51 protein-coding genes and 6 tRNA genes (1 of these 57 running past the window's edge) are annotated in these 54,756 nt (G+C 41.9%); 13 read left to right on the top strand and 44 right to left on the bottom strand.

Annotation, left to right across the window (positions count from 1 at the left end):
• From IRQ78_RS14715 to IRQ78_RS14655, 13 genes are all read right to left on the bottom strand, one after another.
• The coding region (locus IRQ78_RS14715; protein WP_194442577.1) for an IS110 family transposase at window positions 1-427 on the bottom strand (427 nt) is incomplete at its 3' end.
• Window positions 428-553: 126 nt separating this feature from the next.
• On the bottom strand, window positions 554-952 hold the full coding sequence (locus tag IRQ78_RS14710) for a GNAT family N-acetyltransferase (RefSeq protein ID WP_054553144.1): 399 nt from the start codon (window positions 950-952) through the stop codon (window positions 554-556).
• Window positions 953-1,035: 83 nt separating this feature from the next.
• Window positions 1,036-2,937 (bottom strand): peptidylprolyl isomerase, encoded by a 1,902-nt coding sequence (gene ppiD / locus IRQ78_RS14705; RefSeq protein ID WP_194442576.1) that lies wholly within the window; start codon window positions 2,935-2,937, stop codon window positions 1,036-1,038.
• Between the two features lie 158 nt (window positions 2,938-3,095).
• Window positions 3,096-3,386, bottom strand: a complete 291-nt coding sequence (locus tag IRQ78_RS14700; protein WP_175580427.1) for an HU family DNA-binding protein — start codon at window positions 3,384-3,386, stop codon at window positions 3,096-3,098.
• Between the two features lie 197 nt (window positions 3,387-3,583).
• Window positions 3,584-5,944: an endopeptidase La gene (gene lon / locus IRQ78_RS14695; protein ID WP_054553146.1), complete on the bottom strand. Its 2,361-nt coding sequence runs from the start codon at window positions 5,942-5,944 to the stop codon at window positions 3,584-3,586.
• 143 nt (window positions 5,945-6,087) lie between these two features.
• Window positions 6,088-7,371, bottom strand: coding sequence for an ATP-dependent protease ATP-binding subunit ClpX (gene clpX / locus IRQ78_RS14690; RefSeq protein ID WP_054553147.1), 1,284 nt, complete (start codon window positions 7,369-7,371; stop codon window positions 6,088-6,090).
• 135 nt (window positions 7,372-7,506) lie between these two features.
• Entirely contained in the window at window positions 7,507-8,124 is a 618-nt protein-coding gene (clpP, locus tag IRQ78_RS14685; RefSeq protein WP_054553148.1) for an ATP-dependent Clp endopeptidase proteolytic subunit ClpP, read from the bottom strand.
• Between the two features lie 273 nt (window positions 8,125-8,397).
• Entirely contained in the window at window positions 8,398-9,702 is a 1,305-nt protein-coding gene (gene tig / locus IRQ78_RS14680; protein ID WP_194442575.1) for a trigger factor, read from the bottom strand.
• A 410-nt stretch (window positions 9,703-10,112) separates the two neighbouring features.
• Window positions 10,113-10,189: transfer RNA gene (locus IRQ78_RS14675), tRNA-Pro, on the bottom strand.
• Between the two features lie 125 nt (window positions 10,190-10,314).
• Window positions 10,315-10,391, bottom strand: a tRNA-Pro gene (locus tag IRQ78_RS14670).
• Between the two features lie 16 nt (window positions 10,392-10,407).
• Window positions 10,408-10,483: transfer RNA gene (locus tag IRQ78_RS14665), tRNA-His, on the bottom strand.
• 23 nt (window positions 10,484-10,506) lie between these two features.
• Window positions 10,507-10,583 (bottom strand) — tRNA-Arg (locus IRQ78_RS14660).
• Between the two features lie 50 nt (window positions 10,584-10,633).
• Window positions 10,634-10,710 (bottom strand) — tRNA-Pro (locus IRQ78_RS14655).
• Window positions 10,711-11,051: 341 nt separating this feature from the next.
• Here IRQ78_RS14655 and folD point away from each other — a divergent pair.
• Window positions 11,052-11,906: a bifunctional methylenetetrahydrofolate dehydrogenase/methenyltetrahydrofolate cyclohydrolase FolD gene (folD, locus tag IRQ78_RS14650; RefSeq protein WP_054553151.1), complete on the top strand. Its 855-nt coding sequence runs from the start codon at window positions 11,052-11,054 to the stop codon at window positions 11,904-11,906.
• A 50-nt stretch (window positions 11,907-11,956) separates the two neighbouring features.
• On the opposite strand, the gene IRQ78_RS14645 is transcribed toward folD, so the two are convergent.
• Window positions 11,957-12,841, bottom strand: a complete 885-nt coding sequence (locus IRQ78_RS14645) for a DMT family transporter (RefSeq protein WP_138598977.1) — start codon at window positions 12,839-12,841, stop codon at window positions 11,957-11,959.
• Window positions 12,842-12,978: 137 nt separating this feature from the next.
• Complete coding sequence (gene cysS, locus IRQ78_RS14640; RefSeq protein ID WP_138598978.1) at window positions 12,979-14,358, bottom strand: cysteine--tRNA ligase; 1,380 nt, start codon at window positions 14,356-14,358, stop codon at window positions 12,979-12,981.
• 177 nt (window positions 14,359-14,535) lie between these two features.
• Between cysS and IRQ78_RS14635 the strand changes: the two genes are divergently transcribed.
• The 3 genes from IRQ78_RS14635 to IRQ78_RS14625 are packed head-to-tail and all read left to right on the top strand — an operon-like array spanning window position 14,536 to window position 16,659.
• A complete protein-coding gene (locus IRQ78_RS14635) occupies window positions 14,536-15,027 on the top strand; it encodes a peptidylprolyl isomerase (RefSeq protein WP_054553154.1) in 492 nt (163 codons plus the stop codon).
• A 54-nt stretch (window positions 15,028-15,081) separates the two neighbouring features.
• Window positions 15,082-15,816, top strand: coding sequence for a UDP-2,3-diacylglucosamine diphosphatase (locus tag IRQ78_RS14630; protein ID WP_138598979.1), 735 nt, complete (start codon window positions 15,082-15,084; stop codon window positions 15,814-15,816).
• Between the two features lie 51 nt (window positions 15,817-15,867).
• Window positions 15,868-16,659 (top strand): transporter substrate-binding domain-containing protein, encoded by a 792-nt coding sequence (locus tag IRQ78_RS14625; RefSeq protein ID WP_138598980.1) that lies wholly within the window; start codon window positions 15,868-15,870, stop codon window positions 16,657-16,659.
• Between the two features lie 72 nt (window positions 16,660-16,731).
• Here IRQ78_RS14625 and miaE read toward each other — a convergent pair whose 3' ends face one another.
• Window positions 16,732-17,490: a tRNA isopentenyl-2-thiomethyl-A-37 hydroxylase MiaE gene (gene miaE, locus IRQ78_RS14620; RefSeq protein WP_138599049.1), complete on the bottom strand. Its 759-nt coding sequence runs from the start codon at window positions 17,488-17,490 to the stop codon at window positions 16,732-16,734.
• Between the two features lie 230 nt (window positions 17,491-17,720).
• On the opposite strand from miaE, the gene IRQ78_RS14615 reads away from it, so the two are divergent.
• Window positions 17,721-18,320 carry a Yip1 family protein gene (locus IRQ78_RS14615; protein ID WP_054553157.1) on the top strand — a complete coding sequence of 200 codons (600 nt, stop codon included), beginning with the start codon at window positions 17,721-17,723 and terminating at the stop codon, window positions 18,318-18,320.
• A gap of 82 nt (window positions 18,321-18,402) precedes the next feature.
• On the opposite strand, the gene purF is transcribed toward IRQ78_RS14615, so the two are convergent.
• The 22 genes from purF to IRQ78_RS14505 form a co-directional block, all read right to left on the bottom strand.
• The gene (gene purF, locus IRQ78_RS14610) at window positions 18,403-19,929 is read right to left on the bottom strand and encodes an amidophosphoribosyltransferase (protein ID WP_054553158.1); all 1,527 of its coding nucleotides are present in this window, start codon (window positions 19,927-19,929) and stop codon (window positions 18,403-18,405) included.
• An 18-nt stretch (window positions 19,930-19,947) separates the two neighbouring features.
• Window positions 19,948-20,442, bottom strand: coding sequence for a CvpA family protein (locus IRQ78_RS14605; protein WP_036969851.1), 495 nt, complete (start codon window positions 20,440-20,442; stop codon window positions 19,948-19,950).
• Window positions 20,443-20,503: 61 nt separating this feature from the next.
• Window positions 20,504-21,157: an SPOR domain-containing protein gene (locus IRQ78_RS14600; RefSeq protein ID WP_138598981.1), complete on the bottom strand. Its 654-nt coding sequence runs from the start codon at window positions 21,155-21,157 to the stop codon at window positions 20,504-20,506.
• Window positions 21,158-21,168: 11 nt separating this feature from the next.
• Window positions 21,169-22,434: a bifunctional tetrahydrofolate synthase/dihydrofolate synthase gene (gene folC, locus IRQ78_RS14595; protein WP_138598982.1), complete on the bottom strand. Its 1,266-nt coding sequence runs from the start codon at window positions 22,432-22,434 to the stop codon at window positions 21,169-21,171.
• A 25-nt stretch (window positions 22,435-22,459) separates the two neighbouring features.
• Window positions 22,460-23,335, bottom strand: a complete 876-nt coding sequence (gene accD, locus IRQ78_RS14590) for an acetyl-CoA carboxylase, carboxyltransferase subunit beta (protein ID WP_054553161.1) — start codon at window positions 23,333-23,335, stop codon at window positions 22,460-22,462.
• Between the two features lie 158 nt (window positions 23,336-23,493).
• Window positions 23,494-24,288, bottom strand: coding sequence for a tRNA pseudouridine(38-40) synthase TruA (gene truA / locus IRQ78_RS14585; protein WP_054553162.1), 795 nt, complete (start codon window positions 24,286-24,288; stop codon window positions 23,494-23,496).
• Window positions 24,289-24,429: 141 nt separating this feature from the next.
• The gene (locus IRQ78_RS14580; RefSeq protein ID WP_054553163.1) at window positions 24,430-24,762 is read right to left on the bottom strand and encodes a Na+/H+ antiporter subunit G; all 333 of its coding nucleotides are present in this window, start codon (window positions 24,760-24,762) and stop codon (window positions 24,430-24,432) included.
• A gap of 8 nt (window positions 24,763-24,770) precedes the next feature.
• A complete protein-coding gene (locus tag IRQ78_RS14575; protein WP_054553164.1) occupies window positions 24,771-25,040 on the bottom strand; it encodes a K+/H+ antiporter subunit F in 270 nt (89 codons plus the stop codon).
• Window positions 25,034-25,570, bottom strand: coding sequence for a Na+/H+ antiporter subunit E (locus IRQ78_RS14570; RefSeq protein WP_054553165.1), 537 nt, complete (start codon window positions 25,568-25,570; stop codon window positions 25,034-25,036). Before IRQ78_RS14570 ends, IRQ78_RS14575 begins: the two co-directional genes overlap by 7 nt.
• The gene (locus IRQ78_RS14565) at window positions 25,570-27,087 is read right to left on the bottom strand and encodes a monovalent cation/H+ antiporter subunit D (protein ID WP_138598983.1); all 1,518 of its coding nucleotides are present in this window, start codon (window positions 27,085-27,087) and stop codon (window positions 25,570-25,572) included. Before IRQ78_RS14565 ends, IRQ78_RS14570 begins: the two co-directional genes overlap by 1 nt.
• Window positions 27,084-27,428, bottom strand: coding sequence for a Na+/H+ antiporter subunit C (locus tag IRQ78_RS14560; protein WP_054553167.1), 345 nt, complete (start codon window positions 27,426-27,428; stop codon window positions 27,084-27,086). Before IRQ78_RS14560 ends, IRQ78_RS14565 begins: the two co-directional genes overlap by 4 nt.
• The gene (locus IRQ78_RS14555; RefSeq protein WP_054553168.1) at window positions 27,428-30,220 is read right to left on the bottom strand and encodes a monovalent cation/H+ antiporter subunit A; all 2,793 of its coding nucleotides are present in this window, start codon (window positions 30,218-30,220) and stop codon (window positions 27,428-27,430) included. The genes IRQ78_RS14560 and IRQ78_RS14555 overlap by 1 nt, the downstream gene beginning before the upstream one ends.
• A 210-nt stretch (window positions 30,221-30,430) precedes the next feature.
• On the bottom strand, window positions 30,431-31,633 hold the full coding sequence (locus IRQ78_RS14550) for a hypothetical protein (protein ID WP_194442574.1): 1,203 nt from the start codon (window positions 31,631-31,633) through the stop codon (window positions 30,431-30,433).
• Window positions 31,617-32,495 (bottom strand): lipoprotein NlpI, encoded by an 879-nt coding sequence (nlpI, locus tag IRQ78_RS14545; RefSeq protein ID WP_054553170.1) that lies wholly within the window; start codon window positions 32,493-32,495, stop codon window positions 31,617-31,619. Before nlpI ends, IRQ78_RS14550 begins: the two co-directional genes overlap by 17 nt.
• Window positions 32,496-32,623: 128 nt before the next feature.
• Window positions 32,624-34,753, bottom strand: coding sequence for a polyribonucleotide nucleotidyltransferase (gene pnp / locus IRQ78_RS14540; RefSeq protein ID WP_054562096.1), 2,130 nt, complete (start codon window positions 34,751-34,753; stop codon window positions 32,624-32,626).
• A 242-nt stretch (window positions 34,754-34,995) separates the two neighbouring features.
• Entirely contained in the window at window positions 34,996-35,265 is a 270-nt protein-coding gene (rpsO, locus tag IRQ78_RS14535) for a 30S ribosomal protein S15 (protein WP_054553172.1), read from the bottom strand.
• A gap of 110 nt (window positions 35,266-35,375) precedes the next feature.
• Entirely contained in the window at window positions 35,376-36,320 is a 945-nt protein-coding gene (truB, locus tag IRQ78_RS14530; protein ID WP_054553173.1) for a tRNA pseudouridine(55) synthase TruB, read from the bottom strand.
• Complete coding sequence (gene rbfA / locus IRQ78_RS14525) at window positions 36,320-36,724, bottom strand: 30S ribosome-binding factor RbfA (RefSeq protein WP_054553174.1); 405 nt, start codon at window positions 36,722-36,724, stop codon at window positions 36,320-36,322. Before rbfA ends, truB begins: the two co-directional genes overlap by 1 nt.
• Window positions 36,725-36,834: 110 nt before the next feature.
• A complete protein-coding gene (gene infB, locus IRQ78_RS14520) occupies window positions 36,835-39,492 on the bottom strand; it encodes a translation initiation factor IF-2 (protein WP_054553175.1) in 2,658 nt (885 codons plus the stop codon).
• 25 nt (window positions 39,493-39,517) lie between these two features.
• Window positions 39,518-41,017 carry a transcription termination factor NusA gene (gene nusA / locus IRQ78_RS14515; RefSeq protein WP_054553176.1) on the bottom strand — a complete coding sequence of 500 codons (1,500 nt, stop codon included), beginning with the start codon at window positions 41,015-41,017 and terminating at the stop codon, window positions 39,518-39,520.
• A gap of 38 nt (window positions 41,018-41,055) precedes the next feature.
• Entirely contained in the window at window positions 41,056-41,511 is a 456-nt protein-coding gene (gene rimP / locus IRQ78_RS14510; RefSeq protein WP_054553177.1) for a ribosome maturation factor RimP, read from the bottom strand.
• A gap of 289 nt (window positions 41,512-41,800) precedes the next feature.
• Window positions 41,801-41,877, bottom strand: a tRNA-Met gene (locus IRQ78_RS14505).
• A 243-nt stretch (window positions 41,878-42,120) separates the two neighbouring features.
• On the opposite strand from IRQ78_RS14505, the gene IRQ78_RS14500 reads away from it, so the two are divergent.
• On the top strand, window positions 42,121-42,585 hold the full coding sequence (locus IRQ78_RS14500) for a globin family protein (protein WP_194442573.1): 465 nt from the start codon (window positions 42,121-42,123) through the stop codon (window positions 42,583-42,585).
• Here the strand turns inward: IRQ78_RS14500 and IRQ78_RS14495 are convergent.
• Window positions 42,576-43,367: a DUF4124 domain-containing protein gene (locus IRQ78_RS14495; protein ID WP_054553179.1), complete on the bottom strand. Its 792-nt coding sequence runs from the start codon at window positions 43,365-43,367 to the stop codon at window positions 42,576-42,578. The two genes, IRQ78_RS14500 and IRQ78_RS14495, sit on opposite strands and share 10 nt — an antisense overlap.
• Before the next feature lie 105 nt (window positions 43,368-43,472).
• Here IRQ78_RS14495 and IRQ78_RS14490 point away from each other — a divergent pair, with 105 nt between their 5' ends.
• The 4 genes from IRQ78_RS14490 (at window position 43,473) to IRQ78_RS14475 (ending at window position 47,859) form a co-directional block, all read left to right on the top strand.
• The gene (locus IRQ78_RS14490; protein WP_194442572.1) at window positions 43,473-45,023 is read left to right on the top strand and encodes a cryptochrome/photolyase family protein; all 1,551 of its coding nucleotides are present in this window, start codon (window positions 43,473-43,475) and stop codon (window positions 45,021-45,023) included.
• 117 nt (window positions 45,024-45,140) lie between these two features.
• Window positions 45,141-46,154 carry a phospholipase C/P1 nuclease family protein gene (locus IRQ78_RS14485; RefSeq protein ID WP_054553181.1) on the top strand — a complete coding sequence of 338 codons (1,014 nt, stop codon included), beginning with the start codon at window positions 45,141-45,143 and terminating at the stop codon, window positions 46,152-46,154.
• A 17-nt stretch (window positions 46,155-46,171) separates the two neighbouring features.
• On the top strand, window positions 46,172-47,338 hold the full coding sequence (locus IRQ78_RS14480) for a peptidyl-prolyl cis-trans isomerase (RefSeq protein WP_228482641.1): 1,167 nt from the start codon (window positions 46,172-46,174) through the stop codon (window positions 47,336-47,338).
• Complete coding sequence (locus IRQ78_RS14475) at window positions 47,335-47,859, top strand: hypothetical protein (RefSeq protein WP_194442571.1); 525 nt, start codon at window positions 47,335-47,337, stop codon at window positions 47,857-47,859. Before IRQ78_RS14480 ends, IRQ78_RS14475 begins: the two co-directional genes overlap by 4 nt.
• Before the next feature lie 39 nt (window positions 47,860-47,898).
• On the opposite strand, the gene IRQ78_RS14470 is transcribed toward IRQ78_RS14475, so the two are convergent.
• Window positions 47,899-48,345 carry an Hsp20 family protein gene (locus IRQ78_RS14470; RefSeq protein ID WP_054562102.1) on the bottom strand — a complete coding sequence of 149 codons (447 nt, stop codon included), beginning with the start codon at window positions 48,343-48,345 and terminating at the stop codon, window positions 47,899-47,901.
• A gap of 330 nt (window positions 48,346-48,675) precedes the next feature.
• Here IRQ78_RS14470 and IRQ78_RS14465 point away from each other — a divergent pair, with 330 nt between their 5' ends.
• The 3 genes from IRQ78_RS14465 (at window position 48,676) to IRQ78_RS14455 (ending at window position 51,462) form a co-directional block, all read left to right on the top strand.
• Window positions 48,676-49,134 carry a TlpA family protein disulfide reductase gene (locus tag IRQ78_RS14465; RefSeq protein WP_228482640.1) on the top strand — a complete coding sequence of 153 codons (459 nt, stop codon included), beginning with the start codon at window positions 48,676-48,678 and terminating at the stop codon, window positions 49,132-49,134.
• Window positions 49,135-49,245: 111 nt separating this feature from the next.
• Window positions 49,246-49,509 (top strand): GrxA family glutaredoxin, encoded by a 264-nt coding sequence (locus IRQ78_RS14460; protein ID WP_194442569.1) that lies wholly within the window; start codon window positions 49,246-49,248, stop codon window positions 49,507-49,509.
• A gap of 147 nt (window positions 49,510-49,656) precedes the next feature.
• On the top strand, window positions 49,657-51,462 hold the full coding sequence (locus tag IRQ78_RS14455; protein WP_054553186.1) for a DEAD/DEAH box helicase: 1,806 nt from the start codon (window positions 49,657-49,659) through the stop codon (window positions 51,460-51,462).
• Window positions 51,463-51,596: 134 nt separating this feature from the next.
• Here IRQ78_RS14455 and IRQ78_RS14450 read toward each other — a convergent pair whose 3' ends face one another.
• The 4 genes from IRQ78_RS14450 to IRQ78_RS14435 form a co-directional block, all read right to left on the bottom strand.
• Window positions 51,597-53,156 carry an AbgT family transporter gene (locus tag IRQ78_RS14450; protein ID WP_054562105.1) on the bottom strand — a complete coding sequence of 520 codons (1,560 nt, stop codon included), beginning with the start codon at window positions 53,154-53,156 and terminating at the stop codon, window positions 51,597-51,599.
• Window positions 53,157-53,304: 148 nt separating this feature from the next.
• Window positions 53,305-53,583 carry a YfcL family protein gene (locus IRQ78_RS14445; RefSeq protein ID WP_054553188.1) on the bottom strand — a complete coding sequence of 93 codons (279 nt, stop codon included), beginning with the start codon at window positions 53,581-53,583 and terminating at the stop codon, window positions 53,305-53,307.
• Window positions 53,584-53,585: 2 nt separating this feature from the next.
• Window positions 53,586-54,728 (bottom strand): ATP-NAD kinase family protein, encoded by a 1,143-nt coding sequence (locus IRQ78_RS14440; RefSeq protein ID WP_194442568.1) that lies wholly within the window; start codon window positions 54,726-54,728, stop codon window positions 53,586-53,588.
• Window positions 54,718-54,756: the end of an elongation factor P hydroxylase gene (locus IRQ78_RS14435; RefSeq protein WP_323741608.1), read on the bottom strand. The gene runs 531 nt beyond the window's last position; 39 of the gene's 570 nt are visible here — the last part of the coding sequence; its start codon lies off the right edge, out of view; it ends in the stop codon at window positions 54,718-54,720. The genes IRQ78_RS14440 and IRQ78_RS14435 overlap by 11 nt, the downstream gene beginning before the upstream one ends.

The following is a 54,756-nucleotide window of genomic DNA, read 5'->3' as shown; positions in this document are numbered from 1 at the left end:
ACAAGCCTCTGATTTGATTAGCCAGCTGTCGTTTCTGCTTTTCAGCTAACGCACGCATTCGCTCTATCGACTGTAAGCTTTGTTGTGCTTGTGTCAGTGATTTACACGGGCGAACATTGGGTGAGAAAGAAGCCGCAGCTATTGCAATAACATCATTTGCATCTGTTTTCTGGCCAACTCTAAATGCTTTGACAAATCGAGGATCTAGAATCACGACTTCATGACCAACACTACGCGCTTTACGTGCCCAATAATGAGCACCACCACACGATTCCATAACAACTTTACAACGAGGAGAAGTGGTGAGTATCGACAGTAACTCTTTTCTGCTCACCGCTTTATTACTTTGTAGGTTTTGATAAAAAAACTTACCGACTTGAAAAACATTTTTTGCCAAGTCGATGCTAATTAGGTTAAATTTTGACATGTATGGATTCCTTATTGGTAAAAGTAATTGTCCAATCTCTTTATACCGTACTCACCCTATTTGGGGGAGGAGTCCATACATCTCCTACTGAGTGATTCGATCACTCCCCTTGCAGCTTTACTCATATCAAAACTTTTTATACATCCCTTGGCTTTGTGGTGCGACAAACTTGTAGCCAAGCTTTTCGTAAAAGCCAGGTTTGTCAGCGACCATAGTGACGTAACTACCTTCATAAGCGGCAGATTCGATGTAGCGGTCAACATGTTCCATAATGACACGCCCTAACCCTTGCCCTTGATATTCAGGTGATACAGCAATATCAACCACTTCAAAATTACAGCCGCCATCACCAATAACGCGGCCCATGCCAATCAACTCATCGTTTTTACGAATACAAATAGCATAAAGAGAGTTTGGTAACCCCGCCTTTGCAGCCGCTAATGAACGTGCTGATAAGCCAGCTTTAAGGCGCATATCACAGTATTCTTCTGCGCTTGGTAGCTGCTCTATTAGACTGTACTCCATAAAAGCTCCTTATAACTTGCATTACCTTTAACGTTAACAAAAAAGGCGCCAGTAGGCGCCTTTTATTTAACTCAGTTTGCTAATTATTCAGCAGCTTGAGTCGCTTTTGGTACTTGCACTTCAGCTTGTGCTTTTAGTGCTGCAATAAATACCATGTAGTTTTTATTCACTTGAGCCATCGTGATGTTTTGCTTTTGTTGCTCATTAATCTCAACATCAGCTGCTGGATTAACTGCTTTTAGCGCGACAATTGCCGCATCGCCATTGTTTAGGTCAACAACTTCAACCTCTGGTGCACCTTGTGGGTGAGCCATTTTGAAAGCTTGTTGAACAATAGCTGGTGACACTGTGTAAGCTTGACGAGCAAGTGCAGCTTCTTGGCGTACTGTTAGGCCTTCAGCTTGTGCAACTTCGTTTAGGCTCTTACCAGCTTCGATCTCAGCGTATAGAGTGCGTGCTTTTTCTTTAGCAAGCTCAGATGCTTTTTGTGAAACTAACGTCGCTTTAATTTGCTCAGACACATCTGCTAGTGCTTTCGTAGTCGCAGCTTTGTGATCGTTTACACGAACAACAACAGCATGTTCATCACCTACTTCAATTACTTCTGAGTTCATGCGATCTTCTAACACTTCAGGTGAGAAAATAGCAGTAACAACTTGTGGGTTGTTTAGCGGCTCAGGTAATGCATTGCGAGTCACAAGTTCTGTTTTCTGCACTTCAACGCCTGCTGCTTCTGCTGCATCAATTAAAGTATCTGAAATTTCGAACGCAAGCTCACCCATTTGAGTTTGCTTTTCATAGAACGCATTAATTTTCTTAGTACGCTCAAGTTCAGCGCGAAGCTCATCTTTTACGTCAGCATATGGTTTAACTTGCTGTGTTTGAATATCAGTAAGTTTGATGATGTGATAACCAAACTCTGATTCTACAACGTCAGAAATGTCACCTTTGCTTTCAAGTGCATACGTTGCATCTTCAAACGCAGGATCCATCATGTCACGTTCAATCCAGTCTAGGTCGCCGCCCATTTCTGCACTCACTACGTCATCAGAAGATGACTCAGCTAGCTCAGCAAAATCAGCACCGTTTTGTAACTGCGTTAGTAGCTCTTCAGCTTTCGCTTTTGCTGCATCATCGTCTTCGCTGTTATCAATTAAGATGTGCGATACACGACGTTTTTCAGGCTCAACATATTGGGCACTGTTTTGATCATAGTAAGCTTTGATATCTTCTTCTGAAACACTTGAATCAAGCGTTAAGCTCGCTGCATTTAAGTCAATGTAGCTTACAGACACTTGCTCTGGTGCTAAGAATTGCGGTTGATTCAACTCATAGTAATCAGCAATTTCTTGCTCTGTTACTTCGATACCAGCTTGTAATGATTCTTTAGCAACAACTAAGTAATCAATACTGCGCGTTTGCTGTTGTAGAGCAACGCTGTTGTTTAATTCATTTTCTAAGATGAAATCTGTACCAGCAACGGCACCCACTAATTGGCTGCGTGTCATATCTTCACGTAAATATTCACGGAAAGCATCTGGTTGGAAATTCATTTGACGAATAACTTGTAAGTAACGGTCGTTGCTAAACTGGCCGCCTACTTGGAAGTAAGGCATTTCTAAAATTGCTTTACGAACACTTTCGTCGCTTACACGAAGACCTAATTCTGCCGCTAGTTGAGTTTGCAATTCTTGTTGTACTAAACGGTCGATTACGCCTTGGCGAATTTGTGCCATGTAATTTGGATCAGCAGCGATTTGTGCGAAGTATTCACCAAATTGTTGTTCTAAACGGTTACGTTCGTTTTGGTATGCACGGCTGAATTCGGTTTGGCTAATTTTAACTCCATTTACTTCTGCAACGGGTTGCTCTGTGGTTTGTCCTAAATAACCACCGATCCCAGCTAAAGCAAAAGATAAAATCACCGCGCCTAAAATAATTTTGGCTGCAGGTCCCTGCGAACCTTCTCTGATTTTCTCAAGCATTTATCTATCTCTATTCTGATCAGGTACAAATTAACCCTGCTCATGTAAAAAAAGCGTATCTTACCAGATACGCTTTTTCACTTGAAGTAACTGGTGATAAGTTACCTAAATTCAATTTAAGTGTGATTAGGTATCTCTCACCAACTAATCTTTAATGATTAGTTTACTGCGTCTTTCAGCGCTTTACCTGCTTTGAAAGAAGGAATGTTTGCTGCAGCAATCTGGATAGTCTCACCAGTTTGCGGGTTACGACCTGAACGCGCTGCACGCTCACGTACAGAGAAAGTACCAAAGCCAACTAGCGCTACTGAATCGCCATCTTTAAGAGCGCCTGAAACAGCCTCGATGAATGAATCTAGTGCACGACCTGCAGCCGCTTTAGAAATGTCAGCGTCAGCTGCGATTTGATCGATTAATTGAGATTTATTCACAATATCATCCTCTTTCATTGTTATTATCAAGAGCGATTGTTTTTATAAAAAATAACATCACTGTTTTGAAAATTTATGAGCAAATTAAGTTTATGCTCAGTTTATTATATTTTTCTCAACCCTAGGCCACATAAGGCCTAGGCTTGAAAACTAGTGCTTAACTTATCATACCCTTTGTATTTGAAAAGCCCCTAAATGCACTTTTTTGCGGTTTTTTACTGGTTTTTTTCAGTTTCGACAGAAAAACTCTCTACTGGGTGCTTCAAAGCCAGTTTTAAAACGTCATCAATCCATGTAACTGGGTGAATTTCAAGGCCCTCTAATACGTTGTCTGGGATCTCTTTTAAGTCACGTTCGTTAATTTTTGGAATAATTACGGTTTTAATTCCACCACGATGCGCTGCCAGTAGCTTTTCTTTTAAGCCACCAATTGGTAATACTTCACCACGTAATGTGATTTCACCTGTCATTGCTACATCTGAGCGCACTGGATTACCCGTTAAGCTCGATACCAAACCAGTTACCATGGCAATACCAGCACTTGGGCCATCTTTTGGTGTTGCACCTTCTGGCACGTGAACATGAATGTCACGTTTCTCATAGAAGTCGCTATTAATGCGAAGTTTTTCAGCACGATTACGAACAACCGTCATCGCAGCCTGAATTGACTCTTGCATTACATCACCAAGCGAACCTGTGTAAGTTAGCTTGCCTTTACCTGGTACAGCTGCTGATTCAATAGTCAGTAAATCACCACCTACTTCAGTCCACGCAAGACCCGTTACTTGGCCAATACGGTCACCGTCTTCAGCTTTACCATAATCAAAGCGTTGTACGCCTAAGAACTCTTCAAGGTTGTTATCGTCGATAAGGACCTTTTTAGTGTCTTTATCAAGCAGGATGTTTTTAACTGCTTTACGGCATAGTTTTGACACTTCACGCTCTAAGTTACGAACGCCCGCTTCACGTGTGTAGTAGCGGATAATGCCAATAATTGCGCTGTCAGCAATTTCAACTTCATGCTCTTTTAAACCATTGCGCTTAACTTGTTTTGGAATCAAGTGCTGTTTAGCAATGTTTAGCTTCTCGTCTTCGGTGTAACCCGAAAGGCGAATAACTTCCATACGGTCTAATAACGGACCTGGGATATTAAAGCTATTTGATGTTGCCACAAACATCACGTCAGATAGGTCGTAATCAACTTCTAAGTAGTGATCAGCAAAATGGCTGTTTTGCTCAGGATCAAGTACTTCAAGTAATGCTGATGCAGGGTCGCCACGCATATCTGATGACATCTTATCGATTTCATCTAATAAAAATAATGGGTTCTTTACGCCAACTTTAGTCATATTCTGGATTAACTTACCAGGCATAGAACCAATATAAGTACGACGGTGACCGCGGATTTCCGCTTCATCACGAACGCCACCTAATGCCATACGCACATATTTACGACCTGTAGAGCGTGCGATTGACTGACCAAGTGAAGTCTTACCTACACCAGGAGGACCGACTAAACATAAAATTGGGCCTTTAAGCTTATTAGTGCGCTGTTGTACCGCTAGATACTCAATAATACGCTCTTTAACTTTATCTAAGCCGTAATGGTCACTATCTAAAATCTTTTGTGCGCCAGCTAAGTCTTTTTTCACCTTAGAGCGTTTTTTCCAAGGTACATTGATTAGCGTATCAATATACGAGCGCACGACGGTTGCTTCCGCTGACATCGGCGACATCATTTTTAATTTAGATAACTCAGCGTTTGCTTTCTCTTGCGCTTCTTTAGGCATACCAGACTCTTCGATGCGTTTTTTAATTGCTTCGAATTCATCGGGTACATCATCAAGTTCGCCAAGCTCTTTTTGAATCGCTTTCATTTGCTCGTTGAGGTAATACTCACGCTGCGACTTTTCCATCTGCTTTTTCACGCGAGTACGGATTTTTTTCTCAACTTGCAGTAAGTCAATCTCGCCTTCCATCAGCGCCATTAAGTATTCAAGACGCTCAGTCACATCGGCAATCTCAAGCACTTTTTGCTTTTCAGGTACCTTAAGCGGCATGTGTGCTGCCATGGTATCAGCAAGACGCGCAGCTTCATCAATGCCAGACACAGAAGTAAGTACTTCAGGTGGGATCTTCTTATTAAGCTTTACATAGCCTTCAAATTGGCTAATTGCGCTGCGAATAAAGATATCTTGTTCTTGCTCGTCGATATGGCTTGATTCGATGAACTGTGCTTCAGCCACAAAGAAATCATCGTTATCTAAAAACGTTTCAACGCTTGCACGTTGTGTGCCTTCAACAAGCACTTTAACAGTGCCATCAGGTAACTTTAATAACTGAAGTACTGTGGCAATGGTGCCAACACGGTAGATATCATCTTGCTGCGGATCATCAACAGAGGCGTCTTTTTGCGCCACTAGGAAAATTTGTTTGTCCTTGTCCATCGCCGCTTCTAAGCATTTTATTGATTTTTCACGACCAACAAATAGCGGGATCACCATGTGTGGATAAACCACTACATCGCGCAGTGCCAACACGGGGATTTCGACTCGATCTGTTCTCTCAAGCGTCATTATATTCTCTTCGCACTTCATTTATTTTAAAGATTACTCAAGTATATGGGGATATGTAAGGGAAAGTTCAACATATTTATAAAAAAAGGAGCCTTTGGCTCCTTTTTCGTGTTCAACTGCTTAACTTTTAAACTATTACAGCTTTATTCTGATGCAGCTTTGTCTTGGTTACCGCTTTGGTAAATCAAAATTGGGTCTGATTCACCTTTAATAACGGTTTCATCAATAACCACTTTGCTAACATCATCCATCGAAGGTAATTCATACATAGTATCAAGTAATACACCTTCAACGATTGAACGCAAGCCACGAGCACCAGTCTTACGCTCCATTGCTTTATGAGCAATTGCGCTAAGTGCATCTTCGCGGAACTCAAGCTCAACATCTTCCATCGCAAACAATGCAGAGAACTGTTTAGTTAATGCATTTTTTGGTTCGCTAAGAATTTGAATAAGCGCTGCTTCATCTAGTTCTGTTAATGTCGCAACAACTGGAAGACGACCAATGAACTCAGGGATTAAACCGTATTTCACTAAATCTTCTGGTTCAACATCTTTAAATGTTTCACTTAAGCTACGGCTACCTGATGATTGCTTAACTTCAGCACCAAAACCAATACCGGTATTTTTATGGCTGCGTTGTTCAATCACTTTATCTAGGCCTGCAAACGCACCGCCACAGATAAATAGGATCTTAGATGTATCAACTTGCAAGAATTCTTGCTGTGGATGCTTACGGCCGCCTTGTGGTGGTACAGATGCAACCGTCCCTTCAATTAGCTTAAGTAAGGCTTGTTGTACACCTTCGCCCGATACGTCACGGGTGATCGATGGATTGTCAGACTTACGAGAAATCTTGTCGATTTCATCGATGTAAACAATACCACGTTGTGCTTTTTCTACGTCGTAATCACATTTTTGCAGTAGCTTTTGAATGATGTTTTCAACGTCTTCACCTACATAACCTGCTTCAGTTAGTGTCGTTGCATCCGCCATCGTGAATGGTACATCAAGTAAACGGGCCATGGTTTCAGCAAGTAATGTTTTACCACTACCTGTAGGACCGATTAGTAGAATATTACTCTTACCAAGCTCAATATCCGCATTGATTGTTTGATTGCGTAAACGTTTGTAGTGATTGTATACCGCAACCGACAGCACTTTTTTCGCGTGGTCTTGGCCAATCACGTAATCATCTAAGTGATTACGAATTTCTTTCGGCACAGGCAGTTTATCAGACGCATTATGCTTCGGCGCAATGTCTTTGATTTCTTCCCTGATAATATCGTTACACAGCTCAACACATTCATCGCAAATATATACTGAAGGACCAGCAATTAGTTTGCGAACTTCGTGCTGGCTTTTGCCGCAGAAAGAGCAGTATAACAATTTATTACTTTTGTCGCCGTCTGTAGGAGTGTCAGACATTCAGCTACCTCATTTATTACGTTGGCAGTAGCACTAGGCCACTGCTAATTCACTATGTTTAACTATATCAAAGAATATTAGTTTTCGCATAGTAAAGGGTGATAGCTAACAATACGTTATTATTAGCTATTCAGATTACTTCGATTCGCGGCTTGAAAATACTGAATCAACTAGGCCGTATTCAACCGCTTCGCTTGCGCTCATGAAGTTGTCGCGATCGGTATCACGAGAAACCACATCGAGTGGCTGGCCAGTATGTTCAGCCATTAAACGGTTTAGCTTATCTTTAATTGATAAGATTTCACGGGCATGAATTTCAAAGTCAGATGCCTGACCTTGGAAACCACCTAATGGTTGGTGGATCATTACACGTGAGTTAGGTAAACAAAAACGCTTACCTTTAGCACCACCTGATAGCAAAAATGCACCCATGCTTGCCGCTTGGCCAACACAAATTGTGCTTACATCAGGCTTGATAAAATTCATTGTATCGTAAATTGCCATACCCGCAGTCACAGAACCGCCTGGCGAATTGATATAAAGATAAATATCTTTTTCTGGGTTTTCTGATTCTAAAAACAGCATTTGCGCAAGAATCAAATTAGCCATGTTATCTTCTACTTGGCCAGTTAAGAAAATAATGCGCTCTTTTAAAAGACGTGAGTAAATATCATATGAGCGCTCACCTTTAGCTGTTTGTTCGACAACCATAGGGACTAGTGCGTTTAGAGGGTCTATCATACCGCTATTCATTCTTATTTAATTCCTTATCCGCTGCGACTCATCCTTACTATAAGGAAAGCACATTTATACTAATGTAAATTAAGCTGTCTATTCAATCTTTATAACTATATAGGAACTTATCAGAACAAATTCAATCCTCGTCGAAAAAAGTTCTGAAATAACATCAGTATTGTTGGTTTTTTTGAAACTGATACCACAAACTAAAATGGCCCGAGTACGCTGTATAAATACAGGGTAACACGAGCCATTTAATCGCTAGCGAGAGCTTAAGTCAATGACTTATTAAGCACCTTGCTGTGGATTCATGATGTCGTCGAATGCTTTTTCAACGTCAGTCACGTTTGCTTTAGCTAGGATAGCTTCAACTGCTTGCTCTTCCATCGCTACGTTGCGCATTTGCTGCATAAGCTGATCGTTTGCTTTGTAGTACTCTACTACTTCAGTTGGATCTTCGTATGCAGAAGCTACAGTTGCGATTAACTCTTCAACTTTAGCGTCGTCAACTTTAAGCTCGTTCGCTTTAATTACTTCACCTAGTAATAGGCCAGTCTTAACGCGAGTTACAGCTTGCTCGTGGAATAATTCAGCTGGAAGCTCAGGCATGTTTTTAGCGTCGCCACCGAAACGTTGTGCAGCTTGCTGACGTAGTGCATCAATTTCTTGATCTACTAGCGCTTTTGGCACTTCGATTTCGTTGTTAGCTAAAAGACCTTTGATAGCTTGATCTTTAACGTTAGCTTTAACTGCTTGGTCAAGCTCACGTGTCATGTTCTTTTTAACTTCTTCTTTAAGAGCGTCAACACCGCCTTCAGCTACACCGAATTTAGTTGCGAACTCGTCGTTAAGCTCAGGAAGCTCTTGAGTTTCAACTTTCTTAACAGTGATTGCGAAAGTAGCTGCTTTACCTTTAAGGTTTTCAGCGTGGTACTCTTCAGGGAAAGTTACTTCAGCAACAACGTCTTCGCCCGCTTTTTTGCCAACGATGTTGTCTTCGAAACCTGGGATCATACGACCTTGACCAAGTTCTAGTGGGAAGTCTTCAGCTTTACCGCCTTCGAACTCTTCGCCTTCGATAGAACCAACGAAGTCGATAGTTACACGATCGTTCTCGCCAGCAGCTGCGTCAACTTCAGCCCAAGAAGCGTGTTGCTTACGTAGAGTTTCTAGCATGTTAGCTAGGTCTTCGTCAGTTACAGATACAGCTGGCTTTTCAACAGCGATTTTATCTAAACCTTGGATTTCAACTTCTGGGTAAACTTCGAAAGTTGCATCGAATTCTAAATCTTTACCAGCTTCTAACGCTTTAGGAGCGAAAGTAGGTGAACCAGCTGGGTTAATTTTTTCAGAAACGATTGCTTCGATGTAGTTGCGTTGCATTAATTCGCCAGCAACTTCTTGACGTACTGCAGCACCGTAACGCTTGTTGATGATAGACGCTGGTACTTTACCAGGACGGAAACCATCGATACGCTGGGTTTTAGACAGTTGTTGTAAGCGTTTTTTTACTTCAGTCTCAACGTTCTCTGCAGGAACGGTGATGGTCAGACGGCGCTCAAGGCCTTGAGTCGTCTCAACAGAAACTTGCATGATTTACCTCAATCTTCAATTTTGGCGACTGTTCGCCTTCCTTACAAACAAGGTGATCTCCATGAGTGATAGCAAGTTTTAACGCTGAAAATTTCAACTTAAAACGGCGCATTGTAACCATGAGATACCATTGCTGCTTTGCCCCTATGGGCACTATGTTAAACAATAGACGCGGCATTATAACCTAATATTTATGATAGTCGAGTCTGGGGGGCAATTATTTGGCGTATATAGCAGCAATCAGCGTTTAAATGCGTAAAAAACGAACGCAACAAAATAACAAAGGAGAATTAAGCTGAATTAAAGGATGTATTTAGAAATTTAGAAGTGGTCGGCGATGCAGGATTTGAACCTGAGACTGAATTGGATATACCCAAACCAATCGTTCTTTGACCATAATTCTTTAAAAGTGGTCGGCGATGCAGGATTTGAACCTGCGACCCCTTGGACCCAAACCAAGTGCGCTACCAAACTGCGCTAATCGCCGATACTGAGAGAAGTTTTGAAAATAAATACCGCTTATTAAAAGTGGTCGGCGATGCAAAATTTGCACCTTCGACTGAATTGGATATACCCAAACCAATCGTTCTTTGACCTTGAACTTTCCAAAAGTGGTCGGCGATGCAGGATTTGAACCTGCGACCCCTTGGACCCAAACCAAGTGCGCTACCAAACTGCGCTAATCGCCGATATCTTAGAGTAAATTGGGGTGACTGATGGGGCTCGAACCCACGACAACCGGAATCACAATCCGGGGCTCTACCAACTGAGCTACAATCACCACGGCATTTACATATTTTCAAATGGCGCACCCGGAAGGATTCGAACCTTCGACCAACGCCTTAGAAGGGCGTTGCTCTATCCAGCTGAGCTACGGGCGCATCGAAAACTTCATAAGTTAGCCTGTAAGCGCCGCTTCTTAAAGAAGAAGTGGTCGGCGATGCAGGATTTGAACCTGCGACCCCTTGGACCCAAACCAAGTGCGCTACCAAACTGCGCTAATCGCCGATGCTTACTGTTGTTTGCGAGTGACCTCGTTAACAACGGGGTGCATAATAGTGATTTGACCGAGTCAGGTCAAACATTTTTTTAAGAAAATAATTCAATCGGTCACTTTTAGTTCATAATGGTTAAATATTGCAAATATAAGCTAAAATTTGAACTCTTTTTTATAAAGTAGCGCTTTATATAAGATTGCATCTTGGCGCTATGATGCTTTTCTGCGAAAATACGCAACATAAATAAATATGATCAAACAAACATGATTTGTGTATCCACGCCCCCTTTATTGGATAATCATATTTAGATGTATCAGTATCAAGTTAACTAACCCCAATTAAAGGTCACCCATGACGGCAAACATCATCGATGGTAAGGCAATAGCTAAACAAGTACGCAGCAATGTAGCAGAGCGAGTTGCAGAGCGTGTAGCGAATGGATTACGCGCTCCAGGACTAGCAGTTGTGTTAGTTGGTCAAGATCCAGCTAGCCAAGTGTATGTTGGTTCTAAACGTAAAGCATGTGAAGAAGTCGGCTTTGTATCTAAGTCTTACGATTTACCTGGCGACACAACTGAGCAAGACTTACTTGCATTAATAGATCAACTAAACGAAGACAAAGAAGTAGACGGTATCTTAGTACAGTTACCTTTACCACAAGGTCTTGATGCTGAAAAAATTCTTGAACGCATCACACCACATAAAGATGTTGATGGTTTCCACCCTTATAACATTGGTCGTTTAGCTCAGCGTATGCCGGCACTTCGTCCTTGTACGCCGAAGGGGATTATCACCCTACTCGACTCTACCGGTGTTCGCTACAAAGGTATGCACGCAGTTGTTGTTGGTGCATCAAACATTGTTGGTCGTCCTATGTCACTTGAGCTTTTACTTGCAGGCTGTACAACAACGGTTTGTCATAAATTTACTCAAGATTTAGAAACGCATGTTCGCCGCGCTGATTTATTAGTTGTAGCGGTGGGTAAACCTGAGTTTATTCCGGGTGATTGGGTTAAAGAAGGTGCTATCGTAATCGATGTAGGTATTAACCGCCTTGAATCTGGCAAGCTTGTTGGTGATGTTGAATACGATATCGCTGAACAAAAAGCACATTTCATTACACCAGTACCAGGTGGTGTTGGTCCAATGACTGTGGCAAGCTTAATCGAAAACACCCTTGAAGCGTGTGAAAAGTACCACAGCTAAGAAGAGCTAAATTATTGCAAAAGGCTGCCAATTGGCAGCCTTTTTTGATTTTAAAACCGATGTAGTTTGAACAGTCTGAGCTTTAACATCTGGGGGAGCACTGAAAACACAATCATCATAAACATCAATAGGTATTGCCAGTCTTGATATTGTTCGTTTATGAGTAAAACAGCGCATACGATTCCCGCAATTGGGTTAGCTATCGTTCCGAATGAAAACTCAGCTACAGTCATGCGTCCTAATAACCAAACATACAGAATATAAGCGATGGCAGTATTGGGCACGATTAACCAAAATAATGCCGAATATTGCAGCGCTGAGATAGGCTCAAATACCACTTGGTATTGTTCTGGGTGAAGTAAACTGCCATCAATAAACGCAGCCAATAATAAAATAGTGCCGCCAATGATTAACTGCCAGGTAAGCACAACCCACCAATGAATATGCACCGACAAACTCTGTACCAAGGTGCTACCAATCACAATAGTCAGTAAGGCCCCAAATAAAGCAGCCACTCCCAATACATTTAATGACACGTGTGCTGGGTCAAACAAAAACCATGCCAATACCACCAGCGCCATAGCACAGAATGCTTGAATTTTTGCAGGGCGCTGTCCTTTAGTAAGCCAAGCATATATCAAAGCCACAACCGGCACAGACACCATCCCTACCCCAGCTATAGCTGCAGGAAGGTTTACTGCCATGATAAAAATAAAGGCAAAAAACAGCGCGATATTCACAGCACCTAGCGTTAACAAACTTGGCCACTGCGAACGGGTTGGCAAACTAGGTTTAAGTAATAAAAGTAACAACCCTGCAGGTAGTGCACGCAATGCGCCTAATAAAAGTGGCGGCCAATCAGGTGTGGCATATTTGGTCACGGCATAGGTGGTGCCCCATAAAAAGGCGGGGATCATGGCAAGTAAAATATTCAATGTCTGTCCTTGTTAATACGAAGAGATGACAAGGTAAAACCTCAAGTAAAGTTGAGGTCAATAGCTGTATCTAATTAAAAACAAAAAAGGTTGCCTCGTTGGCAACCTTTTTTAATGAGTTATCTTTCGATGGATACTTAGGCTTTACGCCACGTTGTTTTACCAGCAGAGTCTTCAAGTACCACACCAAGTGCATTCAATGCATCGCGGGCTTCATCAGCTGCCGACCAATCTTTGCTTGCGCGGGCTTCATTACGTTTTGCTATTAACGCTTCGATGTGTGCTACTTCATCATCAGCTTGGCCACCTTGTAAAAAGGCTTCTGGATCTTGTTGTGCTACCCCTAATACCTCTGCAACACTACGTAGTACATAAGCGAGCTTACCTGCTTGCTCTGCATCACTGTCTTTAACACGGTTTAGCTCTTTTGCTAGTTCAAATAACACGGGTAGTGCTTCTGGTGTGTTGAAGTCATCATCCATCGCTTTTCTGAATTTAGCCACATATTCATTGCTAGCTAAGTCGCATTCGATTGGCGTTACCCCGCGCAGTGCAGTGTAAATACGTTCAAGTGACGAACGTGCTTGCTCAAGGTTTTCTTGCGAATAGTTAAGCTGGCTACGGTAATGACCTGATATTAAGAAATAACGAACTGATTCAGCATCGTACTCTTTTAATACATCACGTACGGTAAAGAAGTTGTTTAGAGACTTAGACATCTTCTCTTTATTTACCTGCACCATACCCGTGTGGATCCACGTATTCACGTATTTGCCGTTATTTGCACAGCATGACTGAGCAATTTCGTTTTCATGGTGCGGGAACTGTAAATCTGAACCACCACCGTGAATATCAAAATGTTCGCCTAAGTGCTTAGAGCTCATTGCTGAACATTCGATATGCCAACCAGGACGACCCTCACCCCATGGTGAAGACCATGACGGCTCTTCTGGCTTGGCTTTTTTCCAAAGCACGAAATCAAGTGGATCTTGCTTATCTTGTGCAACTTCAACACGTGAACCAGCCTGTAGCATGGTTAGGTCTTGTTGTGATAAAGCACCATATTGCTCAAAGGTTGATACGTCAAACAATACATCACCATCTGCAGCAACATACGCATGGCCTTTGGCAATTAGACGCTCAACCATCGCGATGATTTCATCCATATGGTTTGTTACTGTAGGCTCAACATCCGGACGCAGCATATTTAAGCTGTCGAAATCTTCATGCATGGCTTTAGTCATACGAGTCGTTAAGTCATTAATTGACTCACCATTTTCGTTAGCACGCTTAATGATTTTGTCATCAACATCTGTGATGTTACGAACATATTTTAAATCGTAACCGATGTGGCGTAGGTAACGAACAATCACGTCAAAACCAACGAAAGTACGAGCATGACCGATGTGACAGTAATCATAAATGGTGATACCACACACGTACATGTCGATTTTGCCATCAACAAGGGGTTTAAACTGCTCTTTTTGTCGCGTAAGTGTGTTGTAAATTTGTACCATTTATAAAATGTCCTTAACGGTGTTTCGAGATTCTCTATGGTAACACTTGCAAAGCCGCTGCTCTAGCGCTTTATCAATTGAATAAGCAGTTTGTTAATCGTTTTAAACAAGCTCTTTGTTAATCAAACACAACTACTATAAAATAGCCCCATTATTAAACCTGATATAGGAAACCTCATGGTTGTACTACACACAAACTTTGGTGACATCACTATCAAGATGCACGAAAGCGATGCACCAAACACAGTTAAAAACTTCTTAGAGTATGCCAGCGCTGGCTTTTACAACGGTACTATCTTCCACCGTGTAATCGATGGTTTTATGGTACAAGGCGGTGGTTTTGAACCAGGTATGGTTCAAAAAGAAGTAAACAACCCTATCGAAAATGAAGCAAACAACGGCCTTGCAAATAAAGTGGGCACATTAGCAATGGCACGTACGCCGGATCCACACTCAGCAACTGCGCAGTTCTTCATTAACGTTAACGACAATGACTTTTTAAACTTCAGCAGTGAAACATCACAAGGCTGGGGCTACTGCGTGTTCGCAGAAGTTGTTGAAGGTATGGACGTGGTAAACAAAATTAAAGGTGTTGCTACTGGCAGCGCTGGCTTCCACCAAGACGTACCTCTTGAAGATGTAATCATCGAAAAAGTAACGGTTAGCTAATTTAATCGTTTAGTCTTTTTAAGCGGGCCTTTGCCCGCTTTTTTGCGAGTAACCATGAAACAAAGTTATTTTATTGCCGATCTCCATTTAACAGAAAACCGCCCAGACATCACCGCGGCATTTTTTGATTTTCTTGATAACAAGATTATTAATGATGACGTTGATGCGCTGTATATTTTGGGTGATTTTTTTGAAGTATGGGTCGGTGATGACTATCAAACTGACCTTTCAAAGAGTGTTGCCGCACGTTTAAGCCAAGTCAGTAAAAGTGGTACTGAGGTGTTTTTTATCCATGGTAATCGCGATTTCATTATGCGAGAAGACTATGCAAAAAGCGCGAGTATGACGTTATTGCCTGAGCAAGTTGTTATTGATTTATACGGTACTCCAACCGTTATCTTGCACGGTGATGAAATGTGCACTCAAGATATTGAATATCAGAAGTTTCGTAAAAAAAGCCGTGGTTGGTGGTGGCCAAAACTAATGCTTGCTATGCCGCTTTGGTATCGTAAGAAAATTGCCCGCAACGCCCGCGAAAAATCAAAACAAAGCCAAGCTGGCAAAGCATTAGAGATTTTAGATGTGACCGAAGATGCGGTTTTAGCCATGTTTGAAAAGCATCAGGTTGCTAATATGATCCACGGTCATACCCACCGCCCCAATGTGCATCACTATAATATAAATGGTAAAACGCTAACCCGCACTGTACTGGGTGACTGGTATGAACAAGGTTCATACTTAAGAGCTACTCCTGAAAAACAAAAACTAGTCCATACGCCCTTTAAATAAGCGTATTTTTAACTATGCTGTAAACAGTAATGTTAAATACCTTCTCTGTTTATGAACCGATTAAGCTTTTTCTGTTGCTGTTTACTGTTCAGCTTTTCAGTCCACTGCCAAACTTGGCAATTGGTCACTGAGCCATTCCCGCCCTATTTTATTGGTGAACAACACAAGCCTGGCTGGCTTCATGAAGTGGTCATCGCAGCACTGAAAACGCAAAATCAAAAAGCCTCTATCGAATATACTCAGTGGGCTCGAGCATTAAAACTGGCAAAACGACATAGACGTGTGGCAGTACTCGGGGCTTATTATACTGAGTTAAGAACGCGAAGCTTTATTTATTCACAACCTATTGCGACAGCTCACACAGTACTTTTTAAACGCGCAGGCAGCGAGATAACTTTTACTGGCTCACTATATTCACTAAAACCCTATACGATTAGTAAAGGAGAAGACTATGCAGTTAGCCCAGAGTTTGAACAACACCCAGAGCTTACTGTAACAACCACTGATAGCTTAATTGATAGCTTATTACTACTAAAACATGGCCGCGTTGATTTAGTTGCAGGCACAAAAGAAGTCGCTTTGTATTGGCTCAGCAACAGCGAGCGGTTACAACAAGCAAAGCAAGTAGAAGTTGAATATATTACCCCGACTTTAGCTACGCAAAATTTACACGTGATCAGCGACAAACATCATCCCCAAGCAAAGCAATTTCAACGTAGCTTACATTTAGGTCTAAAAGCGATTGTGGCTTCAGGTGAACTAGAAGAGATTCTCCAAAGCTATGAGTTTACTGACGAGCAAACTCGTCAATTAACTCAATTATTAAGCAGAAACCTGCGCTAGTTGCGGTAATAAGAATTCAAATTTTAAGGAACTGAGCTTACTTGTGATACATAGGTACTCAAAAAAGCTTACCTAAGCTGGCACACCACTATGAAATTTAAAGTCTTCGTCAGGAGTTGATATAAGCTCAGCTTCAAGCAGACCAAAAAATTCAACACGCTCAGTGATATCAAACTCACTGATTTCTTGTGCAAGAGATAAATAGTCTTGGTAATGACGCGCTTCAGAGCGCAGTAGTGAAATATAAAAGTCACCTAAGCGCTTATCAACATGCGGGGCTAATTTAGCAAAACGCTCGCATGAGCGGGCTTCGATGTAAGCACCGATAATTAATTTATCTACCAAAGCATCAGGCTCGTAAGTTTTTACATGGCGCAGCATTCCTTTGGCATAACGACATGGGGTAATGCTTTTATATTCAATGCCGTATTCATCCATGATCTCAAGCACTTGATAAAAGTGATGGAGCTCTTCTTTTATAAGCATCACCATTTTATCGATAAGGTCTTGCCCGTAAGGTGAATTCGATTTTGGGATCATTGATTTAGTCAGCTTGTTTTTATCTGCAAGCTCTCGCCAATCACCTTCACGCTTATAAACAAGCGTTTCAAAGGGTTTTAACCACTCAAGCAACGCATCACTACTTTCTTTATCAACTGCATACTTACGAATTAAAAACATCGCAGACTGAGCTGCTTTTAATTCACAAATTAGGTGATCAATTAAAACCACATCTAAGTTTTCTTTTTTGGTTGCCGCAGCAATCCACTCATCAGGCGTTTCGCACTTTAAAAAAGAATGAATGGGCGCTAATAAATCAGAATAAGGCACTGAATAACTTCTCATCAAAAATCTTAATTCGATTTTATCACATAAATTAGCCCGCATTCCATGACCCACATCAGTGCAAAGTAATTTTCTATATGCACTAAAGAGTTACATTTAATCGGCTATATCGATTATTTCAGCTTCTTGACAAGATTTAATTACTGAACCATAACTTAATCAAAGCTGTACAAAAATAAAGCAGCTCATATTCCTTTTTTACAGGGGCAATAATTATGATTCTAAACCACTTATGGGGCTTATACGCTCACCCACTCGAAGAATGGCAGACAATTGATAACCGTCACGAAAGCTTGCGCTATAGCTTATCGCACATTTTATTAATTGCTTGTATCCCTTCACTCATGGGCTACTATTCATCAGTTTATTTGGGCTGGAGTATTGGCGCAGGTGAAGCAGTATATCTAACCCATGATAGTGCATTACTTATCGCGGTTGCGATGTACTTTGCACTAATTGCGGGCGTGTTTGCACTTGCATACTTAGCTCATTGGATGGCAGTGACCTTTGGTGCAAAACCCACCTTTACACAAACCCTAGAACTTGCTGCATATACAGCCACGCCAGTATTTATGTCTTCATTTGCGGCATTCTTACCTGAGCTATGGTTTGTGGTGTGTGTAGGTCTTGTAGCACTGGCCTACTCAGTTTACTTGCTCTATACAGGAGTGCCAATTTTAATGCATATTCCTGAAGAGCGAGGTTTTATCTATGCCAGTTCAGTAGTCACGTGCGGGCTGATTTTATTGGTAATTATTTTAGCTGCGACAGCTATTTTATGGACTAACGGAATTGTCCACCCTATGTTTACTTGAGTTCATTGTTATTTTCCTTTCTTTCCATAAACAAAAAAGGAGCTGTGAAGCTCCTTTTTTATACCAATCAAAACAAGGCTGATTAATCAGCGCTGTTTTCTTCTTGGTTATGTAACTCTAAACTTGCTGACATCGCATTTTCACGGGTTGATTTCGCTGAATCATTACGTAAACGGTCAATGTGGTTTAAGTAGTCTTGGTCGATATCACCGGTGATGTATTGACCATCAAATACTGATGTTTCAAAACGGGTGATTTCTGGGTTTTCTTGGCTTACTGCTGAGATTAAGTCATCTAACGATTGATAGATAAGACCATCTGCACCAATGCTGGCGTTGATATCTTCAACTTCACGGCCATGAGCAATTAGCTCAGCTGCCGATGGCATGTCGATACCATATACGTTCGGGAAACGAATCTCTGGCGCTGCTGATGCGAAGTAAACGTTCTTCGCACCTGACTCACGAGCCATTTCAACGATTTGCGCTGACGTTGTACCACGAACAATAGAGTCATCAACAAGTAATACGTTTTTACCTTTGAACTCACGGTCAATAGCATTCAGTTTTTGACGAACTGACTTCTTACGCATTTCTTGACCTGGCATGATAAACGTACGGCCAATGTAGCGGTTTTTAACAAAACCTTGGCGGTATGGCAGGTTAAGCGCTGATGCAATCTCAAGTGCTACGTCACATGATGTTTCTGGAATTGGAATAACCACGTCGATGTCTTTGTCAGCCCATTCACGTGCGATTTTCTCACCTAACTTAGTACCCATGTTTACACGTGTTGCATAAACAGACATACGGTCAATTGTTGAATCTGGGCGTGCAAAGTAAACAAACTCAAAGATACACGGCGAGTAAGTTGCTTTTTCAGCACACGCTTGTGAAAAAAGTTGACCATCTTCAGTTACGTAAATTGCTTCACCTGGTGCAACGTCACGAACAAACTCAAAGCCATCTGTTTTTAAAGCAACGCTTTCTGATGCAAACATGTACTCAGTACCATTTGCAGTTTCACGCTTACCAAATACTAATGGGCGAATACCGTTCGGATCACGAAACGCAACAATACCGTGACCAATGATCATTGCAATCGTTGCGTAACCACCGGTTACTTTATTATTCACTTCAGTAATCGCAGTGAAGATATCTTCAGCATCAAGTTTTAGCTTATTTGATTTGCTTAACTCATGTGCCACGATGTTAAGTAAAATTTCAGAGTCAGATGTTGTATTAACATGACGGCGAGCTTCTGAAAATAATTGCTGCTTTAATGCTTCTGCGTTTGTTAAGTTACCATTGTGCGCAAGTGCGATACCAAATGGCGAGTTAACATAGAAAGGTTGCGCTTCAGACGAGCTAGAAGAACCAGCTGTCGGGTAGCGAACATGGCCAATACCAATTGTACCTTGCAGACGTTTCATATGACGGGTATGAAATACATCTTTTACAAGGCCATTGGCTTTACGTAAGCTAAACGTGTTGTTTTCAATGGTAATGATGCCAGCTGCATCTTGACCGCGGTGTTGCAAAACAGTTAAGCCGTCATATAACGCCTGATTAACAGGAGAAGTTCCGACTATGCCAACGATACCACACATTAAATTTATCCTCGCCGATTAACGGTTTACAGAATTTAAAAAGCTCGAGTTGTTTTCGAGGTACGAGAAGAACCACTCAACAACAAAGCCAAATTCTGGAATCAAAATAGAGTTGCCCCACCAATGCGTATTAGGTGCACCGGTAAAAGCATCAAGAAAGAAGAGTAACGCGCTTACGACCAACACGCCACGAAGAGCACCAAACACTATGCCGAAAACACGGTCTGTGCCAGATAAACCAGTACGTTGTACAAGTTCACCTAAAATATAGTTTAGTAACCCACCCAACAGGAGTGTCGCAAAGAATAATATGGCTATTGCGGCTGCATTTCTTAAAAGGGGTTCTGAAATACTTGTTAGGAAGGATGCTAAATATTGGTAAAACAAACTAGAGATGATAAATGCGCCAGCCCATACAGCTAATGACATTGCTTCTTTTACAAAGCCACGTATTAAGCCGATGATAGTGGATAGTGCAATAATGCCAAGTATGGCGTAATCAACCCAGATCATAAGAACCAACTAGTCGTTAATTTGGGGCGCATTCTATAAGAGGTATACTCAAAATACCAGATCATTTTGTAATTTCAAACTGAGTAACTTTGCCGTTTAACTTGGTTAACTGCTTTAACTCAGGAAGCTTACTTTCTAACTCTTTCTTGCTAAGTGAAGGACCTACAAAGACTTTTGTCAGTGTGCCATTCGGGGTTTTGATTGGGCGAGTGAAGGTTTTGAAACCATTCGCTTTTAATTTTTCTTGCAGTGATTTCACATTAGGTGCGTGAGAAAAACTACCCAGTTGAATAACATAAGCCATTTGTGTGAGGTTTTCTTCTGGCTTACGGGTTGGCTCAGGGGCTTTAGCGACTGGCTTGGCAGGCTCTTGCACTGCAACTTTTGGCTCAGCTTTGTTAATTACCGGCTCATCGATAGAAGCTTCAACCATTTGCGGTGCAGTATCAATTTGCTGGGTTTCTTTTGCGACAAGATCAGCATCGTTTGCTTGCGTATCTTCAACCGGAATTTGCGAAGGTTGCTCGGCAGAGGCGACTTTATTATCTATCACCTCTTGCAAGTCTATCGTAGTGAACTCAGGGCGTTCAGGAATAGCTTTAAAGCCTTCTTTATAATGAACCTTCTCACCATCCAAAATGTTTGGAATGAAGACAATAGCCGCCACAACCACAATCGTGGTGCCTACTAAGCGATTAATAAACCCTGCGTTCACCGATTTCCTCTCTATTTTTTAAAGTAATTGATGGCTGCAGCCACAGTTATAAACGAACCGAACACAATCACTAACGTGTTTTCATCAACATTTGGTAATAACGTATCTAGCGCAGTTTCAACACTCTCATAGTGCGTACTAGGCGCTGTTGATGTGGTTTCGGCTAGTGCTTTAGCAAGATTCTCAACTTTATCGCCACGGAAACAATCTAAGCTTGCTAACGACCACTGGTCAACAACATTTGCCACGGCTGAAATAGCAGCCACCTTATCTTTATCTGCAAGCATAGCGACTAATGCATGAATTTTAAACCCTTGATCTTTATACACGCTTAATTTGCGTGCCAAATATCGAGCTGACTCAGGGTTATGCGCAACATCGGTAAAAATAAGCGGCTGCTCACTTAACTGCTGAAAGCGCCCTTCTACAGTCAGATTCGCTAAGCAATCACGCACTTGTTGCTCGCTTGGTAGTAGCTCAAGCTTTGCAAGTAAGGTCAACGCGGTTGCTGCATTTTGACAAGGGATAGCAGGCTTAGCTAAGCGCCAATCTTTACCTTGGTACTGCCAGTTAAAGCCTTCACTGTCTTCTGTGAATATGAAGTCACGGCCTGATAACACCATATCAGCGTTAATTTCATTACCATAATCAGTCACTGTATGCGGAATCGCTAAATCGCCAACAATAGCTGGTGTGTTGGTACGGAAAATACCGGCTTTATCGTAACCAACAAGTTCTCGAGTATCACCTAGGTATTCTTTATGGTCTAAATCTATGGTGGTGATCACACAAGCATGCGGATTCACGATATTAGTCGCATCAAAACGGCCACCCAGCCCCACTTCTAGCAGCACATAATCAACGGCGTGACGTTTGAAAATAGCCAGTGCGCCTAAGGTACCGTACTCAAAATAAGTAAGCTGCGTGTCACCACGGCCTTTTTCAAGCATATCGAAAGCATCAACATGGAATTGATCGTCAAGCTCTTGGCCATTAATACGTACGCGCTCGTTATAACGAATAAGATGCGGCGAAGCATAAGTACCCACACTGTAACCCTGTGCAAGTAATAAACTTTCTAGGCAACGGGCTGTAGTCCCTTTACCGTTGGTGCCTGCAATGAGGATTATTTTGCTTGATGTATCGAGTAAGCCGACTTGGTTTGCCACGCGTTCTACGCGCTCTAAACCCATTTCGATATTAGCAGGATGGACACTTTCTAAATAACAAAGCCAATCATCAAGGCTTGATGATTGGCTAGGAAGGATTTCTGTCATAGCGTTTAATCAGTTAAGCTGAAATTTACGCTACTCTATGCTCTTGTTCAGTAGAAGGCAAGTTCATAAATTTCGCTAAGATACGTGCAAGGGTGTCACGCATTTCACGACGGTCTACAATCATGTCGATTGCACCATGCTCTAGCAAGAATTCACTGCGTTGGAAACCTTCAGGAAGCGTTTCACGTACTGTTTGCTCAATTACACGAGGACCCGCAAAACCGATTAGCGCTTTAGGTTCAGCAACGTTTACATCACCAAGCATTGCCAGTGATGCAGATACACCACCCATTGTTGGATCAGTTAATACTGAAATAAACGGTAAGCCTTTTTCGCTCATTTTTGCAAGTGCAGCACTTGTTTTAGCCATTTGCATTAACGACATAAGTGCTTCTTGCATACGTGCGCCGCCTGATGCAGAGAAACAAATAAGTGGCATGTTGTGCTCTAAGCATTGATCTACAGCTTCAACAAAACGAGCACCTACTACTGACGCCATTGAACCACCCATAAACGAGAACTCAAAAGCAACAGCAGCAACAGGAATACCTTTTAGGCGGCCTTTCATTGCTACAAGTGCGTCTTTTTCGCCGCTTGCTTTTTGTGCTTGGGTAATACGGTCAGAATATTTTTTAGAATCTTTAAACTTTAATACGTCTTTTGGTTCGTGCTCTGCACCAATTTCTTGGCGATCAGCATCATCTAAAAAGTTTTCAAGACGTTTACGGCCACTTAAACGCATGTGGTGATCACACTTAGGACACACGTTGAGTGCTTTTTCTAATTCTGCTTTATATAAAATTGAATCACAGTCTGTACACTTAGCCCAAACCCCTTCTGGGATTTCTTTACGACCTGATGATTTAGTCGTTTTAGGTAAGATTTTTTCTAACCAACTCATTTGCAACTCTCTTAATGCTGTTCTGTGTCGCAGTCTGTTTAATTGGAAACACTCGCTTGTGTTTCTGATAACAAATAAACAGACAGATTTTTTCAATTAAAACATGAATTACCCGCAGACGATATAAAAAACTGGTCTTAGTAGTAGTCTACTAAAGTCTAACTGTCTGAATCAGGTAAAAACAAAGGCCCTAATGGTGTTTTAGGAATGCCAAAATGTTCAGGGTAATCCACGTCAACTAAGTAAAGGCCAGCGGCTTTTGCTGTTGCACTTGCCTTAGCGCGCTCTTTTAAATCAAGTAATTCTTTTAACCACACAGGTTCATGCTTATGTAAACCTATGTCCATCAAACACCCGGTGATGTTTCGTACCATGTGATGTAAAAACGCATTGGCTTTAATATCAATGATCACATAATCACCTTGGCGTTTTACTGATAAATGGTGAATAGTACGATTTGCTGTATTTGCTTGGCAGTGTAGTGCTCTAAACGAAGTAAAGTCATGCTCACCTATTAAATACTGACAGGCTTCTTGCATTTTAGTTTCGTCTAATGGGTGATGAAAATGGGTCACCCCTTCACTCATGATAGCGCCGCGATAGGTGTAATTATAAATCACATAGCGATAACGACGCGCTGTGGCACTAAAACGAGCGTGAAAGTCTTCGCTTACAGGCTTGGCAAAGCGAATAGCAATATCTTTTGGCAGTAAGGTATTCATACCCATCGTAAACGCGACCATTTCACGCTCAGCGTGAGTATCAAAATGGATCACCTGCCCAGTGCCATGTACACCCGCATCGGTGCGGCCTGCACAAACAATTTCGACTGGATGATTACAAATACGCGACAACGCCGTTTCTACTTCTTGTTGTACGCTATTGACGTGTGATTGACGTTGCCAACCACTGTAACGCGCGCCGTTGTACTCTACTCCAAGTGCTACTCGCATAATGCTCTATTTACCTACTGTACTAAATGACGGGGCATTTTATGCGATCTACGAGCGCAATAAAAGCCACTGTCGTAGATCGCATTGTTCTGGTTACTCAGATATCACATCAACTCGCTTAACTATTGCTGCGAGCTAGTATTAATCTTCTTCGATGTTATCGAGGCCCTTAGTGCCATCTTTAGCACGAAGCTTATGGTGGATGGCTGATTTGATCAGCATATAGCCGCTAATAGGTGCGGTGATCAGTAAGAAAATTGAAATCAAAATTTCTTTCACACTGATGCCGTCGTGGGTGTAGCTAAAATACACCATGGCAGCAATTAGCAATGATGCCATGCCAAGCGTTGTTGCTTTAGTTGGACCGTGCAAACGCATAAAAAAGTCAGGCATTTTCACAAGTCCGATTGAACCTATAAGAATAAAGCAACCACCAATTAATAATAAGATTGATACAATCCATTCACTCATCATTTGCTACCTTATTCAATAATATCGCCACGCAGCAGGTATTTACATACCGCTACAGTGCTCACAAAGCCAAGCATGGCGATTAATAATGCGGCTTCAAAATACAAATCGGTGCCCATGCTCATGCCATAAAGAATAATTAAAGCAATGGTATTTATGAACATAGTATCTAAAGCCAATATACGATCAGGTACCGACGGCCCAACAATTAAACGCCATAGGTTTAACAATAAAGATATGGCTATCATTGCAAAAACAATTAGAAAAACGGTATCTAGCATCGAAAAATCTCCTTAAGCGGTGCTTCGTAGCGCTGCTTAATAGTATTAATTAACGCTTGTTCATCAGCTAAGTCGAGTACATGGATCAATAAGTAGCGCTGCTGAATTTCTTCGCCCTCTTCGAGTGATTCAGGAATAGGATAAACCTCTGCGCTCACAGTACCTGGTGTTAAAGATACTGTGCTTGCCAATATAGTGATTGGCATTTCATGGCTTAAATCCAATGGTACTTTGATAAAACCTGGGCGTAACTTTTTCGTTGGCCCAAGGATCAACAGGGCTACTTGTAAGTTGGCAGTGACAATATCGTACAGCACTAACAATAAGTGCCTAAACGCAAGACCTGGCCTAACAATAAGCGGCTGAGGATCACGAAATGGGAATGTGATCCACGGAATAGTAATGGCAAAAAATGCAGCTAAAAACAGGTGTCCTGGCGACACACTGTTATTTAACAACAGCCATACAATGAATAATAAAACACTGCGAAATGGTGTTGGCAACCAACGAAAGCGAGCTTCTAAACGCATTATTGGCCTCCTTGTAATACAGCGTTGATGCTAGTGTTGATATCAAACAACTGCTCTGATGTTGCTAACATATAGTCTGAAATCGGTCCTGCAAACACAACCATTAAAGGTGAACACGCAAGTAATGCAACTACAGCTATTACTTTAACAGGATGTGCTTTAGTGCCTTCAATTGCTTCACTGTCTTTGTGGGTGTGATCCCAAAATAAGCTGGTACCAGCTCGTGAAACCGCCACTAATAACGCTAAACTAGACACTAGATAGATTGGCCAAAACAACATGGCTTTTTCGCTATCTAGCGTGCTCTTTAAAATCCATACTTTGCCGACAAAGCCAGATAACGGTGGCATACCAACAACAGCAAGCGCGGCCACTACAAAACAAGTACCAAGTAAATATGGCTGTGCAACGGCGCGCCCAGCAACTAACCGGTCAGCAACTTTACCGCGCTGTTGAGCAATTAAATCAGCAATTAAGAATAGTGCTGCGCAAATAATGGTTGAATGCACTAAGTAGTAAAGTAATGCCGCGGTTGCAGCAACATTTTGAATCGCAACCAATGCCACTAAAGTACCGACAGACACAACCACCAGATTCGCAATAAGCTTTCTAAAATCTTGACTCGCTAATACACCAATACCACCCATTACGATGGTCGCTAGTGCTAAGCCCCATAACCAAGGCTGTGCCATATGAGCAAGCTCACCAGCATTATCACCAAATATTACGGTATACACGCGCAACATGGCATACACACCGACCTTGGTCATAATCGCGAATAATGCAGCAACTAATGGCATTGCACTGGCGTAGGTATTCGGTAGCCATAAATGTAACGGTAATAACGCGCCTTTTAACGCAAATACCACGATTAACAGCAAGCCACCAATTTTAGCAAGGTAAACATCATCACCCGTCAGCTGTGGTACTTTTTGCGCTAAATCAGCAATGTTCAATGTGCCTAGCACACCATAAAGTACACCCAGCGCAATTAAGAATACGCTTGAACCAATCAGGTTTAAAATGACGTACTGCAGTGCAGCTCGGGTACTATGTTTATTGCCGGCATGCATCAATAATGAATACGAAGCAATCAACAGCACTTCAAAAAATACGAACAGGTTAAATACATCGCCCGTTAAAAAGGCGCCATTTACACCTAACACTAAAAAGTGCACTAACGGATGGAAAAAGCTCCCTTTTTTATCATCGCCAGCACAGCTGTAAAGCACTACGACCGCACCAAGGAAACTGGTAAGTAGCACGAGTAGCGTTGCTAGCCTATCGGCAACCAGCACAATACCAAATGGTGCAGACCAATCACCAATTGCGTAAACAAGCGGTGCAGTACTATTTACGTGAAATAATAAATAAGCACTGACCAAGAGTGTAACAATCGACAAAATAACCGACGAAACACGGCGGATATGTAAGTTTTTTCCACATGGCGGCATGAGTAAAATAACGCCTGCCAACATCGGAATTAAAATCGGTAAAGAAGCTAAATGCTGAATCATTTTTGCTCCTTCGATGATTTAACAAGATGGCCATCAACATGGTCATTACCCAAGTCAGCACGGCCACGAATCGCTAAAATAACCACAAAAGCGGTCATCGCAAAGCCAATTACAATGGCGGTTAAAACCAATGCTTGAGGGAGTGGATCGGCATACTCACTACCTGTACCAAGTACAGCGGCTTTGTTAATAGTTAAACGACCTGAAGAGAATAAAAACAGGTTAACTGCATACGACAACATAGTCAGGCCGAGTACCACTGGGAAGGTACGAGCCCGCAATATTAAGTAAATTCCGCATGCAACCAGCACGCCGACGCATGATGCGTACAATACTTCCATTAAATATTTACCTCTTGCTTGGGTGTATCAGCAGTTAATTTACCTAAACTTGCTAAAATCATCAGCGTTGCACCTACAACAGTTAAATACACACCTAAATCAAATACGATAGCACTAGCAAGTTCTGTCTTGCCGACTAGCGGAATATCAAAATAATCAAACCAGGTTGTTAGGAATGGACGTTCGAAGAACCAACTTCCAATACCTGTAAACAATGCAATAGCAATACCTGACGCAATAATCTTACGATAATTCACGTCAAATCTGTCTGCAATCCAATGCGAACCATTAGCCATATATTGCAAAATAAATGCAATCGCGGTAACCAGTCCTGCAATAAAGCCTCCACCTGGTAAGTTATGACCACGTAAGAAAATATACGCAGACACAAGTAATGCTAGTGGTAACAAACTTTGTGAAATGCTCGACAGTAGAATTGGATAACGCTCTCTTGCCCATGGGCGCCCTTCACTATCACTTGCTGGCATAAACAGCGGCAAGTTAATAAGAAGCTTATAAATACCTAACGCAGCAATACCCAATACGGTAATCTCACCTAGGGTATCAAAACCCCTAAAGTCAACGAGGATAACGTTTACAACGTTAGTACCACCACCGCCAGTTTTTGCATTAGCAACAAAGAAGTCAGAAATTGACTCAAGTGGTCTTGTCAGCAGTGCATAACAAATACTCGCCACGACCACACCAATTGCCGATGAGATACCCAAGTCTCGCAGAATACGCAGTGAGCTTGATTCTTTCGGAGTACGCTGTGGTAAAAAGAACAGTGCAAGCATCAGTAGCATTACGGTGACAACTTCAACCGTTAACTGAGTTAGCGCTAAATCTGGCGCAGAGAATCGAGTAAATGCAACAGACACCATCAGGCCTACGATTGAAATCATAATCAAAGATATCATTCGTGAGCGGTGCCAAATAACCGTTGCCAACGCACCTATTATTAGTAAGCCAGCACCAATAGCATTGTGGAAATCGATTGGCGTTAACTCGCTTGCTCCTGCTAACTGGCGCATTTCAAATAAAGGCCAGCCCGCACACATGAGCACCACCGCAATCATTACAAAGGCATAGCGCTGTAACGAGCCATTTTCGATACGTTTAATCTTTTCTTGTGACCACTTAATTAAGCTATATAAGCCACGCTCAAAGCCTTTTTTAGCATTAAGAGTTGGTAATGACGCTTGGAAATGGAACAGATGCTTACGCTGCACATAAATCATCACACCCACGCTTGTTGCAATAAAGCTCATCAACAGTGGTAAGTTAAAGCCATGCCATACTGATAGCTTATAATCTGGGGCAGCATCACCAAGCACAGCATAAGACGCCGCAGCTAAAATATCGCTTACTGCAAAGTGCGGGAACATACCAACGAGTAAACATAGCACAACCAAAATTTCGATTGGTACACGCATATAGCGCGGTGGCTCATGAGGCTGTTTTGGCAAATCGATTGGGTCGCCATTGAAAAACACGTCGTGAATAAAGCGTGCTGAATACGCAACAGAGAGTGCACCAGCAATCGTCGCTAACACTGGTATTAACCACGACATAGAGCCAAGCACTTGTTGATGTAGAGTTTCGGCAAAGAACATTTCTTTCGACAAGAAACCATTTAACAGTGGCACGCCCGCCATGGCTGCCGCTGCCACCATAGCAAGTGTGGCGGTATACGGCATAAAGCGCCACATACCATTAAGTTTACGCATATCACGGGTGCCAGTTTCATGGTCAATGATACCCGTTGCCATAAATAACGACGCTTTAAAGGTTGCGTGGTTAATGATGTGGAAGATAGCAGCCACTGTAGCAAGCTCAGTATCTAAGCCTAAGAGTAATGTAATTAAACCTAGATGGCTGATTGTTGAATAAGCCAGCAAGCCTTTTAAATCATGCTTAAATAACGCGATGTAAGCGCCAACCAATAAAGTCGCCAGACCCGTCATTGCCACTAAGATAAACCAAGTATCTGTGCCTGATAGCGCTGGATAAAAACGCGCTAATAAAAAGATACCTGCTTTAACCATGGTTGCAGAGTGCAAGTAGGCACTGACTGGTGTCGGTGCCGCCATCGCATGGGGTAACCAAAAATGAAATGGAAATTGTGCAGATTTAGTAAATGCACCTAAAAGCACTAATACCAGCGCAGCTTCATAAAGTGCATGAGATTGAATAAGTGCTTTGCTTGCTAAGATAACATCAAGATTATAGCTACCAACAATATCACCAATCAGTAATAAACCTGCTAGTAACGCAAGACCACCGGCACCGGTAATAGCAAGTGCCATGCGTGCGCCTTTGCGAGCTTCTGACTTATGCCACCAATAGCTAATCAATAAGAACGAGCTAATACTGGTGAGCTCCCAGAAAAACCACAGCTGGATCACATTATTCGACATCACGATGCCGACCATTGCGGTCATAAATAGCATTAAATAGCAGTATAGCTTTGGCATTGAGTCGCTACTACTCAAGTAATAACGCGCATAAAAAATCACCAGGGTACCGATACCCAAGATCATATATAGAAAGAGTAACGTTAAACCATCAAGTCGAAACGAGACTTGCATGTTTAAAAGAGGGATCCACTCAGCAGTGTAGCGAATTGTTTCGCCAGAAAAGACTGCAGGGGTATACGAAAATACAATTCCAAGGGCAATCAAAGGCGCTAACATGGTCAAAGCAGTGCTTTGGTTACGTGTTAGTTTTGAAGTGCAGGATGAAATAACACTGCCGATTAAGGATAACAGGGGTATCCAGAGCAAAGTCATAATTAGGAGCCTTTTAGTGTCATAAGAATATCAATACCGCTCTAGTTTTAATTAGTTGCGTACTGTTCATTTGGATGGTTAAAAGTTGGCTTAAAAAAAGCTTACAATGCGTATAGTTATACTGATCAGGTGCTATTTTGTCTATAGGAGACACACCTATTCGCACAACATTTAACCACTTTGCATACTAAAATAGCAATAAATAGACGATTAGTCAGAAAATTTATGCTCTTTGGAAGCTGTTGTAAACACTGGCTTTAAGCCTAAAAAGGCAAAATATTCAGAAAACCGAATCGGCTTTGTTAAGGGCTGGTTAATTTGTTTTTGCCAAAGCTCTCGGTATTGCTCAGACAGGCTCATAGTTTGGTATTGCATTATTGACCAATTAGGGCTTGGTTTATAGGCTTTTTTGTTGCTACAAGCGATACTTTTTTGCCACCCTTTTGGCGGAGAAACCTCATTTGCAATAAATAGATTTGGCGCAACTAGCCCCTGTTGATTACACAGCCACTGTTGTTTTTGCTCTGCTAAAACATATTCATCTTCAAAACCATTAAAATGCATTAGCTCATGTAGAAATACCGCGTAAGATTGCGATGAATTAATATGCATAATCCCGCCAAGCACATTAGCAGCCCCTTGCTTTGACATCATCACAATAAAGTCAAAACCTTCAGGCCATGAATACTCAGCCGCATTTTGCCAGTTACATTCAAGCGCCCCATCGTTGCCATCACAGCTAAACTTATCGGCAACATAAACAACATCAGTTAAACAAAAGCTGCCTTTTGCAGGCTCAGGCGCTTTACTATATTGCTGCTTATACTGCTTTAAAGTATCAATGCCCTTGTAATGATCTGTCATCATTAAAACATTAAATTGGCACTGACTACTTGCTTGTAAAGTCGCTGTTGATAAAGCGAATTGCTGTTGCTGCGCATAAGCTGGGTCAATTTGAGCTGGCGGCATTTGTTGTTGCAATAGCCAAGCTTGCTTGGCATCTCCGTCAGGTAACTTGCCAGCTTTACCTAGGTAACTTATATCGAGCCACTGGTTTGCTCTAACTAGCTGCTCCGCTAAGGTTTGTTGCTGCGCTGAAGTGAATTTAGCAAAGTAAGGCTGCCACCATAATTTTGCTGCGTTGTAATCTAGTTGCTGCAAAAATCTGAGCGCAAGCTGATACGCAGCATTACTATCATTTAGCTTTGCTAACTGGCGAAGCTGTGAGTTGCGCAGCACTAAATGCTGCAAATTAATGGCGCTGGGCGCCAAGTGATAGATAGCCGTTGCTTGTGAAGGAGTGGTATTTGCGTAAAAAGCGTAAGCGGGAATAAAACGAGACACTGAGCTTGAAACAAAACCCAAGCTCAGCAATAGAATAACAGTAAAAAAAACCTTAGCTTGCGTTTTCACCAGCCATTAACTCAAGCTCTAAACGGGCATATTTGTATTCAACAAACTCATGCACATTGGTGGCAAGTGCAAGTCTAAAGTAATCGGCAGCAAGGTAGTTATCACCCGCCGCTTGATGCATCTTCGCTAGGTAGAAATAAGCTTCGCATAAGCGGTGCGCATACTCTTGCTCTGAAGTTACACCTTCAATAATGCCAGATAAAAACTCAAACTCACTAATGTCACCTAAATAAAGTGCCAACAGTTGGTAACCCCATTGAGACTCATCAACACCCTGCGAGTTAGCTTTTAAATCAACTAAGGCCTGCGCTTTATCAGCTTCTGATTGAGCTAAATAAAGCCATAGCACACGGTAAGGGTCGCTTGGTGAACGATTTAAAAACTGCTGTAAATCATCTTGTGCAAGTGATGGGCGGTCACCATAGTAAAGGGCAATACCACGATTTAAATAGGCATACTCATGCTGCTCGTTAAGCTCAAGTGCCGAATCAAAAAACTCATAAGCTTGTTCATACTGCTGCATTAGTGTGTGATGAATGCCTAAGAAGTTATACACCTCAGCTAGGTCTGGTTTGAGCTTAATCGCACGGTTAAAGTCAATACGCGCCAAGGTCGACATACCTAAGCTGTCAAATAATACACCGCGATCATAATAAAGTTTGGCTTGTTGCTCGGCACTTAAATCAGCACGGTTTAGTAATTCAGAATAGCGAGCAATCGTAATTTCGTTACGAAAATCAGGTGCTAATGGTGCGGTAAAAGGCACATTAACAATAGGGACTGACTCAGGTTGTGAAGTTGTTTGACATGCACTTAAAGAAAAAATAGCCACAGCGGTCAATGCTAAGTGTTTAAAAATCATTAAATTCCTTAATACCTGAATTCTCTGTAGACAAAGGCGAAGCGGATAGGTTTCATTAAAGCATAAAAAAAGGGGCTAAACAGCCCCTTTTTCTTATATCCAGTAAATAACTGGTTATGTAATCATCATTAAGCGTCTTTAGACTCTTCTGCTTTTTCTTCAGCAGCTGGTTCCATAGCTTCTTTGATGCTTAGACGTACACGACCTTGGCGATCTACTTCAAGAACTTTAACTTTAACTTCTTGGCCTTCGCTTAGGTGGTCAGTTACGTTGTTAACACGCTCTGTGCTGATTTGTGAAATGTGCACTAGACCGTCTTTACCCGGAAGGATATTAACGAACGCACCAAAATCAACGATACGTACAACTTTACCAGTGTAGATAGTACCTACTTCTAGCTCAGCAGTTAATTGCTCGATACGCTTGATTGCATCGTTTGCGCTGATGCCGTCAGTTGCAGCGATCTTGATTGTACCGTCATCTTCGATTTCGATCGTTGTGCCAGTTTCTTCAGTAAGTTGACGGATAGTTGCGCCACCCTTACCGATAACTTCAGCAATTTTCTTCGCAGGGATTTGCATAGTGTAGATGCGTGGTGCGAATTGAGATAACTCTTCAGAAGGTGCTGCAATCGCTTCGTCCATAACACCTAAGATGTGTAGACGTGCTGCTTTCGCTTGTTTAAGGGCGATTTGCATGATTTCTTTAGTGATACCTTCGATCTTGATATCCATTTGTAGTGCAGTGATACCGTTTGAAGTACCTGCTACTTTAAAGTCCATGTCACCTAAGTGATCTTCATCACCTAAGATATCTGAAAGAACAACGAAATCGTCGCCTTCTTTAACTAGACCCATCGCGATACCAGCAACAGATGCTTTGATTGGTACACCTGCATTCATAAGTGCTAGTGATGTACCACATACTGATGCCATAGACGATGAACCGTTTGATTCAGTGATTTCTGAAACAACACGGATTGAGTATGGGAAGTCAGTAAGTGTAGGTAGTACCGCAGCGATACCACGCTTAGCTAGGTTACCGTGACCAATTTCACGACGCTTAGGAGAGCCTACAAAACCTGTTTCACCTACGCAGAACGGAGGGAAGTTGTAGTGAAGCATGAAGTGATGCTTGTTAGTACCTGTTAAGTCGTCGATTAACTGTGAATCACGCTCAGTACCAAGCGTTGCAGTTACAAGTGCTTGCGTCTCACCACGCGTGAAGATTGCAGAACCGTGAGTACGTGGTAAAACACCCGTCATTACGTCTAGTGCACGAACCATATCTGGTTCACGACCATCGATACGTTTTTCACCAGCGATGATACGGCCACGAACGATTTCTTTTTCTAAAGAACCGAATAGTTTACCAACTTCTTGCGTATCTAGCTCTTCGCCTTCAGCAAGTTCAGCTGTTAATGTAGCAACCACTTCTTCTTTCGCTGCACCTAGTGCTTCTTTACGCGCTACTTTGTCAGTGATGCGGTATGCTTCACCTACTTTATCAGCAGCAATTGCAGAGATTTTCTCAGCAAGTGTTACGTTTTTCTCTGGTGCAGTCCAATCCCAAGCTGGTTTACCCGCTTCAGCTTTGAACTCGTTGATTGCGTTGATGATAGCTTGAGATTGCTCATGACCATAAACAACCGCACCTAACATTACGTCTTCAGATAGTGTTTCAGCTTCTGATTCAACCATAAGTACTGCGTTATCAGTACCAGCAACAACTAGGTCTAATTGGCTTTCTTCAAGCTCAGCTAGTGTTGGGTTAAGTACGTATTCACCGTTGATGAAACCAACACGTGATGCACCGATAGGACCATTGAATGGAATACCAGAGATAGCAAGTGCTGCTGAAGTACCGATCATAGCAACCATGTCAGGTTGGATTTCTGGGTTAACAGAAACAACTGTCGCGATTACTTGTACTTCGTTTACGAAGCCGTCTGGGAAAAGTGGACGGATTGGACGGTCGATTAGACGAGCGATAAGTGTTTCGCCATCGTTAGGACGACCTTCACGCTTAAGGAAACCACCAGGGATACGACCCGCAGCGTACATACGCTCTTGGTAGTTAACTGTTAGTGGGAAGAAGTCTTGGCCTGGTTGTGCATCACGCTTACCAACAACAGTAACTAATACTGAAGTATCGCCAATGCTTGCTAGTACTGCGCCGTCAGCTTGACGAGCTATAGCACCTGTTTCTAGGGTCACAGTGTGTTGACCTAGTTGAAATTCTTTAATAATTGCTTGCACTTAAAAATGTCCTTTAAATGTAAAAGCAACTCAGAGCTATGCTCCGAATTGGTAAAAAATAGTCCATCAAAGTACCAATTACAGTACTTAATTGTGCTTATGAAAACACGATTAAGTACTACAATTGGCAATGATGTTTTTTAATATCTAAGCAGTATCCACTACCTAGGTGTGCGCTAGTATACCTTTCATGCGCGCACAAAAAAAGGGGCTAAATAGCCCCTTTTCTCGTAATCTAGTTCTTAGCGACGTAGGCCAAGCTCTTGGATTAACGCAGTGTAACGTGCAATGTCTTTACCTTTAAGGTAGTCAAGCAGTTTACGGCGTTGGCTTACTTTGCGAAGAAGACCACGACGTGAGTGGAAGTCGTGCTTGTGGCTAGCAAAGTGACCTTGAAGCTTGTTGATATCGAAAGTTAGAAGTGCAACTTGTACTTCAGGTGAACCAGTGTCGCCTTCAGCGCGTGCAAATTTAGCGATGATTTCAACTTTTTCTTGATTGCTTAGTGACATAGTAACTCCAAAAATTAATTTAAATTGTGTTTTAGCCGATCACTAATTCAGCCAAAACGATTGAGCGGGGCGTATTCTACCCAGCTTTGCTAATAACTACAAGGTAATCTTTACTCAGGCAGTTGATTTGATAAGCCACGCTTTGATTTCAAGTGGCCGTCTTTATGACGCTCACCAGTACCAATGAACACCCCATCAGCCATTACCTTTACCACACCATCTGGTACAGGCTTACCAATCACCACTGTTTGACCATGACTAAATGCCACGCCCTGCTCTTGAGTGATCTCAATCACAGGTAAATCAACCAAAGCAGTATCCATTGGCAGTAGTAGCTCATCGAGGTAGCTTGAAGGCGCAACATCGTCTGCTTTTGCCTGCTGTAGCTTTTCTTCAAGTTGCTCAAGAGTAACCATTTTTTCACTTGGATAGTGGCCAACAGCACTACGATGTAACATGATGACATGCGCACCACAGCCAAGTTTTTCACCTAAGTCGTCAACAATAGTACGAATATAAGTGCCTTTAGAGACGTGTGCCGTCATTTGTACTTCGTTATTAGCTTCATCAAACTCATCAAGCGTTAAACTAAATACATTAATTTTTCGACACTTACGCGGCACTTCAATACCTTCGCGGGCATATTTATACAAAGGCTGGCCTTGGTATTTAAGCGCAGAGTACATCGAAGGGTATTGATCCGACTCACCTAAGAAACTGGCAATTTGCTCAGCTAATTGTTCACGGGTGACCGATACGTCACGCGTTTCAACCACTTCACCATCTGAATCAGAGGTCGTGGTTCGCTCACCAAGTTTGGCGCGTACAACATAGGTTTTGTCAGTATCAAGCAAGAACTGGGTAAACTTAGTCGCTTCACCAAAACAAATAGGCAGCATACCCGTCGCGAGCGGATCAAGCGCACCGGTGTGGCCTGCTTTTTGAGCAAAGTAAATTCCCTTTGCTTGCTGCAATGCTTTGTTTGATGAAATACCTTGCGGCTTATTAAGTAATAAGATGCCGTCAATAGCACGACCTTTACTGCGTCTAGCCATTAGTCTTTAGTGCCTTCTTCGCTGTCATCTTCGTCTACATGCTTGGCATTGTCTTCACGAATAACTGAATCAACCAAGTTTGAAATACGCATACCTTCCATAAGCGAGTTATCGATCACAAAACGTAACTCAGGCATGATGCGCGCGCGAATACGTTTACCTAATAAAGAACGAATATAACCCGTTGCTTCATTTAAGATTTTAGCGCTTTGCTTGGCTTTATCTTCATCATCAGTATTAAACACTGTGATAAATACTTTTGCGTAAGATAAGTCGCGAGATACCTCAACCGCAGACACTGTCACCATGCCTAAGCGTGGATCTTTGATTTCGCGTTGAAGAATAACAGCAATCTCTTTTTGAATTTGCTGTGCAACACGATCAGTGCGAGAAAATTCTCTCATTTCATTTCACTCTAAAATAATAACTTATTGATGTTAAAGAATAAGTTAATTTAATTACGAATACACAAATGGGGGCTAGGCCCCCATTTAAAGCAATAACTTAAACGAAATTAAAGTGAACGTTGTACTTCAACCGTCTCGAATACCTCGATTTGGTCGCCAACTTTAACATCGTTGTAGTTCTTAACGCCGATACCACATTCCATACCGTTACGTACTTCTTGAACGTCATCTTTAAAGCGACGTAGTGACTCAAGTTCACCTTCATAGATAACCACGTTATCACGAAGTACACGGATAGGCGCGCTACGCTTAACGATACCTTCAGTAACCATACAGCCTGCGATTGCACCAATCTTCGGTGACTTGAACACGTCACGAACTTCAGCAAGACCAATGATCTCTTGCTTGAATTCTGGTGCAAGCATGCCTGACATCGCTTGTTTAACTTCTTCAATCAGGCTGTAGATTACGCTGTAGTAACGTAAGTCTAGGTTTTCTGACTCAATTACTTTACGAGCTGATGCATCAGCACGTACGTTAAAGCCAACAACGATTGCGTTTGACGCCGCTGCAAGCGTTGCATCAGTTTCAGTGATACCACCTACACCTGAACCAACAATCTTCACTTTAACTTCATCAGTAGAAAGCTTAGTTAATGAATCAGCGATTGCTTCAATTGAACCTTGTACGTCAGCTTTAAGAACGATGTTAACTTCTGATACATCGCCTTCAGCCATGTTCGTAAACATGTTTTCAAGCTTCGCTTTTTGTTGACGAGCAAGCTTCACTTCACGGAACTTACCTTGACGGTAAAGTGCTACTTCACGTGCTTTACGCTCATCTTTAACTACTGTTGCTTCATCACCAGCAGCAGGGATACCTGATAGACCTAAAATCTCAACTGGGATAGACGGACCCGCAGACTTGATATCTTTACCGTTCTCATCTTTCATCGCACGTACACGGCCATATTCAAGACCACATAGTACGATATCACCTTGGTTAAGCGTACCAGACTGAACTAGGATTGACGCAACTGGACCACGGCCTTTATCAAGACGTGATTCAATTACAACACCTGCAGCCATACCTTCAGCTGGTGCAGTTAGCTCTAGGATTTCAGCTTGCATTAGTACTGCTTCAAGTAGGTCATCAATACCTAAACCTGTTTTTGCTGAGATATGAACGAATTGCGTGTCACCACCCCACTCTTCTGGGATAACGTCTAATTGTGCTAGTTCGTTCTTAACGCGATCTGGGTCGATGCCTTCTTTATCCATCTTGTTTACTGCGATGATTAAAGGAACGCCTGCAGCACGGGCGTGCTGAACCGCTTCTTTAGTTTGTGGCATTACACCATCATCCGCAGCAACGACTAGGATTACGATATCCGTTGCTTTAGCACCACGAGCACGCATTGATGTAAACGCGGCGTGGCCCGGAGTATCTAAGAACGTGATCATGTGACCATTTGTTTCAACGTGGTATGCACCAATGTGCTGTGTAATACCACCTGCCTCACCTGAAGCAACTTTTGCTGAACGAATGTAGTCAAGTGTTGACGTTTTACCGTGGTCAACGTGACCCATTACCGTTACAACCGGCGCACGAGGAATTGCTTTACCTTCTTCGCTACGATCGCTTAGTACTTTCTCTTCTAATTCGTTTTCTTTAACGATAATAACCTTGTGACCCATTTCTTCAGCTACAAGTTGTGCTGTTTCTTGGTCGATCACTTGGTTGATGGTAACCATGTCACCCATCTTCATCATCGTTTTAACAACTTCAGCACCTTTAACAGCCATACGTGATGCAAGCTCAGCAACAGTGATTGTTTCACTGATACGAACTTCGTTTTTCACGTCTGCTGTTGGTTTTTGGAAACCATGTTGTAAAGACGTTGGTGCTTTCAGCTTACCTTTCTTGCCTTTAGGACCTGTAGGCTGTTTCTCTTTTTGAGGTCCTTTTTTCTTTTTCTTACGACGAGCGCTTTGCTCTTCACGTGCATCAGATTCATCTTCTGCTTCACGTGCGTAAGTAGAAGTCGTAAGGTGGTGATCAGCGTTTTCTTCACGCTGCTTACGCTCTTCTTCTTCCTTTTTCCAGCGAGCTTCATTTTCTTCAGCTAGCTTTCTTGCCTCTTCTGCTTGACGTTTCGCTTCTTCTTCAGCTTTTCTCAATGCGGCCTCTTCTGCTTCTTTTTGCAGACGCTCAGCTTCGGCGCGATCTTGTTCAGACTTAGCACTTTGCTCTGGGGTCATCTGCTTCTGTTTCGCTTTACGCTCAGCTTCAGCTTTACGTTTAGCCTCTTCTTTGGCTTTACGCTCAGCTTCTTCTTTCGCTTTGCGCTCTGCCTCTTGTTTCGCTTTAAGCTCTTCAGCTTCTTGCTGGGCTTTAAGCTCTGCTGCTTTACGTGCAGCTTCTTCTGCAGCTAAACGCTCTTCTTCTTGCTGTTGCTCAATGGCGCTTTTCTTAACGTAAGTACGTGTTTTACGTACTTCAACTTGCACAGACTTCGCTTTACCTGTAGAGCCAGTTACGCTTAGCGTACTTTTGCTTTTACGTTGCAAAGTCATGCGAGCTGGGCCTTCTGAGCCCGTGCCGCCGTGCTGCTTGCTCAAGTGATCTAATAACGTCGACTTTTCAGACTCAGTTACCATATCACCTGCTTTTTTAGAAATACCGGCTTGTTCTAGCTGCTGTAGTAATTTATCAACAGTTGTACCAATATCTCCGGCTAGTTTTTCAACATTTACTTCTGCCATAGTGTGTAATACCTCCGTTAATAAATTACTCGTCTGCGAACCAACAAATGTTACGCGCAGCCATAATTAGCTTGCCAGCTTCTTCTTCTGAAAGTTCAGTGATGTCTACTAACTCATCAATGCCTTGCTCAGCTAAGTCTTCAAGTGTTACTACACCTTTACTTGCCATAACAAATGCAAGGTGACGCTCTAAACCTTCAAGTGCTAGTAGGTCTTCTGCAGGTTCTGCACCTTCTAAGCTTTCTTCAGTTTTAAGCGCTTTCGTTGTTAATGCGTCTTTTGCACGTGAACGTAAGATATCAACTGTTTCTTCATCTAAACCGTCAATTTCTAAGAATTCTGATGCTGGTACGTAAGCCACTTCTTCAAGTGTCGAGAAACCTTCGTTGATAAGTAATGTTGCAAACTCATCATCGATATCTAGGTACTCAGTGAATAAGTTGATTAGCTTATCTGATTCAGCTTCGTTCTTCGCACGCATGTCATCAACGGTCATTACGTTTAATTCCCAACCAGTTAACTGGCTAGCAAGACGAACGTTTTGACCATTACGACCGATTGCTTGTGCTAGGTTATCGGCTTCAACAGCGATATCCATTGAGTGTGTATCTTCGTCCATTACGATTGACGCAACTTCTGCTGGCGCCATTGCATTGATAACGAATTGCGCTGGGTTGTCATCGTAAAGAACGATATCAACACGCTCACCACCAAGCTCAGTTGAAACTGCTTGTACACGTGCACCACGCATACCAACACACGCACCTACTGGGTCGATACGTTTGTCGTTAGATTTTACCGCGATTTTTGCACGAGAGCCTGGATCACGTGCAGCTGCACGTAGTTCAATCATCTCTTCGCCAATCTCTGGCACCTCAATGCGGAAAAGTTCCATTAGCATTTCTGGCTTAGAACGCGTTACAAATAACTGCGCGCCACGAGCTTCAGGCTTAACTTCATAAAGAAGACCACGGATACGGTCACCCGGGCGGAAGTTTTCACGCGGTAACATATCATCACGGTAGATAACCGCTTCAGCATTGTTACCTAGGTCAAGTACGATAGCATCACGGGTTGCTTTTTTAACAACACCTGTTACTAATTCGCCTTGTTGATCTTTGTATTCTTCAACCACTAATGCACGCTCAGCTTCACGTACTTTTTGTACGATAACTTGCTTAGCCATTTGTGTTGTAATACGGTCAAACTTGATTGACTCAATTTGTTCTTCAACGTAATCGCCTAATTGTAGGCTTTCGTCTTCAACCTGTGCCGCTTCAAGTGTGATTTCGCTGTAAGGGTTTTCTAAAGAACCATCTTCAAGAACTTCAGCAATCTTCCAACGACGGAATGTGTCGTAATCACCTGTTTTACGATCGATTGATACGCGAACTTCAATTTCGCCATCGTGTTTTTTCTTTGTCGCAGTCGCTAATGCGAACTCTAACGCTTCAAAAATCTTTTCTTTTGGAACCGCTTTCTCATTGGAGACGGCTTCAGCAACCAATAATATTTCTTTTGCCATGGGTTATGCCTCGCTTGCCCTATTCCTTCGCACTCGAATTAAAACTTTGCGATGATGTTCGCACGTTCAATGTTACTGATCATAATCATATGCTCAGTGCCATCTGCTGAAAGTGTGATCATATCACTGCTAACTGATACTAAATCGCCTTTAAAGTTACGACGACCATCTTGCGGAAGCTTAGTACGCACGCGTACTTCTTCTCCTTGCGCCTTCTCGTAGTGATCTTGTTTGAATAATGGACGATCAACACCAGGAGACGAAACTTCCAAATCATATTCATTTGTAATTGGGTCTTCGACGTCTAAAATTGCGCTAACTTGACGACTAACGTCGGCACAATTGTCAACCGTAATCCCTGCATCGTGATCGATATAAACACGTAATGTAGAGTGGCGACCAGCTTGCACAAACTCAAGACCATGTAACTCAAAGCCTAACATTTCAACGGCCGGTGAGAGCATGGCTACTAAATCTTGCTCAAGTTTTGTCACGAAAATCCTCCATACAAACAAAAAAAGGGCATATAGCCCTGAAATACTGAGTTTAATAATGATTTAAAATCACCGCCAAGCAGATACAACAACGCCCCGAACCAAGCGGGGCGTCACACCTAAAGCATAAAACTGTGTGGCCTAGGGCCAAGCTTGGTTGCGAGTCAGTCACCTGACTAAATTAAACTAGATAGCCTAAACGCAAAACGCGCATTACCAGAATGCGCGACTTCATACAGTAAAAATTACTGTGCATACTAAGTACACTTACAATGCCTTAGCATGTATTTGGTTGCGGGAGCCGGATTTGAACCGACGACCTTCGGGTTATGAGCCCGACGAGCTACCAGGCTGCTCCATCCCGCGCCAATAGATATTAAAAGTTACTTAATATCATTTAATCGAGTGCTAAACACCTCAATTCAATGGCGGCTATTATAAGCATGTAGCGCTCAATTAGCAACCTTCCTATATGAATTAGTTAGACTATTTTTTGCCTAAAAATTTTATGACAACCTTGTCATAAAATTTCCCATAACTGAAAATTCTCGTCTATATTTAGTCATATAATAAGAATAACCTATAGCCTTGACTATTAAGCGATTTACTATGAGTCTATCTTCATTTCAAAAAAGACTGTTACTACAAGATATTGAATTGCTAAAACCCGATTTTCATCAGTTTATAAGCGCATATCATCGCAGCCTTAATGCTCGTCAGTTAACCATGACAGTGCCTGAGCAAGACAGCATAACTAAGCGTAGCTATATTCTTTACTGTGCGCTCAACAAAGTAGTAAGTCACCTTGATGACTTACAGCAAGTCACGCCGTTTATTCATTATTTAGCGAATAACCTGAGCTTTTTAAACGTAGCGTCAAAAGATATTGATATTCTTTGTGAGGCTTTTATTGAGACTCGCCTACTCTTTATCAAGACTTACAATAGCCATCAGCAACAAGCTTGGGAGCTGGCTATTCGTATTTTTTCTAATATTGTGAAAAGTTACTTATTTTCACACTCTACCGTGGTTTCTATTAAAACAAGACGCTTCGTTTATAAAGCTCACAATTGACTCAGTTCATTTCGAAGTCTATCAATTTGCCTTTGCTCAACAGAGATAAGTGTATTGAAGCGGCTTGTCAACGCACTCATTTTATCAACTAAAGCTTGATCACTATTTGCGTCAGCTAAGTTATTTGGTCTATGACTAACTTGCTTTTCTAGTAAGCTAATCTGTTGGTTTAGTTGTTCGTTATAAGTATCGATCTTATTTTCATGCTCAGAGATTTGTAGCATGATTTGTTTGCTGCGAATAAAGCTATCAACCTCATCGTTATTTGATAGTTCATTGAAACTATTGTTTATTCTGTTATTTTCGGCGATTAGTCTGTCAATACTACGCTGTTCATTGTCAATAAGAACAGCATAACGCTCAGATACAGCACTCATTTGCTTTGCAATAGCGGCTTGTTTTTTTGCACCAACTAAGTTTTGTAACTGCGCATCGGACTGATTATTTAATGCTGCAATTTCATTATTCATACGAAGCTTAAAGGTATCTATTTTATTATTATGCTCAGCTATTTCTGCTGCTATTTGTTTGGTCCTGATATAGCTATCAACTTGACCAGTCGTTTGAGAATATACTGACTCAGTACTTTTTCCTTGTACAGCATTGGATAGGAAAGGGTTTTGCTCTTTTATTGTTATTAATTTAGCATCTTCCCCACATGGCAACTGACTAAACTCAACCACACCATTTTTTTCGCACTGATACACTGATGCACTCGCCGCAGTGCTTATAAATAAACATGTAGCCCAAATAATATGAGTATTAATAGTGTTAGATTTCATTTTTTGCCTTCCATAGTTATACCTTATTTATACACTAACTTTATCGATCTATCTCCTAGTTTGTTTCGTAGTTAATTCAATTATGATCCACTAAGGTTTTTAGAAGTGCAATATGCCACCCTGAGATTTATCTTTGGCGATCAACTTAATGCAAGTCATAGCTGGTTTAAAAATAAATCACAACCAGACACACTGTACGTGATTGCCGAATTGAAACAAGAAACAGACTATGTAAAGCATCATTTGCAAAAAGTGGCCGCTTTTTTTGCTGCAATGGAAAACTTTGCTAATGCACTGACAAAAGCGAATTTAAACTGCCTGCATCTGACACTCGATGACACACAAGATGATGCCACGCTACCTGAATTGCTCACCCGCTTAGCGAAGCAGTATCAATGCCAAAATATTGAGTATCAATATCCAGACGAATACCGCCTTAAAAAGCAACTTGCAGATTTTTCACAGCAGAGCGAATTTAATGTCAATGCAGTTGATTCGGAACACTTCTTGTTACCTTTTAACGATATTGACCAGCACTTTAAGCCAAATAAACCGGTAAAAATGGAGTTTTTTTATCGTGCTATGCGCAAACGTTTTAATATTTTAATGGACGATGATAACCAACCTCGTGGAGGCAAATGGAATTTTGATCAGCAAAATAGAAACAAGTTAAAACCAAGCGATCTTAAAGAAATTCCTGAACCTTTGTGCTTCGGTCACGATGTTAGCCACATCCTTAAACGGATAGAAAAGCACAAAATAAATACCTTCGGTGAGTGCAGCGATACCTTAATTTGGCCAACCACGCGCGCTGAAGCAAAGCAGTTACTTGATTTTTTTTGCGACCATTTACTGGTGCATTTTGGTCAGTTTCAAGATGCCATGACATGCCAGTCCCAGTACCAATGGTCTTTGTATCACAGCCGTTTATCGTTTGCTCTTAATACGAAAATGCTGCACCCGATGCAGGTCATCGAACAAGTGTTAACTAGCTTTGATAAGCAACCTATTGATATTGCTCAAGTTGAAGGTTTTATTCGGCAAATTCTCGGTTGGCGCGAGTATGTACGTGGTATTTATTGGCAAAATATGCCTGATTACGCCAGCAAAAATGCCTTAAATGCAAAGCGTGCCCTACCCGACTATTTTTGGCACGGCAAAACAAACATGAATTGTATGCACCATGCCATTACACAAAGCCTGCAAACGGCTTATGCACACCACATACAACGTTTGATGATCACGGGTAACTTTTGCTTATTAACCGCTATTAAGCCTAGTGAAGTAGATGAATGGTATTTAGGTATTTATATCGATGCCATAGAATGGGTAGAAATGCCCAACACTCGGGGAATGAGCCAATTTGCTGACGGGGGATTAATTGCCACTAAACCTTATGCTGCCAGTGGAAATTACATCAACAAAATGAGTGATTATTGCAAACACTGTAGCTACAACATTAAAGAAAAAACCACTGAGGATGCTTGCCCATTCAACAGCCTATATTGGCATTTTATGTTAGAACATGAACAGCAGCTATCACAAAACCCTCGTATCGGTATGATTTATAACAACTGGTATAAGCAAGATGAATCTGTTCAGCAAGCAACTCTTAAACGTGCTAATTGGTGCTTGGATAATTTAGAAAAACTGTAATGACAAAGTACCATACTGGGTAAACTTGTTAATTAAATGTTTAATTATTTTGTCACTCTAGTGTAATCACGCTCTTTTTTAATAGCGCTGCATATTAAATAACACTTTGAGGACACAATGAAAAAAACACTTATTAGCGCAGCGTTTTTAGTTGCATGCAGCAGTAACGTACATGCGTTTAGTCAAGAAACCCACAAACGTATCGTGATTGATGCCGTTAACTACATGCAACAACACCCAAGCACAACACAATACGCTGCGTTAGTCAGCTATGCTCAGCAAAATAATATGACTGTCGCTCAGCTTGGCGAGCTACTTGGGCAAGCAGCCTATGACGTCGATGATTTTGAGGACACGTTTTTTTGTGGTGCTATTACAGGTTCTTGCGTACAAGCACCAGTTTGGGGTGCTGCAGAAAGTATTGTGAAATACACCAGTTATTGGCACTTTCAAAATCACACCCAAGGTGCTGATCAACATGGCAACGACTTTGGCGGCTACAACTATCAAAAACTAACAGTATGGGGAGCAGTTGATAATCTTGCCGCAACGTGGCTCAAAGGTGATTACCTTGATGATGGTAAAGGTGGTGAAACAGGCTGGTTCAATGCTGACTCTTCAAAATATAATAGCTATGGCGTTACTGAAGCCCATTACCGTATAGATAGCCAATCAAGTTACAGCATGTATGATGACTTTGAGGAAATGCCATTCCAACCTATCGATAACTTAGGGCAATATTGGTATCAAAGTTACTTACAAAGCGGTAATCCACAGATTTTAGGCTTTGTATTTCACACTACCGATTTACTCCAACCTCATCATACTTGGACAACCTCCGATTTAAATCACTCAAGCTGGGAAAGTTGGGTGAATGACTACTACGACCAAGAAAACCTCAATGATCCAGCACTCGTTTCACAAGCCATGGCAACCTTTGCTGCATTAGATACACAATCAACTGATGTACGCCCTTTGTTAACCCAAGGCGGTGCATTTTCGTATGCACAAGGTGGGATCGTGTTAAATTCAAAAGATCATTACGACCGACTCGATACTGCAAAACAAGTGGTTCCCCATGCAATTGCAATGGTGGTTCACCTACTTAATCATGCCATGGTTGCTCGATAATGCGTGGGCTTTACATTTTGACAGCACTGCTAGGTTTGCTTTTTAGCAACCTAGCAGTTGCTGCGTTTAATCAATACACAGAATCTGAAATTGATCTCATGTGGCAGGTCTACAAAGAACAAAGCCCTGATATTAGCAAACAGCAAACACGTGAACGCCTTTACGAAAATCAATTTTTACTTAAGTACGCACAGAAAAACATGCCTGAGCTTGTAGAGCGCCAAGCGAGTGTTGGCTTTTCAACTCATTACCATGTAATGCGCTACTTAGATAATCTGTTTATTCATCAGTTAAATCTCACCGGTAAACCAGCTACAACTGGGCTTGAACCATTTGATAAACACTGGCTGAAAACCAACTTAGGGCTATATCCTCTGGATGGTCAGTACAGTGATGCCCAAATCAAACAGTTCAATGCTATTAAACTCGATTTGTTTGAAAACCCAATGACGCTGTACGAATTTATTGCACCTCTTTCTATGCAGACTCGCTTTCGTTTGCATCAAGGAGATAGCGAACTGTTCAAAACCGAAGTTTTAAAACATCGACAATTTCTTTTGCATTTAAAGCAAGCTGATGCGGTCATACAAACACAGCAAATTTCGCTACCCCATCTTTATTCTATAGCCAAGGGCGATATCCTAAGGCCTTCGATTCAAAGCTGGTTAGGGGTAAAAGGTATTATGCATGTAGAGAGCCCTGTGTTAACTCGCTTAGAGAACAAGGTTACTGACGCTGAAATCCAGCAATATTACCAACAACACAAAGAAAGATTTCATTATCTAAAATCGGTTAAGGCCCATGGCGGCGAATTTACCGATAGAGAAGCGGCTTTAGCATTTAAAAAGCAAGCTGAAACAAGCTCAATACAACACGCACTAAAGCAATTAAATCAGCCCGATATTTACGCTCAATATAATAACTACTTAACCCGAGAGCATAAACGAAATTGGGCAGTACAATTAGCATTCACACAAAAGCCTCAACAGTTAAGTGAGGTAATACGCTCACCGAATGGTTTTTGGGTGGTAGTAATGAGCTATGATCATGCGTTTGGCTACTTTGACGCAAATGACGAAACGGTCCGCTATCAAGCCAAAAAGGCCATCGCGGTTGAAAAAGCCATAATTAACTACCAACAGAGTTGGTTAGCGTGGCAAAAAGCGCATGGGGTTAAGTTATGAAATGGCTAGCTTTAGCACTTTGTGTGCTTTTTAGTGCTGCGGTTATTATGCATGTGCAATCAAAACATATTGCTTTAGTGCCTGCTGAAAAAGCACTGCTGCCCGTTGAGGTTGAGAAAAAAGATGTTCGTAATCAACAAGCAATGACCAGTATGCACGTAAAGCCAACTTTAATTGCCAGTGAAACAATCGATGAGGCCGTTACAAATGCGGCAATCACAACTCCCGATTACTTTCCACCCATTGCAAAGCAGCCCCAGCAGACGAAGCGGTTTACAGGTGATCTTAATGACCATAAAGCGTATCAGGCATACCATCAAACACAACAAACTGAATTAGAACTTCGCTTTATTGATGCCGCAGAAAGTAAAATTGCTACTCTCGAATCCCTTTTAGAACGTGGTAAGCAAGCGGAATTGTCAGAAGATAAGCTTAATGAAGCCGAAGATAAAATTGCGGCTTTAAAGACGATGCAAGCGGAATTAGTTGCTAAACATAACGAAAAAAGCCGCCTCAAATGAGCCGGCAAAACTAACTAGGGGAAACAATGCTGTTGGTAATTACTTGTTTTCGAGTAATTTACCATTACCGATTTCAATTTTACGTGGTTTTAAAGCTTCTGGAATTTCACGCTCTAAATCGATACTTAGTAAGCCATTTTCAAGGTCAGCGCCAAGCACTTTAACGTGGTCACCTAATTGGAACTTACGCTCAAAGTTACGCTCTGCAATGCCTTGGTGAATGAACTTACGTTCAGCATTATCTTGTTTATCAGCTTTAGTACCGCTGACTTTCAATGTGTTGTTTTCTGACTCAATGGTCAATTCACTGTCACTAAAACCTGCTACAGCCATAGTGATACGATATTTGTCTTTATCAAGTGCTTCGATGTTGTACGGAGGAAAACTTGGCTGCTTGTCTGTGCGAGCTGCCGCATCCATTAATGATGCTAAATGATCGAAACCGATGAATGAACGATAAAGTGGTGATAAGTCTACTGTACGCATAATTATATCCTCATATTTAAGCGATATTTTGTTAGTACTCTTCTATTGAACCAGTGCTAACAAAGTTAAATTAATACTATATATTTCAATTACTTTAGTTTGTTTGGGACCCATCAGGCGTCCTCACTAAACTATTTATGGGCGGGTAAAATCTTTTCAAGATTTTTAGCAAAAAAAATTGTAATTTTTTTTAAATTAAATGAAAGTTAAGTGCTCTCAAACTGGTCTGAATAAGTTGATTTTAAAGGGCTAACAACGTACAAAATAACAATGAAAAAAAATCCAACTTTTTTAAAAAAATTTATCAGTGTGCTAAAAAATGTCGTTTTAATGGCAGTCGTTGTGTATGCCGTGACCGCATTTCAGCAACGTAATTTACTCTCAACAGATAAAACCCCTGCCCCCTATTTTAATTTAGCCACGCTGAAAAACCCGACAGAGCGGATGACCATTGCACAATTACAAGGCAAGCAAACAGTGGTGTATTTCTTTGCGCCTTGGTGCTCAATTTGTCGTTACAGTATGCCAAATTTAGAAAAGGCTCATCAGCAAGGTAAGTTGAATGCCATAGCAATTTCCCTTGATTACCAAAACATTACTGAAGTAAAACAGTTTACTAATTCACTCGAATTAACAATGCCGGTGCTACTTGGCAGTAAAAGTACAGGTCAAGATTATAAAATCAGTGCCTACCCAACTTATTATGTTATTGATGAACAGTTGGCCATTACTGCGCATTCTATGGGTTACTCAACAGAACTAGGCCTTAGAATGCGAACTCTAGATTAGCTCAATCGCTAATAATGAGAAAAAACAGAATAGTGCAATCGATTTTATGCGCTGTTTTTATTCATTTAATCCGTTAAGATGATAACCAGATAAACCATCGAGGAGAGCGATATGTTAACTGTAATTTTTGGCCGTGAAGGCTGCCCATACTGTGTTCGTGCAAAAGACGTTGCTGACAAACTAGCAAATGAGCGTGACGATTTTAAATACCGTTATATCGACATCATTAAAGAAGGCATCAGCAAAGCAGATTTAGAACAGTCTGCAGGCAAACCTTGCCCAACCGTACCACAGATTTTTATTGACCAAGCCCACATTGGTGGCTTCACTGAATTCGAAGCGTACGCTAAAGAAAATTTAGGGTTATATCAATAAATTGTAAACGTGGTTGATTTTGGTAAATTTAAACTGATTAAATTATGACCAACATCAACCACATACAAATTAGTTGTAATTTATACAAGCAATTGCCTTGTATTTCCTATACAATGCGCGCCTCTTTAAATTCGTTGAGGCGTATTAATGTCAGAACCAGTCACGTTTGAATCTCTAAATCTTTCTCCTGCAATCCTTAAAGCAGTTGAAGAGTTGGGTTACAAGACTCCATCTGAAATCCAAGCTCAATGTATACCGTTATTGCTAGAAAGAAAGGACGTACTGGGACTAGCGCAAACGGGTACAGGTAAAACAGCAGCATTTGCACTGCCGTTACTAAATAATATTGACCCGTCTGTGAAGCAGCCACAGATCCTTGTTTTAACGCCTACGCGTGAACTTGCGATCCAAGTAGCTGAGGCATTCGAACAATATGCTAAGCATACTCGTGGTGTTGAAGTTTTAGCCCTTTATGGTGGCCAAAGCTATAGCATCCAACTAAGTGCACTTCGTCGTGGCGCGCAAATCATTGTTGCAACGCCAGGTCGCTTAATTGACCACATTAACCGTGGCACAATCAAGTTTGAGAGCTTACAAGCCCTTGTTCTTGATGAAGCAGACGAAATGTTACGCATGGGCTTCATTGATGATGTAGAAAGCATCATGGAGAAAACGCCACGTGAAAAGCAAACATGTCTTTTCTCTGCGACCATGCCTAAGCAAATTCAAAATATCAGCAGCAAGTACATGAATGAGCCTGAGCAAGTTCATATCTCTGCGCGTAACTCAACTGTATCAACGGTTGAGCAAGTATTTTGGAATGCTCACGTACACAAAAACAAAGCTATCGTTCGCTTCTTAGAAGCTGAGCAATACGATGGTGCAATTGTTTTCGTACGTACACGTAACGACACGGTACAGTTAGCTGAATTACTTGAGCGCGAAGGTTTCTCTGCGGCACCACTTAATGGTGACATGAACCAACAAGCACGTGAACGCACAGTAGATCGTTTGAAAAACGGCCTAGTTGATATCGTTATTGCAACAGACGTTGCTGCACGTGGTCTTGATGTAGACCGTTTAAGCTTAGTAATTAACTACGATATTCCACAAGATTCAGAAGCCTACGTTCACCGTATTGGCCGTACTGGTCGTGCGGGTCGTCAAGGTAAAGCGATTCTTTTCGTAAAACATAACGAGCGTTATTTACTTAAAAATATCATTCGTCATACGAAATCTGATATCGCACAAGTTGATTTACCAACAGCTAAAGTTGTTGAAGAAAAGCGTATTAAAGCGCTTCAAGACAAGCTTACAATTGCGCTTGAAAACAAAGACATCACTTTCTTTAATCAAGTTGCTGCTAACATGGCAGAGAAACTTGAATTAAGTGCTGAAGACTTAGCAGGTGCATTACTTTGTTTAGCGCAGCAACAATCACCAATCAAGGTTGAAGAAGTTAAAGTTCAACCACGTGGCGAACGCAACGAGCGTCGTCGCAATGACCGTGGTGATCGTGGCGACCGCCAAGGACGCGAGCGTAAACCTCGTGAGCCGCGTGAGCGCAACAGCCGTAACATGGGTCCTATGGATACTTACCGTATCGAAGTAGGTCGTGAGCACGGTGTACAAGTTAAAAATATCGTTGGTGCGATTGCTAACGAAGCTGATATCTCAAGCAAGTTCATTGGTGATATTCGCTTACATGACAATCACAGTACGGTACAGTTACCACAGAACATGCCAAAAGATGTACTTGATCACTTCCAAAAGGTATTTATCTGTAAACGTCCGATGAACATGACGCTAACGCAAGACCAAGGTCCTGCGGCTCCTCGCTCTGAGCGCCCAAGTGGTGATCGTGGTGATAAGAAGCGTAACTTCAAAGACCGTGGTGAAAAACGTGGTGGCCCTCGTAAAGAGCGTCGTCCAGTGAGCTTCACTGCGAACTAATTGAAGCTTTAAGCAATAAAAAACCTTGTCATGAGAGTGACAAGGTTTTTTTGTGTCTGTAGTAAAGCTGTCAGCCGTCAGCTATCAGACTTCAGTTTTTTAAAGCCTCACGCTGGATTGCTGAGGCTTTGTCCTTATGAGCCAATGGCTGGGTATGCGTAGCTTGATTGAAGACCTAGTGGAATGCCTAAGCCCCAGTACGCGAGTAAGAAGATACTCCAACCGATTAAGAAGGCGATTGAGTACGGTAACATCATCGCGATTAAGGTGCCGATACCGGTGCCTTTAACATACTTTTGGCAGTACACAACAACCAGTGGGAAGTATGGCATTAGTGGCGTGATGATATTCGAGCTTGAGTCACCTACACGGTACGCAGCTTGTGTTAAATCAGGTGAAATACCCAGTTGCATCAGCATGGGTACAAAGATTGGCCCTAATAGCGCCCATTTTGCCGAGCTTGAGCCAACAAATAGGTTCACGAACGCTGTTAAGAAAATAATACCGACCACCGTGACTGAACTTGGCAGAGCCATTGCTTTTAATAATTGCGCCCCTTCAATTGCAAGTAATGCACCTAGGTTTGATTTACTAAATGCAGCAATAAATAACGCACAGAAGAACGCCATAACAATATAGTAAGCCATACCGCTCATCGCTTTGCTCATTGCATCGATCATATCTTTAGAGCTTTTGAAGGTACCCACGGCAAAACCGTAGACGGCACCAGGGATCCAAAACAGTAAGAAGATAAGTGGCACAATTGATTGCATTAACGGTGAACGGAAATTAGTTAATGAGCCATCACTGCTTCGCATTGCAGAGTCGGCTGGCGCTGAGACAAACCAAAGTAGAGCAAGGCCTGCAATCATCACTGTGCTTGCAATATAAAACGCACGTTTTTCATCACTGCGTGCTTCATCAAAGGCAGGTAGGTCTTCTGTATCACCATCAAGTGGCGTATTTTGTAAACGCGGCTCGATGATTTTATCTGTGATATACCAGCCTAATAAGATAATAAACAGGCTCGAAGCTGAGGTGAAAAACCAGTTGTTGAGCGGGTTAATCGCCATATCTGGGTTAATAATTTGCGCGGCACTTTGGGTAAAGCTTTGCAGTAACGGATCAATCCCTGATGGAATAAAGTTTGCGCTAAAGCCACCACTTACCCCAGCAAACGCTGCTGCAATACCAGCAAGCGGATGACGCCCCATCGCATAGAAGATAACTCCAGCAAGAGGGATAACTAGTACGTAACCGGCATCAGTTGCGGTATGGCTGACAATCGCTACTAAAATAATAGACGGTGTTAAAAGCTGCTTAGGCGTTACTTTTAACATTAATTTGAGGCCGGTATTGATAAAGCCAGAATGCTCAGCAACACCAACACCTAACATAGCAACCAGCACTACACCAAGCGGCGCAAAGCCAGTGAAGGTTTTCACCATCGAAGATAAGAAGGTGGCAAGGGAGTCCCCTGCTAATAGGTTATTTACAACGATGGCTTCGCCAGTGCGCGGATCGATTGCATCAAATGTAGTGCCCGAGAAAAGCCAAGATAAAAACCAAATAAGTAGCATTGCGACTAAAAAGATAATCGCTGGATCAGGTAGCTTGTTACCCACCCTCTCAATGGTATTTAGAAAACGTGCGATTGCACCACTTGGTGCCTGCACATCATTATTGTTATTCATTTTCAAATTCCCTAGAAAAATATCTCGTTAACCTTAACGTATCTAACTAATAAGGTAAATTTTAAGTTAATGGGATTACCTGATAAAGGTAAAGTGATTATGTAAAAAAAGCGACACAGGTCGCTTTACAGAATTTTATTTAATTAGATTAGGCTGCAAGTGCTTTCACTTCATCCCACAGGCGCACAACAAGCTCTTTATCTTCTTCGTTTAACTCACCGTTGCGATAAGCTTTAACGAGGCTAGATTCAACTTGATTGTTTAACTCATCAATCGATAAGTTTAATTCTTCTACTTGTGCATAGCCTACAGCTAAGTCAAAGTGACCACGTAAATAGCCACCAGCAAATAGCTCGTCGTCTGTTGCTTTATCAACTAAATCATCAAAATATTGCTGCGCTGCATCAATATAACTTACTAAACTCATTGTTACTTCTCCTCTGGGTGCAGCCCATCTTGATGACCCACTGCATACATAATATGGTCATTGAAACCGGTGGTTACGCGAATATAACCACTTAATTCATCGTCTAACTCACTATCACCCGTATCGGCAATCAGTGGTCGGCCATTCAAGGCCTGTAATTTAGTTTTAGTGGCCACCACAATAATGTTGTCGCGGCCAATAGCACGAATAAGTGCAGGGCTTAATTGCTGATTACCTCGGCCAAAGATATGGCCTTGGCCACCAATTAAGGTGATCACCAATTTGGTTTCTTTACCTTCTGTGAGCTCAAGTAATTGCTGAGCAGTTAAATCCTGCGCAATAAGCTCTTGGTCTGCCACTAAGTCTACACCTAGCAAGGTATTTTCAAGACCCATTTCTTCCATAATTGCCGCGACTGTAGAACCACTGCCCATCACATATAAGCAGTCTTCATCCATTTCACTAACAACATAGGCAGCTATATCGGCAAGCACTAATTCATCGGTTTCTTTACCGCCATTTTTAACGGCCTGTACATAACGTACTTCACTAGGCACTTGCATTTCACCATAGCGCTTAGCTTTTACCGTGCCTTCGCGAAATGCTTCTTCGTCGATATCCATCACATCAGCATCACCAAGGCTTACAAGTTCACCTTTAACTAGCATCTCAACAACACGCCCTGCTGCTTTTGGGGTAATAGCATAAACCCCAGAATGAATTTTGCAGCCTGCAGGAATACCTAATACAGGAGTGCTATCGCCAACAGCATGGCAAATATTGCGGGCAGTACCATCGCCACCCGCAAATAAAATAAGGTCGACACCTTGCTCAACTAATAGCTTGGCAGCCTGCTCTGTGTCATCTGGGGTGGTGATATCGTTTGTGTGGTAAATAACTTGGCTTTGAAAGCCTAGTTGCTTTGCCGTTTGCTCGCCCATTTCACCGTTTACAGTGTAAATGATTAAGTCATCTTGATGGGCAAGCAGCACTTCAAGTGCCGCTCGGGTGCGTAGGTTTGCTTTTGGCTCAGCACCAAGTTGCATTGCTTTTGCGGCGGTATCTGCGCCATCACTGCCCTTTAGTGCGACACTGCCACCTAAACCGGCAACCGGATTTACAATCAAACCTAATTTAAACTGCATCAGATAAAGCTCCTGGGTTGCCATTAAA

The sequence above is a fragment of the Pseudoalteromonas simplex genome (assembly GCF_015278155.1).
In the GTDB taxonomy this organism is placed as follows: Bacteria; Pseudomonadota; Gammaproteobacteria; order Enterobacterales; family Alteromonadaceae; genus Pseudoalteromonas; species Pseudoalteromonas simplex.
This window is presented reverse-complemented; position numbering and strand designations above follow the sequence as displayed.

Excerpts from the sequence above, each read along its gene's own strand:
- IRQ78_RS14710 (WP_054553144.1), bottom strand. The coding sequence starts at position 952 with ATGGAGTACAGTCTAATAGAGCAGCTACCAAGCGCAGAAGAATACTGT.
- ppiD (WP_194442576.1), bottom strand. The coding sequence starts at position 2,937 with ATGCTTGAGAAAATCAGAGAAGGTTCGCAGGGACCTGCAGCCAAAATT.
- IRQ78_RS14700 (WP_175580427.1), bottom strand. The coding sequence starts at position 3,386 with ATGAAAGAGGATGATATTGTGAATAAATCTCAATTAATCGATCAAATC.
- lon (WP_054553146.1), bottom strand. The coding sequence starts at position 5,944 with ATGACGCTTGAGAGAACAGATCGAGTCGAAATCCCCGTGTTGGCACTG.
- clpX (WP_054553147.1), bottom strand. The coding sequence starts at position 7,371 with ATGTCTGACACTCCTACAGACGGCGACAAAAGTAATAAATTGTTATAC.
- clpP (WP_054553148.1), bottom strand. The coding sequence starts at position 8,124 with ATGAATAGCGGTATGATAGACCCTCTAAACGCACTAGTCCCTATGGTT.
- tig (WP_194442575.1), bottom strand. The coding sequence starts at position 9,702 with ATGCAAGTTTCTGTTGAGACGACTCAAGGCCTTGAGCGCCGTCTGACC.
- folD (WP_054553151.1), top strand. The coding sequence starts at position 11,052 with ATGACGGCAAACATCATCGATGGTAAGGCAATAGCTAAACAAGTACGC.
- cysS (WP_138598978.1), bottom strand. The coding sequence starts at position 14,358 with ATGGTACAAATTTACAACACACTTACGCGACAAAAAGAGCAGTTTAAA.
- IRQ78_RS14635 (WP_054553154.1), top strand. The coding sequence starts at position 14,536 with ATGGTTGTACTACACACAAACTTTGGTGACATCACTATCAAGATGCAC.
- IRQ78_RS14630 (WP_138598979.1), top strand. The coding sequence starts at position 15,082 with ATGAAACAAAGTTATTTTATTGCCGATCTCCATTTAACAGAAAACCGC.
- IRQ78_RS14625 (WP_138598980.1), top strand. The coding sequence starts at position 15,868 with ATGAACCGATTAAGCTTTTTCTGTTGCTGTTTACTGTTCAGCTTTTCA.
- IRQ78_RS14615 (WP_054553157.1), top strand. The coding sequence starts at position 17,721 with ATGATTCTAAACCACTTATGGGGCTTATACGCTCACCCACTCGAAGAA.
- purF (WP_054553158.1), bottom strand. The coding sequence starts at position 19,929 with ATGTGTGGTATCGTTGGCATAGTCGGAACTTCTCCTGTTAATCAGGCG.
- IRQ78_RS14605 (WP_036969851.1), bottom strand. The coding sequence starts at position 20,442 with ATGATCTGGGTTGATTACGCCATACTTGGCATTATTGCACTATCCACT.
- folC (WP_138598982.1), bottom strand. The coding sequence starts at position 22,434 with ATGACAGAAATCCTTCCTAGCCAATCATCAAGCCTTGATGATTGGCTT.
- accD (WP_054553161.1), bottom strand. The coding sequence starts at position 23,335 with ATGAGTTGGTTAGAAAAAATCTTACCTAAAACGACTAAATCATCAGGT.
- truA (WP_054553162.1), bottom strand. The coding sequence starts at position 24,288 with ATGCGAGTAGCACTTGGAGTAGAGTACAACGGCGCGCGTTACAGTGGT.
- IRQ78_RS14580 (WP_054553163.1), bottom strand. The coding sequence starts at position 24,762 with ATGATGAGTGAATGGATTGTATCAATCTTATTATTAATTGGTGGTTGC.
- IRQ78_RS14575 (WP_054553164.1), bottom strand. The coding sequence starts at position 25,040 with ATGCTAGATACCGTTTTTCTAATTGTTTTTGCAATGATAGCCATATCT.
- IRQ78_RS14570 (WP_054553165.1), bottom strand. The coding sequence starts at position 25,570 with ATGCGTTTAGAAGCTCGCTTTCGTTGGTTGCCAACACCATTTCGCAGT.
- IRQ78_RS14565 (WP_138598983.1), bottom strand. The coding sequence starts at position 27,087 with ATGATTCAGCATTTAGCTTCTTTACCGATTTTAATTCCGATGTTGGCA.
- IRQ78_RS14560 (WP_054553167.1), bottom strand. The coding sequence starts at position 27,428 with ATGGAAGTATTGTACGCATCATGCGTCGGCGTGCTGGTTGCATGCGGA.
- IRQ78_RS14555 (WP_054553168.1), bottom strand. The coding sequence starts at position 30,220 with ATGACTTTGCTCTGGATACCCCTGTTATCCTTAATCGGCAGTGTTATT.
- nlpI (WP_054553170.1), bottom strand. The coding sequence starts at position 32,495 with ATGATTTTTAAACACTTAGCATTGACCGCTGTGGCTATTTTTTCTTTA.
- rpsO (WP_054553172.1), bottom strand. The coding sequence starts at position 35,265 with ATGTCACTAAGCAATCAAGAAAAAGTTGAAATCATCGCTAAATTTGCA.
- truB (WP_054553173.1), bottom strand. The coding sequence starts at position 36,320 with ATGGCTAGACGCAGTAAAGGTCGTGCTATTGACGGCATCTTATTACTT.
- rbfA (WP_054553174.1), bottom strand. The coding sequence starts at position 36,724 with ATGAGAGAATTTTCTCGCACTGATCGTGTTGCACAGCAAATTCAAAAA.
- infB (WP_054553175.1), bottom strand. The coding sequence starts at position 39,492 with ATGGCAGAAGTAAATGTTGAAAAACTAGCCGGAGATATTGGTACAACT.
- nusA (WP_054553176.1), bottom strand. The coding sequence starts at position 41,017 with ATGGCAAAAGAAATATTATTGGTTGCTGAAGCCGTCTCCAATGAGAAA.
- IRQ78_RS14500 (WP_194442573.1), top strand. The coding sequence starts at position 42,121 with ATGAGTCTATCTTCATTTCAAAAAAGACTGTTACTACAAGATATTGAA.
- IRQ78_RS14495 (WP_054553179.1), bottom strand. The coding sequence starts at position 43,367 with ATGAAATCTAACACTATTAATACTCATATTATTTGGGCTACATGTTTA.
- IRQ78_RS14485 (WP_054553181.1), top strand. The coding sequence starts at position 45,141 with ATGAAAAAAACACTTATTAGCGCAGCGTTTTTAGTTGCATGCAGCAGT.
- IRQ78_RS14475 (WP_194442571.1), top strand. The coding sequence starts at position 47,335 with ATGAAATGGCTAGCTTTAGCACTTTGTGTGCTTTTTAGTGCTGCGGTT.
- IRQ78_RS14470 (WP_054562102.1), bottom strand. The coding sequence starts at position 48,345 with ATGCGTACAGTAGACTTATCACCACTTTATCGTTCATTCATCGGTTTC.
- IRQ78_RS14465 (WP_228482640.1), top strand. The coding sequence starts at position 48,676 with ATGGCAGTCGTTGTGTATGCCGTGACCGCATTTCAGCAACGTAATTTA.
- IRQ78_RS14460 (WP_194442569.1), top strand. The coding sequence starts at position 49,246 with ATGTTAACTGTAATTTTTGGCCGTGAAGGCTGCCCATACTGTGTTCGT.
- IRQ78_RS14455 (WP_054553186.1), top strand. The coding sequence starts at position 49,657 with ATGTCAGAACCAGTCACGTTTGAATCTCTAAATCTTTCTCCTGCAATC.
- IRQ78_RS14450 (WP_054562105.1), bottom strand. The coding sequence starts at position 53,156 with ATGAATAACAATAATGATGTGCAGGCACCAAGTGGTGCAATCGCACGT.
- IRQ78_RS14445 (WP_054553188.1), bottom strand. The coding sequence starts at position 53,583 with ATGAGTTTAGTAAGTTATATTGATGCAGCGCAGCAATATTTTGATGAT.
- IRQ78_RS14440 (WP_194442568.1), bottom strand. The coding sequence starts at position 54,728 with ATGCAGTTTAAATTAGGTTTGATTGTAAATCCGGTTGCCGGTTTAGGT.